Raw genomic sequence first — 57,671 nt, forward strand, 5'->3', positions numbered from 1 at the left:
AGCTCAATGCTTCGTTGCACGCCAATGGCACCTTTGGGCAAAAGGAGACTTTCGTAGGCACCCAGCACCCAATGGCAGGCGATAAGCTGATGCGTAATGATGGCGATACCTTCACGGAAGTAACCATAGAAGCGGGTATCAATAGTACTGTAATTGGCTATGGTCTCGGCATTGCCACGGCAGATATTAACCTTGATGGTTGGCCCGATATTTACATTGCCAATGACTTTCACGAAAATGATTACCTCTACTTAAACCAGCAGGATGGTACCTTCAAGGAGGTGATGCGTGAGCAAATTCAGCACACCAGCAGATTCTCTATGGGTGTTGATGTAGCGGATATCAACAATGATGCCCAATTGGACATCATTACCTTGGACATGTTGCCGGAAGATCCTTTTATTTTAAAGAGCTCACTGGCGGAAGATGCCTACGATATTTTCCAATTTAAACTCCGATATGGCTATCACCCTCAGTATGCACGCAACAACTTGCAGCTTAATAATGGTAATGGAACCTTTAGCGAAATTGGCCTCTACGCCGGAGTTGAAGCGAGTGATTGGTCATGGGCGCCGCTGTTTTTTGATTTTGAGAATGATGGCTATCGCGATCTTTTTATCAGTAACGGCATACCTCGTCGTATGAATGATATTGATTACATCAACTTCCGTGCGAATGGTGAACTACGTTGGAAATCCAGTACCAATAATCTGGAAGAAGATGACTTGGTATTGGTCGATAGTATGCCTCAGATTAAACTGCCAAACAAGTTTTACCACAACAATGGCAACCTGCGCTTTGATGACTTGAAAGCGGAGATCGACGGCGCTTTACCGACCTATTCCAACGGTGCGATCTACGCTGATCTTGACGGTGATGGTGATCTGGATGTAGTCGTAAACAACCATGAGGACGAGCCTTTTGTTTACGAAAACCTTAATGCGGATAAAGAAGCATTAGGTGATTATCTGCATTTGAATTTTGAGGGAACTCCTGAAAACATTCACAGCATCGGTGCAACCGTTGTGGCCTACAAAGGCACCGAAAAGCTATTGATGCAGCACTTCTCGGCTCGGGGATACCAATCGGCGCAGCCACTAGGAATTTATTTGGGAGTAGGGGATGCCGCATCGGTGGATTCTGTTCAGGTAATCTGGCCTGATCGTACGTACCAAAGCTATACGGATTTGGCATTTAACGAGGAGGTTACCGTTCGTTGGCAAGAAGGCCTTCCGGCGTATAATTACCAGCAATTGCACTTCGTAAACCCTTCAAAAGTAGCTTTTGCTGATCGTACTCAAGCGGTAAGATTAGATTACCTGCACAAAGAAAACCCTTATGTCGACTTCAACCGGGAGGCTTTGATGCCAAATATGGTGTCGGCAGAAGGCCCGGCCGTAGCCGTAGGTGATGTAAATGGTGATGGATTAGACGACGTATTCCTTGGTGGCGCGAAGCGTGAAATCAGCAGGTTGTACCTCCAGCAAGCCAATGGCACCCTGCTGGCTGCACCCAAAGACCTGTTTTCTTCAAGCTCCCTCCAGGAGGATGTGGACGCCGTATTTGCCGATCTTGATCAGGATGGTGACCTTGACTTAGTAGTCGCTAACGGTGGAAACGAATTTAGAGAAAAAAATGCCGCCCGCACTCAGCGCGCTTACCTTAATGATGGACAAGGCAACCTGACGCTAGTGCCGGACTTTTTCCCAAATTCCTACTTAACCGCTTCTTTTGTAGATGTGGCTGACTACGATGGTGATGGTGACCTGGATGTATTTTTTGGTGGCCGAGCAGTGCCTTGGCACTATGCCACATCGCCTCGTTCGTTGCTGTATCGCAACGATGGCAATGGCAAATTTACAGATGTTGGCCAAGAAGTAGCGCCCATACTTTCTGAGATAGGAATGGTCACCAGGGGCGAATGGACAGATATGGATCAAGATGGCGATCCCGACTTGGTACTCTCGCTGGAATGGGGTGACATTCAACTGTTGCGTAATGACAAAGGCAAGTTTACCGCTCAGTCTATTACCGATCAACAATCGTGGTGGAACACCGTCTTGGTGCGCGACTTTGACGGTGATGGCGATATGGACATACTAGCTGGTAGCTATGGTGAAAACTCGAAGTTGAGTCCTACGCCAGAGGAGCCTCTGCGCTTATACATCAATGACTATGACGATAACGACCAGGAGGAGCATATTCTGACCTACTATCTGGATGGTAAAGAATATCCCTTTGCTACCTTTATGGAACTGACCAAGCAGATGTCTTACCTCAAGAAGAAGTACCTCTTTGCCAAAGATTTTGCCCGTGCCAGCTTAACAGAACTCTTCACGGAAGAAAAGCTAGCGGAAGCGAAGTTGATGGAAATCACTTCCCTGTCGAACACCTATTTTGAGAATACCGGCAACGCGACCTTCAAGGCGCATCGCTTGCCTGATCAGGTTCAATTCTCTACGGTAAACGCCCTCACAGCAATAGACCTTGATGGCGATGGCCGAGAGGAAGTGCTGGTAGGTGGCAACTTTCATGAGTGCAATATTGAGATGGGCCGTTACGATGCCAGCTACGGGCAGTACCTACGCTGGGAAGATGGCCAATGGGCCGCCTACCCACTCGGAGACGTCAACCTGACCGGTAAAATCAAACACTGGGTACCGATAACAATTGGAGGCCAGCAGCACGTGGTGGTAGGCCGTAACGATGGGCCAGCGGTGGTATTGCGGGTAGGGGAGTAGATAGCTGAAAATAATTATCCCCGCACCATCGCTCATGTTAGTTCCCAAACTAACATGTGATATCCGGCTGGTCTCCCGACCAGCAGACAGCATCTAGTGGTTTAGGCCGTTTAAGCCGTACCTGGGCTTCAGCCCGAGCGTATAATCCACGCTCGGGCTGAAGCCCAGGTTACGTGCACTGTGAATAGCAAAGCAGGGCGTACGTAGCAGCAGTCAGTTGTCCGGGAAGTATTATCATTGTTTTTCCTGCCCAACAAGCTCTAAGCTCCTATATTTAAGGATGAAGACAAAGCCAGTGATTGAAAAGCTCCTCTTGTAACAAAAAGTGCCATTATGAAAAATGTGACGCAGCCTTTATGGATGAAAATAGGGCAAGTACCGGAATTGCAAAAGATGCTAATGGTCAGCGCCCTTTTACTGTTAGGTACTGTTTCGCCTTTAATGGCAACACAAAGTAGGGGAGAGGGAGCGCTTCAGGGGAAGGCCGTTCTCGGTGAAATACGAGGTGTCCAGTTGTCTTCCAGTGTTTGCCTCCCCAATACGACTCCCCAATTCACGTATAAACCAGGCCCGCAGCGAACAGCGGAGGGCGACACCCGGCCAGGGTGGAGGACCAGGGGTGGGAGGACCGAAGGGACGGACGACCCGGCTGCCCTGCAAACGAAGAGCGCAGTGGCAGGGGCCCATAATCATATAGTACAGGACACCCTCCCGAATAAAATAATGCTAACGGGAACAGTAAAGTCAGCAGCTACGGGAGATGCGTTGATTGGCGTTTCTATTTTTATTAGAAGCACCGTAACAGGAACGGTGACGGATATTGATGGTGTGTTTGAAATACCAACCAGGGAATTAGATACATTGTGGTTTTCTTACACTGGTTTTGAAACCCAAGAACTAATCGTTCTCCCTGGGCAAAAGAGAATAGATGTGCTCATGGCCGAGATCCCCTCGTCGGCCTTAGGCTGCGGTTACATTTTGCCAAGCCCTTTCAAGGACGAAAGGAATGGGATCTTGAATCTTAGTGAACTCCCCTCACTGCACTTTACCAATCCTTATCAACTTCTACGCGGTCAATTTCCAGGTTTAGTGGTCAGTCAAGCAGGTAGTGACCCTTGGGCGGTTCCGGTGTTGCGGCAACAAGGGATACATAGCCTGACCCAAAATGCTGCGCCACTGTGGGTGGTAGACGGGATGCCAGGAATGGAGCCACTGCTACTGGATCAGCAAAGTATCGCTTCTGTAAAGTTGCTGCGTCGGCCAGTGGATTTGGTACGTTATGGGTTGCAATCTGGGGCGGGAGTAATAGAAGTGGAAACGACAGACATTGTCCGTAAAAAACTAGAGGTCGTTTATCAAGGTCAGCTTACGATTGAGCGTGCTGCACGTTTGCCTGGGGTCGCTACTGCGGAGGAATATCGTCAATATCCAGGCGGCATATCGGATTTGGGTTACGGTACCGATTGGTTAGATGAAGTAACCCGGACAGCCCTGAGTCATGGACATCAATTGGCGCTAAGCGGCCGCGATGGTGCAACGATCTGGCAGGTAGAGGGATCGCTGCGTGATGTGCAAGGGGTAGGGCAAAACAGCGAGTGGACACAATATACGGGCCGGGCGCAACTACAACAATCGTTTTGGCGGGAACGGCTGGTGATCAAAGCCCAAGTGGCCGGGCAACAACGCCAGGGCGAGCGTGATTATCAGCAGACTTTTTTCCAGGCGGCCAAGTATAACCCTACGGCTCCTATAAGCTTTACCGAGCCACCTACCAATCCATTGTTAAATAGTTTTTATGATATCAGCACTAACCAGCTTCGCGATTATTTTGAGGTGGTCCCTTCGGTTGATTTTTACAACCCTGTGGCGATACAGGTAGGCTCGAAACTGCTGGAAGAACGGTCGGCCCGCTGGCTCCGGGCAGAGGCAAATTTGCAAATAGCAGACCCGCTTCGGCTGCAACTGGCCGTTGGGCAACAGGCCAATGATCGCCGTAGTGGGGAAGAGAATCGTACCTACGCATTTTTTCGTGGCAATGGTCATACGACCCAACCAGGTAGAGCAGAAAGGACGGTTCGTGAACAGCGGCAGGAATGGCTACGAACACGCCTAAATTGGGAGCATCAATTCAGGGGAGCATTTTGGGAACTGCAAGGGAACTATGGTTTTCAGCGATTGGAACGTGAAGACGAACGGGCCCAAGGTTTCAATTTTGGCAATGACGATTTCAGGTTCGATAATTTTGAAACCTTCCTGACCGACCTCAGCTTTTTGGAGCAATCGCGTTACGATGAGCGTACCCGTTTGATTGATTTTGGGCTGGAGAGTAAACTATATTGGCGCTGGCTGGAATGGGAGGTGGCCGCCAAATACCAAGGAGCAACCAACCTGGGCACCGCAGAACGCTGGCAACCAGTAGGAGGCACTCACCTGGAACTGGGACTGAACGAAATGTTTAATATCAACAGCAGAACAAGCTGGAATGCCCATGGTGGATACGCGCAGGTAGGGCAACTGCCACGGGACTTTTCCTATGCGCGTGGCCAGTATGACCCTATACGAGAAGATTATGTGAATGTAAACCCTGAGTTGAAACCCGAGCGACGGAGGATTGTAAACGCGGGTTTGAACTGGTATGATTACCAAGGTTTTTTGGGGAGTATTGATTATTTTGCGAGTATGACCAAAGACCCAATAGTAAAGCTGGAGCGGGAAGATTTGCCTGCTGCGTTGAATGAATTTGGTGTGAATTTAAGCCAAGTTGCTTTGCGCAACCGCTCGTTGGAACTGGCTATTGGTTGGCAAAAGGGAAGACAACTACAATGGACGACGACCCTGCGTTGGGCGCACATGAAAACCCAACTGGTGAGTACGGGGGACATAGGTCCGGACAGTTACTTTGATGCCAATGGTCAACGCGTAACTGCCAGGTCTGGTGCTGGTGGCTCTATCTGGCGCAATGGGATCGGGTTGGTCGAACTGGATGCTCCTTTCGGGCAAATGATTGGCCGCCAGTTTGATCGAGAGACTACCTTGGCGACTGGTGAGATTAGCTTATATGAGACTTTTCAGGGGAAGGCCTTGCCTGCACCCGATGGTGATTATGGAGTGATAGGGAATGGATTGCCAACCAACACTTACAGTTGGTCCAATACCTTGAGCTATCAAGGCTGGCAATTGGAGGTGCTGCTGCGGGGCGAACTGGGGCACGATTTGGCTCACTTGCGTCGAGGAGAGTTGGAAACGTTCATTGATCAAGAAGGTCTTTTCCCTCAGTCGAGAAATTATATGTCTACAGCATTTGACCTACCCGATAACGTAAGTGGTTTTGCCACTTTTTCAGACCGTTACATTGAGTCAGGAAATTACCTTTCCTTGGATTACCTGAGTATCAGTAGGGTGTTGTATTTGCCAAGTCAGCAATCTTTAAGCATTAGTCTTACCGGCCAAAATTTACTGTTGTGGACCAATTACACAGGTGTTGATCCCTCTCCGCGCTATGTTGATGAAGGCCCTGAAATTGCTGGTGCTTTGCCAACATTGCGCGAACGTGATGGCCAGTTGGCACCCGGTATTGACAGGCGTTACTTTTATCCTCGTTCCAGAGCATTGACCTTGGGATTGAAATGGGGCTTGTGATTCTTTTAAAATGCTTGCATGAAGCAAATTTGCCGTATTTTAGCAACCTATCTAAAAAGTCGATTTATGCTACGTTTTTCCCTTTACAGTTTATTCTTATTGCTACTGGTTGCGGCCTGTACACTTGCTGAGGATGGCCCATCGGTTGTCGATATCAAATCTCCTGATGGTCAACTGGCCCTAAGTTTCCAATTGGATGAGGCGGGTGTAGCAACTTATGCATTGAAGCGAGGTGAAACCGAGGTAATTCCGGCTTCCGGCCTGGGTTTTTCCTTCCAGGGTGCTCCAGACTTGAAGGCGGGCTGGAAAATCAGCAAGGCAGCTACCAGTTCTAAAAAAGAGCAATGGGAACAACCTTGGGGAGAGCAACGAATGGTAGAAAACAGCTACCAGGAGGCTCGTGTTGATATAGAAGAAACCACCGCACCTATGCGGAAATTTACCCTTGTATTTCGATTGTATGATGATGGTTTGGGCTTTCGCTATGAATTTCCTGAACAGGAAGATATGGGCGAAGTGGTCATTACCGACGAGCATACCGAATTTTCGTTAACTGGTGACCCTACCTGTTGGTGGATACCTGGCGATTGGGATATTTACGAGCATTTGTATAACCAGACGAGCTTTAGTGAGATTGATGCCCTGAGCAAGCGGGATCACCCTAACCTGGCGCAGACTTTCATTCCTGAAAATGCGGTGAATACCCCTGTTACCTTGAAAACAGATAATGGTCTTTACCTGAGCTTTCACGAAGCCAACCTCACAGATTATGCGGGTATGACCTTACGGGTAAACAAAGAAGCTAACCGCTTTGAGAGCGCCCTGGTAGCCTGGGCAGATGGAGCTAAAGTAAAGCAAAAAACGCCTTTCAATACGCCATGGCGGACCATTCAGGTAGCTGAACAGGCGGGCGACCTTATTGAAAGCCGTTTGATTGTGAATCTCAACGAGCCCAATGTGCTGGAAGGTGATCAAAGCTGGATCAAGCCGATGAAATACGCAGGAATATGGTGGGAAATGCATTTGAATAAATCGAGCTGGGACAAAGCCAGCGGCAAGCATGGTGCCACCACCGAAAATGCAAAACGATACATTGATTTTTGTGCCGAAAACGATATCAGCGGGCTATTGGTTGAAGGTTGGAATACGGGTTGGGAGCGCTGGATAGGCTTCCCTGATCGCGAAGGCGTTTTTGATTTTGTGACCCCTTACGATGATTATGACTTGGAAGAAGTCGTGCGTTACGGCAAGGAAAAAGGAGTGAATATCATTATGCACCATGAAACTTCTGCTGCTCCGCGTACCTACGACCAGCAACTGGATACCGCTTATACATTGATGCAAAACTTGGGCATTCACGCAGTTAAGACAGGCTATGTAGGCCCCATTATTCCCGAAGGAGAACGCCATCACGGACAGTGGATGGTACAACACTATCGGAGGGTGGTAGAAATGGCTGCCAAGCACCAAGTGGCTATCGATGCGCACGAACCAATCAAAGCCACGGGGCTGCGGCGTACTTATCCCAACATGATGACGCGCGAAGGGCTGCGTGGGCAGGAGTTCAACGCTTGGTCATCAGAGGGAGGAAACCCTACCGACCACCTCACGATGGTCGCCTTTACGCGAATGTTGGCAGGACCAATTGATTATACCCCTGGTATCTTCAACCTGACGATGGAACCGTACAAACCTGATAATCGAGTGAAGCATACGCTGGCCCACGAGCTGGCGCTTTATGTAGTTATCTACAGTCCTTTACAGATGATGTCTGACTTGCCGGAGCATGCTAGTGGCCAGCCTGGAATGCAATGGGTACGGGATGTAGCCGTTGATTGGGAGCAAACGAAGGTGCTTAATGGTGAGCCTGGCGACTATGTTACCATCGCCCGCCAGGAACGAGGTGGAAATCGTTGGTTTATCGGTGCTATTACAGATGAAAATCCGCGCGCGCTCAGCATTGAACTCGACTTTCTTGATAGAGACAAGACCTATCGCTTAGTGGTTTATCAAGATGGCGAAGAAGCCCACTGGGAGACGAACCCCACAGCAATGGAAATCGAAGAACGCGAAGTCCGCGGAGGAGATATTCTCGATTTACAGTTGGTCGCTGGGGGTGGAGCAGCCTTGATGTTGGTACCAATGTAGCAAATTGGCTTAGGCCAACTTCCCAGCAATAAACGCCGTCGTCCAGGCAGATTGAAAATTGTAACCGCCAGTGATACCATCAATGTCAAGTACTTCGCCAGCGAAGTAAAGATTTTTGCAAACCCTGCTTTGAAGGGTTTTGAAATCGACATCTTGGAGGCTCACGCCGCCGCAGGTGACAAACTCTTCCTTGAAGGTAGTTTTGCCTTGCACGGCGTATACGTCATTGGTGAGCAGGGAAACGAGCTTGTTGATGCCGTTTTTACCGATTTCTCCCCATACTTTATCTTCGGTTAGCTGCGCTTTAGTAAGCAAAAAACGCCAGAGTCGCTTGGGGAGGTCGTAGGGAGCAAGATTTCCTGCGTTCTTCTTAGGGTGCGAACGGGCAATACTTTTTAGGTCGTCACGGACAGTATCGTCATTTCTGCTGGCCGTCCAGTTGATCTGTACATTGAAACGGTAATCTTTTTCACTGAGGATGCGGGCACCGTGGGCCGAAAGCTTTAGTATGGCCGGGCCACTCATGCCCCAGTGGGTGATCAACAGTGGGCCATCGGCTTTGAGTTTGGTGCCTTGAATATTGGCGAGTGCTGGCTCTACCACTACTCCCATGAGTTCGCGTACTGCTTCGCCAGGCATATTAAAAGTAAACAAGGAGGGAACGGGCTCTTCTATCTTATGGCCTAAATCTTCCAACCATGCCAGGCCGCTGCGTTTGGGTGAGCCGCCAGTGGCTACAATTACTTTATCAAATACCTCTGGTGCTTGGTCTTCTTTCAGAAAACTCAACAGCCATTGTTCTTCCTGCTGTTGTAGCTTTTTTACGCCATAGCTGGTTTTGATGTTCACCTCCAAGCGGCGAGCTTCTTTGAGGAAACAATCAATGATGCTTTGTGAACTTTGAGATTCTGGAAAAACGCAATTGTCCTCCTGTATGACGAGGGGCACCCCTCGTTGCTCAAACCAGTTCATGGTATCCTGCGTACTGAATATCCGAAAGGCCTTTTTAAGTTGCCGGGTGCCTCGGGGATAAGCCTTGATGAGTTCAGAAATAGTACTGCAACCATTGGTAACATTACAACGGCCACCTCCCGAGACTTTGACCTTGGCTAAGAGCTTCGATGATTTTTCGAAAACAGTAACCGTCGCTGTCGGATGATTTTCTTTGGCCGCCAGGGCCGCAAAGAAGCCCGCTGCTCCTCCTCCAATAATTGCAACCTTCATGAATGCTGTTGAATCGGTATAATAAAAAGTAAAGGTCTGATTTTTCTAAAGAACCTACTACTTCTTAGCTGGATTTTCGGCATTTTACCGGAAATCGTAGCGGAATTATTAGTAAAAAATGCTTCTGAGAACCTTTAGAATCACCACTGTTCTGAGTACCATTTTAGAGGAGCCGGAAAGAATGGAAGAGGCTGTCTCGCTGCCCGAGTGGGCGACTTGTAGTGTTCAGTATTGGGCATAGCGCCCTCAAGTGGGAGGGCCCTCCCAGCTGTCCGGACCGCCGGAACACCCCTCGCCATTCTGACGAATGGGCACGCGAATATACCTGCTCTCAAGAGTGAGAACAGCCAAGCAATGCGAATTAAAAACCTCTGAATTCCTTTCGGACGAATGAAAGGGTAGTGACCTTCGATTTTTAGTAAAGTAGTCAACTTTACTGGAATACAAATGTAAATAAAAAAAAACAATAATTTTTTAATTTATTGAAAAAGTATTTTTTGTTTATCTTTAAAGAGGTGATCCCAAATGAATGGCCTCTTCTTGATTGATTTACTCAATTCTTCCTATTTTAAAGCAACAAAAAAGAATGATGAAAAAGCAAATCTACCTGATAATAAGCTGGATACTCCTGTGGAATGCGATCGGAGCACAAGACCTTACCAACTCCCCCTGGCATATCCCCGCCACAGATATAGACCACAACCATTATTTTGGGATCACTGTAGCCAATGGTGTGGTTGGACTGGTATCGTCGCCAGAGCCGATGAAGGTGCAGGATGTTGTACTCAATGGCGTTTACGATTACTACCAACGTGGCCGTGTGTCCAATATCCTCAAGACGTTCAATCACATGAACTTGGACTTAGATATTGATGGCCGCCGTATCGGTAGAGCCGATATCAGCAATTTCGCCCAAGTATTAGATATGAAAAAAGCACAACTCGTGACTACCTTCACGGTGGGCACCGATTTGGAAGTTACGCACCGCTTAATGTCTCTTCGGCATTTGCCTTATACTGCCATGAGTATCGTAGAGGTAAAGGCCAAACGTAATTTGGAACTTACGGCGACCAGTACCATCGAAGCACCTGATCATTTGGGGGATGTCCGTAACTATTATGCCGAGATCGATCGGCCTCATGTGATGGTGCCGCTCATGACTTCTGTGGCGAATAGCCCTTCAGGGAAGCAAAAAGTGGCAGCGTCAGTGAGTTTTATCTTTGAAGAGGGCCATGGCCATGAGCCCGACCTGATCCACGAAGATTGGGATTATAACCGGCACCTTACCAAATTTAGGAAACCACTCAAGGCTGGCGAAAGCTATTCTTTCAGTGTGGTAGGGTCTACCTGCGCCAGCCGTCAGTTTGAAGATCCCCACAACGAGGCCGAACGACTTACTATTTTTGCGATGCTTGAAGGCAAAGACCGCCTACTCATGCGTCATCAGCAAGCATGGGATAAACTATGGGAAAGTGACATCATCATCGAGGGAGACTTGCGCGCCCAGCGGGCCGTGCGTTCTGCCTTGTATCATTTGTACTCTTTTGCACGCGCCGGTACCTCTTACAGCCTTTCACCGATGGGCTTGTCTGGTCTGGGGTACAATGGCCACGTATTCTGGGATACTGAAATTTGGATGTATCCTCCTATCCTGGCGATGCAACCCGCTATGGCAGAATCACTGATGGAATACCGTTATGATCGACTAGGAGCAGCTCAACAAAACGCCTTTTCACATGGTTACGAAGGGGCTATGTATCCCTGGGAATCGGCTGATGATGGCACGGAAGACACCCCGGTTTGGGCACTTACCGGCCCTTTTCAGCACCATATTTCTGGCGATGTGTCCTGGGCTTGTTGGAAGTATTACCAAGTGACTGGCGATAAAGATTGGCTACGCAATCGTGGTTGGCCCATCATGAAATCTGTTGCTGATTTCTGGACCAGCCGGGTAGAACGTACTGGCCCCGGACAGTATGACATCAAAAATGTCATTGGTGCCAATGAGTGGCTGGAAAATATCGACAACAACGCCTACACCAATGGCATGGCTATCACCGTTCTCCGCTATACGGTGCAGGCTGCTGTTGAATTAGGGCTTACGCCTGACCCCGATTGGTCACATGTCGCAGAAAATATCCCCATCGTTCAGTTCGCTGATGGGACGACGCGCGAGAATGCTACTTATGCTGGCGAAATTATCAAACAGGCTGACGCCAACTTGCTAGCCTACCCCATGGATATTGTTCAGGGCGAAAAGCGAATTCGCCAAGACCTGGCTTACTATGAACCCAAGATGGCACCAGGTGGCCCTGCAATGTCGGTAGCTGTTTTAGCAACGCTTTACGCACGCCTTGGCGAACCGGAAGAAGCTTACCGTTTATTCAATAAAAGCTATCAACCCAACGAGGTGCCTCCCTTTGGTGTACTGGCAGAAACAGCTGGTGGTACCAACCCCTATTTTGCTACGGGAGCAGGAGGGATGTTGCAAACGGTATTATTCGGTTTTGGTGGCCTAGAGATTACGGATCAAGGAATCATTCAGGGCAAAGGCCATTTGCCTAAGGCATGGAAGTCATTGACCATTACGGGAGTAGGTCGTGATCGAGAGACGTTTAAGGTCGAATAATTCTCTGTTTCTTCAAAGAAAAAAGAACGCCAACTCACGAAAGTATCGGAGTTGGCGTTCCACATCTAAACGTCTGGTATAAAATTCTTGAGCGTTTAGCCTTCAAAACCCAAGGCTCGCAAAGCATCTTCATCTTCTTCAGCGGCAATGACTTTAAGAATGTCACCTGTACGGGAGCAATTGCCACAAAAACCAGGGTGTTCAACTTCTATAAAGTCCAGCTCGAAACTAAGAATGGTAATGCCATCAGCAGTGACGAGGTCAACAATTCGTTGGCCCCAATCTTCGGCACTTTCGTCGCCAATGTCATAGGTACTGCCACAGATGACAATAGCATGGAGCTCTAAGGCTATACTGTTAGGGGGTGCAGGCTGTATCGTGACATTCTCTTTATCACAAGAAAAAGCAAGAAAGGCAAGACACAAAATTCCAATTAGGTTACGCATAGTCATTAGGTTGTATAGGGTTTGTAAATGAACAGAAAGAACTTACACTTGGTAAGACAGCAGCAGCCCAACCAGGCGTTGGGCCTTCAAAAGTGAAGATTGTGTTAAAAGTGAAGAAAATTCGCTGGACTTTCAACATCATCCTGGATGGGATAGTCTATTCCGTGCGTCTGGAATAAAAGTAACCTTCCCAGTTTGATCATGGGCCATGCCTTCGTTCCTCGGCACCAGGCCATTCGTTTCTACCTTCGGTACCACTGCTGTCCTTTGTCCTCCTCCTCCGTGCGGCGTGCTTCGGCCTACAGGCCTGCGCACTAGTTTTATAGTTATTATTTACCGAAAGGATCACTATAACAAGAGATAGAGATAAAAAACGGAAGGCTCATTGTAGCCCTCAGACTAACAGGAGCGTTTGTTTTAAACCGTTACGCCTATCTACCAGCAGATACGCTGTACGTGGTATAATGTCTAATTTAGGGTTGACAAATCCCTGTACCCTGTACTACGTACCTAATACTGTGAGGCTTGTCTTGGTACTTCTCGCTTCTTAGGAATACAAAAAGCCAAGCCTCACGTTNTATTAGGGAACTCCTCGCCTGTAAGTAGCGTTGAGGAATCGATTAAATTATCAGTAAAATGGAAACCACTACGATCGTTCAGCATTTGAAGGAGCTGGAAAAAGAGAGGGGAATAAAAATCCTGATGGCGGTAGAAAGCGGTAGCCGGGCTTGGGGCTGTGCCTCTCCGGATAGTGATTATGATGTACGCATTATCTACATACGGAAACCTGAGTGGTACCTTTCTATCAACGAAGGAAAAGACAATATTGATTATTTTGAAGGGAAGCTGCTCGATGTCAATGGCTGGGATATCCGCAAAGCATTGCGCTTGTTGGCAGGGTCTAATGCGACACCTTTTGAGTGGGCACAGTCACCTGTAGTGTATATGGAGGAGCTCGGTTTTCGCGATCAGCTACTGGCTTTTGCACGCGAGTATTTTCGGCCAGTAAACGCATTGAACCATTATCGAGGCATTGCTCACAATAGCTTGGCGGTAAAGGATGGTGAGGAGATGAAACTTAAAAAAATGTTTTATGTTATCCGTCCTGTTTTGGCTGCGCAGTGGATTGCTCGAAAAAGGACGGTACCACCGATGCACCTGGAAGGTTTGCTGGAAATTGTAGCTGAAGCCAACATCAAGACCATGATAAAGGATTTGATTGTAAGAAAGGCAACAGTAAATGAAGATTACCACTACGTACCCGATCCAAGCTTGGTAGCCTTCCTGATGGAAAGATTAGAAGAGGTGAAAAATATCGAATTGCCAAAGTCTCCTCTTATAGATAAGGAACCCTTGAATGTGTTTTTTCGAGAAGTTCTAACAAATACCTGGAAATGACCATTGATGAATTGAAAGAACGAGGGTTGATTGTCTATGAATGCATCTCAGGAAGCAAGGCTTATGGATTGGACGTGCCTGGCTCTGATACAGACATCAAGGGCGTATTTGTATTGCCTCAGAGGGATTTCTATAGCTTTGAATATGTACCACAGGTTGCTGATGCTACAAACGATACTGTTTACTATGAACTAGGTCGCTTTTTGGAATTACTCAAAAAGAATAACCCTAATATGCTGGAAATGCTGGGTACGCCACCAGCAAAAGTGTTGTTTCGGCACCCCTTGTTGAATGGATTACATCCTGAGCTGTTTTTATCTAAGCGCTGCAAGGGTACTTTTGGTGGTTTTGCGTTTACGCAAATCAAGAAAGCACGAGGCTTGAATAAGAAAATCGTTAATCCAGTTGACAAAAAGCGTAAGACGATTCTGGCCTTTTGTTATGTTTTACATGGGCAAGGTTCTCTGTCTTTGGAGCAATGGTTGATAAAGAATAATCTAAGGCAAGAGCAGTGTGGCCTTGTTCGTGTTCCGCATGCAAAGGATGTTTATGGATTGTTTGTAGGGGGGGGATATCAAGGTGTTCTAAAGAAAGAAAACGCTACCTCTGTTAGGTTGAGCAGCATTCCTAAAGGAGAGGAGCCCCGAGCGTATCTTTATTTCAATAAAGACGGCTATGCTACCTACTGTAAAGATTATCGAGACTATTGGGAGTGGGTAGAGAACCGGAACAACGCCCGCTATGAAAACAATATCGAGCACGGGAAAAACTATGACTCCAAGAATATGATGCACACTTTTCGCCTGCTGGATATGGCGGTGGAGATATTGACGAAAGGAAAAGTGATTGTAGAACGCCCCAATCGGGAAGAACTATTGACGATTCGGTCAGGTGAATGGGAATACGACGCATTGATTGAGCGAGCGCACAAAAAAATGGAAGAAGTTACCGCTGCTTACGAAATCAGCACGCTCCCAGAACAACCAGACGAAGCCGCCATTGATGCTTTGTTGGTGCAACTCAGAAATGCATTTTATCAAATATCCCCTTGGAAGTTAGAAGTATTATAAAGTAATTTTTTACCCCAATATAGAAGATGCCTTGGGGCTGAAAATACAAACGCCGCGCTATCAGCTAATACTGATAACGCGGCGTAGTTTTTAGGCAATTTACAACTAGTTGAGTCAAACAGAATGAGTCCTCAATAGCATCAATAAACCTATACCAAGTACTTCGTACCAAATACCTTACCCTTACCCTCCTCTGCCCATAAATTTCCGGATACCGGCAAATAAGCCAACTACCGCAAGGGCCACGAGCTTCCATGCTTTTAATAGGAAGATGCCAATAGAGGCAAGCAGGCCCGTTTTCAAGAGTACTTTACCAGCAATTAATCCACCGATGCCGTAGGCTGCTAGCCGGTCTACACCAGGACGATAATCGGTATAGCGTTGGCCAGGCTCAAATTCCACACCGGCAAGAATGCCATTAATGTTTTCTTTGATCTCTGGCAGGAGTTCCATCTCGCCAATGGCATTCAGTACGAGGTAGCCTTCTCTGCCCAAGACCCGAATGCTGTAGTTGAGCGTATTGGTTTCCATTTCGTCAAAATTCAGCTCCATGGCCCAGTGTAGCTTTTTAGTCGCTTCATCATAAAAAGGGGGGCTGCCCCAGCCGACCATTCGCACGGTACCATATCCTTGCTCTTCTCGATATTCGCTTTCGGCGGCGGTATCCTCAATGAGGCTTTCCAGGAGTTCATCGTAATCAATATCTTTGGCGTCATCATCGGCTACGTGCCCTTCGTCAGCATAGGTAATGTTGATACCGTAACCATCAAGGTCATTGAGTCCGCCTTCAAGGGGGAAAAGCATTCCCAGTGATGACTCTGAAGAAGGAGGGTTACCCCAGATGTCCGTCAAAATCATCTCCGCATCCGTTGGATTTACGTACTTGAAACCAACAGGAACCTGCAAAATAGCAAGGTTGTCGCCAAGAAGAACAGTATCTGTACGGTAATCAACAGTTTGTGCAACACTGTCGAGGTAAGCTTGATAGAGCGCGAGGTAAAAGGCATCCTGTTCTGCTTCTGATAGATTTAGACTATCAGTTTCGGTGTTTGCCCATAAAGCAGGGGCTGTTCCCAGGAAGAGGAATAGTAATAAATAACGCATGAATAGGGTTGGTTTTAAAGAGGGTGCCTAAGTTTTAGATAACCTCAGTGTCAGAGAAAGAGTTTTGTATGGTTTATAATACGAAAATAGCAGAAAAATAGTTCCTTAGAGCTTGTTTCGCAGTAGGAATAAATCTCAACCCCTATGACTGACTAGCCCTACACCCTTACACCTAGGGTGCCCAATCTGGTGCTTTTCTGATGCGACGGATTTTAGCGCTTTCTTGACAGGCTAAATTGCCAGGTAGAGAGTTGTCCTCAGCCAGGTTGCCGGGCTTCAGCCCGCACCCCTAGAACGGAGAGAACTCCTTGCGGGCTAAAGCCACGCGTAACCTGAATTACCAGCCAGATTGGACAGCCGACCCTTACACTTTTCCACCTTTACCCCCTTACTCCCTCAACTTCACCATCGTCAAAATAGTAGCAATCGCTACCGTCTCATTGGTCTCGTCATAAACTTCCACCGACCATTTTACGATGCCTTTGCGGTAATCTTCATCGTCACGTTTTTGCTGCTCGATCTTTTCCTTGGCGGTAAGGTAAACACCAATGGTCATACCGGGGTAAACGGGCTTGGTAAAGCGACAAGTCTCCAGGCCATAGTTCAATAAAACAGGACCTTTGCGAGGCTCAACGAAGAGTCCGGCAGCCTTACTTAGCACCCAGTAGCCGTGAGCTACCTTCTGTTCAAAAGGTGTGCCTTCCAGCGAGGTCGCATCTACGTGAGCGTAGAAACGGTCACCGGTGAGGTTGGCAAAATTGCCAATGTCATTTTCGGTGACGGTATGCTTAGCCGTAGTGATCGTGTCACCAATCTTGATGTCCTGAAAATGCTTGCGAAATGGGTGGATATCACTCTCCGTACGGGCAGCACCGGGCTGGTACTGTTGGGTCACCTGTGTAAGCATCGTAGGGTGCCCCTGGAGGGCTACCGTTTGTAAATAGTGCTTGACAGAACGAATACCACCCAATTCCTGGCCACCGCCGGCCCGCCCCGGTCCGCCGTGGTTCATCAAGGGCATGGGAGATCCGTGGCCGGTGCTCTCGGGGGCACTTTCACGGTTGAGGATCAGTATCCGACCGTGCTGCGCGCCAGCACCCAAAAGGTACTCCTGCGCCGTGTGGGCATCGTAGGTGCAGATGGTACTTACCAGCGAGCCTTTACCCAGGTTGGCCAACGCAATCGCATCGTCCAATTCGCGATAGGGGAGGAGCGTGCTCACCGGGCCAAACGCTTCAATATCGTGGGTAGCCTTCTGCTCAAATGGTTTATCATTACGTAGCAGGATAGGCGTACAAAAAGCACCCTTATCACGGTCGCCCGAAACTTCGAAATCATCCAATTGCCCGTAGACTAAATCACTGGACTTTAACAGTTGCTGCACGCGTTCTCTCACAACTTGCTGCTGTTTCTTGCTTACCAGTGCGCCCATACGTACGCCTTCGTTGCGAGGGTCGCCAATCGTTGTCTTCGCCAGTTGTTGGCCAAGCGCTATTTGTACGTCTTCAATGTATTCTTCCGGGACAATGATCCGGCGAATAGCCGTACATTTCTGCCCCGCTTTGGTGGTCATTTCGCGGCGAACTTCCTTGATGAAGAGACTAAACTCTTCGGTGCCAGGAGCCGCGTCTTTGCCCAATATTGCTGCATTCAAGCTGTCTGCCTCCATGTTGAAAGGAACAGCCTCGTTTGTAATCCGGGGCATCCCCTTGAGTTTGCGCCCTGTTGCCGCAGATCCAGTAAAGGTGACCACATCCTGGCTGCCCACGGTATCCAAAATACCTACGCCTGAGCCCTGTACAAGTTGCAGACTCCCTTCTGGCAAAATGCCCGAAGTAATGATGTCGCGCACCATCGCTTCCGTAAGGAAACTGGTGATTTCAGAAGGCTTGACCACTGCTGGCATGCCTGCTAGTAAATTGACGGCTACTTTCTCCAGCATTCCCCAAATAGGAAAATTAAACGCGTTGATGTGGATAGCTACGCCCTGACGAGGAACCATCACGTGGGTGCCAATGAACGTTCCTTCCGTAGAAAGGCGAGCCGCTTCACCATCAACGTACCAACGCTGATCACCCAGCTGTTTGCGCATACTGGCGTAGGCAAACAAAGTGCCAATACCACCTTCAATATCTACCCAGCTGTCGCCTTTGGTAGCGCCCGTTTGGTAACTGAGTGGGTAGTATTTCTTACGTAGGTCATTGAGGTGCAGCGCCAACTTCTTCAGCATCAGCCCCCGTTCGCGGAAACTCATCTTGCGCAGCGCCGGCCCACCTGTCTTGCGAGCATAATCGAGAATGTCACCAAACTCCAGGCCCGCAGTGGAACAACTGCCGATCACTTCACCCGTCGAGGCATCAAATTGCGTAAACTCTTCCTGATTGGGACCTACCCATTTGCCCTCGATATAGTGCTGTAACTGCATATTGTTAATAATTTACGAACGTTCGTTCGCAAAGATAAGCGGTTTTTATGATTTGTGGAACAAGTGCTATGGAAGAATGACTTTCTGAAGAAGAAAGTACGTTAGGTTTTATTTTACTTTTGGGCTGTAGCAGCCTTGCGCACTAATCTTTTACCCCGGCAATACCTCCCGCAGCCGCTGCACAATTCTAAAAGTAGCGGGGCAAACACTGGTGTTCTTCAACGTTAAATCCAAAATTTGATGGAAGTTCTTGCGGTCGGTATGGGGATATTCACGGCAAGCGCGTGGACGAGCTTCGTAGATGCTACAGTAATTGTCGTCGCCAAGGAAAGGGCAAGGAGAAGAGTTGAGTACATAATCGCCATCGTCATCCAAGTGCAGATGTTGATCTACCAACGCTGCCGGACGGATGCCCAGGTGACGGGCCACTCGGTCGATGTCTACATCTCGAAAGATAGGGCTAGTTGTTTTGCAACAATTGGCGCAAGCCAAGCAATCCATCTCCTGGAAGACTTCTTCGTGGAGCTCACTGACGGTTGCGTCAAGCTCTCGCGGTGGGCGTTTGCCAATACGGGCGAAGTATTTGCGGTTCGTTTTGCGCTCCTGCTTGGCTAAGGCCTTGATGTCCGGTAAAATTTCGGCGAGGTTTTTCGCTTTCATGGGAGCAAAGGTAAGAAACCGTACAAAAAGGAAGTCTCCGTTTATTTTTTGCCCAATCCTAAGGCAAAAGTAGCTTTAACGTTTATTTTTGCAGCATAGAGTGGCAGTGCTCGGCTTGATTAATATGAGCCATATAAGTTTTCTCGCACACCAGAAATTGCGCAAATAACAACAAAGCATGAAATACCTGATGACTACAATTTTATTGAGCCTTTTTGCTTGCCTTTGTTGGCAATGCAGTGCTGCGGATACATCGGAGGCAAAGTCTACCGCAACGATGGCCGCCGAAAACGGCAACTTTACCATCAATGTAGCAGGCCTCGGTGCTGGAACGGTGCGGCTGGTAGGTATGCTCAATGACCAGCAATTTTTAGTAGATGAGGCAACTTCTGATGCAAATGGTAGTGTAACGTTTACCAAAGATGAGCCTTATCGGCAGGGCATATATTTTGTTTTGCTTTCCAATAATGCCAATTTTCAAATGATCATTGCGGAAGACCAAACCTTCACTTTGTCCACTCAGGTAAATGACTTGGTAGGGGGGGATGCAGATAGAAGGTAGCGTGGACAACCAATTGCTTTACGATAATCTCCGTTACGAAACGACCTACCAAGCTGCTTTAAGCCCTTTATCGCAGCAACTAAAAACGCTTACAGAGGGTACGCCGGAATACACCACCGTCGAAAAACAACGCCAACAATTGATAGCCGACCGTAAAAGCTATCTGGATGAAGTATTTGCGACCTACCCTACTTCCTTTTTCGTCAAGTTTAAGCAGGCGGGCCAGAATCCTGAACTGCGCCGCGAGCTACCCAACGACGCGCAGGTGACCGCTTACCGGATGGAATTTTGGGATAACGTTGATTTCTCTGATGAGCGCTTGATGAATACGCCGGTGATCTTTAATAAAATCAAGCGCTATTTTGAAGAGCTTACGCCGCAGCAACCAGACTCTATCATTCTGTCTTTAGAGCGGCTTGTCGAGCGCTTGCCTACATTAGAAAACTCAGAGTACTACAAGTATTTTGTCAATTACGTAGCGCTTAATTATGAACCGACCAAGACGACGCTCATGGATTCGGAGGCGGTTTTTGTACACATGGTACAGAACCACTTCACTTACGAAAGAGCATTTTGGTCAGATTCTACCAACGTTTATGCCCTCCAATTGCGGGCCGATGAAATGGCAAATAGCCTGGTAGGGCAGCCGGGCCCTAATGTGAAGGCCCGCGATGAGAAAGGCCAGGAGCAGTCTATTTATGATCTCAAGGCGCCCTACATTGTTGTTTATCTCTATAATCCTGACTGTGAGCACTGCCAGGAGCAATCACCTGTGTTGGTTGATTTGTACCGAGGTTGGCAGCAACAAACGCCAGCTTTAGTAGACGTTTACGCGATCGCCATTGATACGGAAGATGCGCTGTGGAAAGATTATATCTCCAAAACAGGAATGCGCTGGACCAATGTTTTTGATCCGTCGAATAAAGCGATTTATAAAACCTATTACGTAAATGTTACCCCTGAGGTTTATTTGCTAGGGCCAGATCGGAAGATTATAGCGAAGAATTTGAATGTGAGTCAGATCAATGATGTAATAGCACGCGACCAGCAGAAAAGATAGACAGGCTCTAAAATAAAGAAGGGAGCTGAGACAGCTCCCTTCGAATCCCCCTTGTAGTTAACCTACAAAAATTAATTCTGTTTTATTGTTAGGGCTGGTATTAAAAAATGCTAACGATGGGGTACATCATCGTTAGCGATGTGGGATTATAAAACTTCTTTGGATTTTTGGGGAAAATCAAAAAACTGGTGTGTGTTTGTTCGTTACGGTTTTAAGACGGCCGTATTTTGTTCGGGTCACAAAGGTAAGATGTTTTTTAAAAAATATTGTTTATTTAATTGTTTTAATTGCTGTTTTTCAGCTGTTTGTGTCTTTTTGTTGAAGGTGAAATGAATTTTCATCCAGGGTTTTACGTAGTTTTCTGTGTGGGTTCACCGCTCTACTACTAATAAAGAATCAATAAAACGATTACTTACTAGGGAAATGAACCTTCCTACAGTAGCTTTGTCTTTTCTTTTGAAATTAAGGAACAGTACAATACTAAGACTTCATGTTAAAAAATACCGCGCTACTAGCTCGTTTGGAATTGGTATGGTGGCTCATTACGGCTATCATTGTTGCAATAATATTAGGCCCAATTCTTTACAAATTACCTGATTATCAATTCCTTTGGCCCAATTTGGTGTTCATTCTGGTGATGGTCACCTTTACCCGCTACATTTTCTTTTTGAAGTATACCTTTTTGGCCACGTGGCGCAATATCAAGGTCGCTATTATCTTCCTGTGTATTTTTATCGCCTTTCTATTGGTTCAGGAGATCAATCTTTTTCAAACCTTCTTGGATGAGAATGGCGTTGAAGCCATTGTCGGTAGCCTTCCGCGCACGGAGCAAGGGCCTATGATGAAATTCATCAAGAGTGAAATGCTTTTGTTTGGTGTAGGCGCAGTGATTACTTGTGGCGTTTTGCCGTTGCGACTGGTGGTATCTATCTGGCGGCGCTGGAATGGGTACGAGGATTAGGAGTTGGGGATGGTTTTATATTGAAGGTTTCAAAGAAATGGTTTAAGGTCGTCTCAAAATTGGTAACGAAATACCGAAAAAACTTTACTTTAGTTGTTAGGTTAAACGAAGGAAATGCGTTTTTCTACGATAGCTTCTATCAAACCTCCTATTCTGAGCTAGAAAGGATGAATGGGTGAGAAATTAATGTAGGGGAGTGGGCGTAGCACTCCTTTGAGTTGTGCATGTATCGAAAGACATTGCTGTTAACAAGCAAAATCAAAACAAATGAAATTAAATTTACTTTGTGGATTTTTTATTCTGACACAATTTCTTTCAGCCCAAACCTTTACGGAGATATCTATCGCCCTTGAATTGGACGGGGTTATGGCAAGTTCCATTGCCTTTTCGGACGTGAACGGGGATGGCAACGATGATGTCCTTATTACAGGGCAGAACAGCTTAAATGAACGAATTGCGAAACTGTATACCAACGATGGGACAGGCAATTTCACCGAAATGATGGGAACCCCTTTCGACGGCGTTATAGCAAGTTCCATTGCCTTTTCGGACGTGAACGGGGATGGCAACGATGATGTCCTTATTACAGGGCAGAACAGTTTAAACGAAGCAATTGCGAAACTGTACATCAATGATGGGATGGGTAATTTCACCGAAATGACGGACATTCCTTTTGACGGCGTTGCTGATGGTTCCATTGCCTTTTCTGATGTGAATGGCGATGACAACGATGATGTCCTCATTATGGGACAGAAAGGTGCAATTCTTGGGAGCGAGCGAATTGCGAAACTGTACATCAATGATGGGATGGGTAATTTCACCGAAATGATGGACATTCCTTTTGACGGCGTTGCTGATGGTTCCATTGCCTTTTCGGACGTGAATGGCGACGGCAACAACGATGTTCTCATTACGGGATCGAAAGGTATATTTATTGAGGACGCGCAAATCGCGCAACTGTACATCAATGATGGGGTGGGTAATTTTACCGAAATGACGGCCACCCCTTTTGAAGGTGTAAGGGCAAGTTCCATTGCCTTTTCGGACGTGAATGGTGACGGCTATGATGATGTTCTCATAACTGGACAGAACGAGCCACCTATTGATAGTGAACGAATTGCGAAACTGTACACTAACGACGGGCTGGGCAATTTTACCGAAATGACAGGTACTCCTTTCCAAGGCGTTAGTTTTGGTTCTATCGTCTTCTCGGACGTAAATGGTGACGGCAACGACGATGTTCTCATTACAGGAGAAAATATTTCATATGAGCGAATTGCGGAACTGTACACCAACGACGGGCTGGGTAATTTCACCGAAATAACGGACATTCCTTTTGACGGTGTTATGTTTAGTTCTATCGCCTTCTCGGACGTAAACGGCGACGGTAAAGATGATGTTCTCATTACAGGGTGGAACAGTCTAGACGAGGCAATTGCGAAACTGTACAAGAACGACGGGATGACATCTTCCATTGATGATTCAATCCTCAGGTTTGATCTTAAATTTATACCCTACCCAAATCCTGTAAAGTCAGGTGATTTGAATATTACTTTCTACTCAGTTGGAAATGGTTTTGTAAACGTAAAAGTGTATAACCTAAATGGTCATCTTTTAAGTCAACAAAAAGAATTTGTAGTAATCGGGGACACGACTCTTACAATTGATATTGGCCCTTTGCCCTCAGGAAGTTATTTCATTCAATTGGATAACGGTAAAGAAAAAGGGACAGCTAAGATTACTGTGCAGTAGAGTAAGAGAAAGGCTAAAGTCTCAATGCCAGGTGTTGAGGCCATTGTCGGCAGCCTTTTGCGCACGGAGCAAGGGCCTATGATGAAATTCATCAAGAGTGAAAAGGAAACGGATACCGCCACTAGAAAAAGATATTGATCTTGCTAAGAATGATCATCTCTATAAAGTTGTTACCGAGTATGAAAACCCCTTGGCTTTTGTGGGGGAACTAAAAGGCTATTATGAAGATCGAATTTTTAAATTGAAGAAAAGAACAAGGAAAGGATGTTGAAAAAAATAACCTGTGTTTTGTTTGATATGGATGGTGTCATTATCGATTCCGAATTACTCCATAAAAAAGCGTACTACGAAACCTTTGTTTCTTTAGGTCTAGAGGTGTCGGAGGAGTTGTACAAAACCTTGACGGGGTCTTCTACCATAAATGCTTTTCAGAAACTGGTAGCACATTTTGATTTAAAGGAAGACCCGAACGAGTTGGTTTTACAAAAACGCAAGCGCTATGTTGATTTCTTTGAGAATGATCCAACCTTACATTTGGTAAATGGCGTAGAGGAGATTATCAAGTATTTCTACAACAAGGGGATGACTTTAGTACTGGCGTCTTCTTCTGCGATGGTAAATATTGATCGTGTGTTTAACCGATTTGACCTGAATCAATACTTTACGGCTAAGATCAGTGGCGCAGACTTAAAGGAATCCAAACCACATCCAGAGATCTTTGAAAAAGCCGCAGTTTTAGGAAACACCCCCAAAGAAAACTGTATTGTTATCGAAGATTCCGACAATGGGGTTAAAGCCGCTAATGATGCCGGAATTTTTGTCTTTGGATACAGAAATCCAATGGCCGCAGATCAAACCTTAGAGAATGCCGATGTGATAATTACGGACTTTGGGGAATTGAGGAGCTATATCTGAGCTGGTTTAAAAAACTCAAACCACCTCTCCACCCATCACGCCACTACCCGGCCCAAGCGTAATCACCCGGTCGGCAGCGTCGATCAAGATGCTATTGTGCTCAATGAAAAGGAGGGTGTCGCCACTATCAATAATCGATTGGAGAACGGTGATTAATTGTAAGATATCAAAATAATGGAGCCCCGTACTCGGTTCATCGAAAAGGTATAACCTGGTACCTTTTCGTTTTTGCATCAATGATTTAGCTAGTTTCAAGCGTTGAGCTTCTCCGCCGGATAAGGTGTTGCCCGATTGGCCCAATCGTAAATGTCCTACTCCTACTTGCTTTAGAATCTTTAAATTTTCTACAATAGCTCCTGTATCGAAAAAAACAATGGCTTCTTGCACGGTCATGCGTAATATTTCGCCTATGGAGCGACCTTTGTATTTGCACGCCAGAACGGCCTCATTGTAGCGCATTCCTTTGCAAGTGTCACAGGTAAGCCAGATATCACTCATAAAATCCATGCTGGTTTTCAGCTTTCCAAGGCCAGCACAAGTGCCACACTTTCCGTTTTTGCTTTGATAGGAAAAGTCAGCTTTCTTCCATCCGGCGTCTTTTGCAGAATCTGTTTTTGAGAAGGTGGTCTTTAGCTGTTCGAGAATGCCGGTATAGGAAACAGGCGTGCTCGATCTGCTTTGTTTCAGCGGCTCCTGGTCAATGAGCAGCACCTCTTCAAACTGATCCAATCCATTTACGGAAGTACAGCCAACGGGGCGGTTTTTCAACCAGGAACGATACAACACCTCTTTAATTAAGCTTGATTTTCCACTTCCGGAAACACCTTTGATAGCGGTTATTTGCCGAGCATAAAAGTTTACATCAATATTCTTAAGGTTATTGGCAAACGCTCCTTTTACGCCAAAGGGAGCACCGTTTTTGTTGTGTTTCTTAACGAGAGGGTGTAGTTGTTTTTGCAGTAATTGATAGGTCACGGAATGCTTCGCATCGGTAATGGCGGAAACTTTTCCTTGGTAGATTACCTCGCCTCCTAAATCTCCGGCACCTGGCCCCATTTCAATCAGGTAATCAGCATTTTGAATGAAAGATGGGTCATGCTCAACTACGACCACGGTGTTGCCATTCGCAACAATACTTTTTAATACTTTTGATAAAATGGCTACCTGCTCTTTATCTAACCCTATGGTGGGTTCATCCAAAACATAGATGACACCAAACAGGTGGGTAGACAATTGCCCCGCGAGCGTAACCCGCTGTCGTTCCCCACCGGAAAGCGTACTCACCGTTCTATCTATGCTTAAATATCCCAAGCCAAGGTCAACAATGGTCTTCAAGGATGTGGTGACTGCTGGCAAGACAGCTTTACTGATGGCCAAAACAATCGGATCTACTTTGTGATCTACTTGCTCCATAAATTCAAGGGCCGAGACAATGCTCAATTGAGAAAGCTCATGAATGCTTTTTCCTAGAAATTTTGTGTTTGCTAATTCCGGTTTTAATCGGCTTCCCTGGCAGGTTGGACACACAACATCATGAAGTAAATCCTCTAAAGCCTTGATATTCTTGTTATGGCGTTTCCGCTGATACTCCTCATCGATATAATTGCAGAACCCTAGCCATTTTGCCGATAAGGATTGTGTTCCGGTTCTTGATTTAGTAGTAAAATCCCAAGTGACATTCCATACGGCATCGCCGGTTCCGTACAGGATAATTTCCTTTATCTCCTCTTCCAGTTGCAGCCAAGGGCGGTCGATATTCAGTTGGAGCTGTTTGGCTACTTCCTTGAGTGTTGCCATGAATTGGCCATTCCTATCAGCATAATAAGCAACAGCCTTATTCACGGATAGCGCACCTTCAAAGATGGACTTCTCCCGAGCAATGACCACCTCATCGGGATTGCATTTGCGTTGTATACCGAGGCCTTCACATTCCGGGCATGCACCCAAATGATGGTTGAAGGAAAAGTGCTGAGCCGTATAGGTTTCTCCTTCCTGCTGCGCTATCCTGGAATACAACAACCTGAAGGCATCATACACGCCTGAAAGTGTACCCACCGTTGATCGCTTGGAAGGCGTTCCTCCCTTCCTGTTGATCCCAATAGCAGGGCCTAAACCAGAGAAGGAAGCGATTTTTGCTTCACTATTTTGTTGAAGAAAACTCCTGTTGTAGGTAGATAAGGACTCCGTAAAGCGGGCGTTGGATTCGGCAAACAAGGTATCATATACCAATGATGATTTTCCACTCCCTGAAACCCCGGTGACGACAGTCAACTGATTCTTAGGAATACGAACATCAATGTTTTTAAGGCCGTGCGTCGTTACTCCATTCAGAATGATCTCCTTGTGAACAAGCCTATCTAGTGAGACGGTCTGCTCAGTTTTGTTAGCCCCGATTGCTAATGACTGCAAATCATTAGCAATCAAACCTCTGCGTCTCTGCGCCTCTGCGCGATTATCCCTTGGAATCCCCTGGTAAACAACTTCACCTCCGTTTGCACCACCTTTGGGGCCGAGTTCAATATGCCAATCGCCCCAGCCAATAATCGCTTCGCTTTGCTCGATACAAACGATGGTATTGCCTTTCTGCTTGATGCGGTCAAACAATAGGAGTAGCGTTTTGATATCATCGTGATGCAAGCCAATACTTGGCTCAATGATCACGTATAAGGTGTCTCCGGTATCCTTTTTCTGTAGCTGGTTGGCAATTTTAATACGTTGCGCTTCTCCTCCCGAAAGGGTGGTTGATGACTGCCCCAGCGTTAGGTAGCCGAGTCCTATCTCTTGTAGTATTTTGAGCCCTGTCAGTACTTTTTTATGACCGTCAAAAAAGGCTATGGCTTCATTGATGGATAATTTATAGGTATCCGCAATAGACAATCCATTGTACTTTATCTGAAGGGTTTCTTTATTAAATCGATCACCATTGCAGGTGCCACATACCAAGTCTACATTGCCTAAAAAGTGCATGCCGATCTGTGTTTTTCCAGCACCTTGGCACGTTTCACACCTTCCTCCTTTGTTATTGAATGAAAAGCGAGACTTGGTGAATCCTTGCGCTTTTGATTCAGGTAAACTAGCGTAGAGATCACGAATATGATCTGACAATCCTAAGTAGGTAGCAGGATTACTACGTGGTGTTTTCCCTATGGGGGAATGATCTATAAAGATCAGTTTGTTAATGGTATCAATATTTTCATGGCGGGCCAGCTTGGCGGGGATATCGGCGTCTATCTCCAGGCATTCTCGCACTACTTTGAGTAAGGTCCCTTTTACCAGGCTAGATTTTCCGGTACCTGATTGTCCACTGACAACATTGAGCTTTCCAAGCTGAAATTCAACGTCAATGTTTTTCAGGTTTCGTTCCTGGCATCCGATAAGGCGAATCGAACCAATTTCTGCTTTTGAATTTTCATCAGCAATTTTCGACGATTGCAAATCGCCTGAAATTAAACCTCTGCGTCTCTGCGACTCTGCGCGATTATAGTCTGTGTGGTTATACTTAATTGCTCGGTAAGTCGGACTAACCTCCTTCAATTCCTCCTTTTGCGAAAACGCTAAAAATGGACCATTAAAAATAAGTTCGCCCCCATTGACGCCAGCTTCTGGGCCAATTTCTATGATATGATCGGCATTGGTAATGGTGTCAATATCATGTTCTACAACAATGACTGTGTTCCCTTTTTTGACCAGTTGTTTAAAATGATAAATCAAGCGCTCGTTTTCTTCAGGATGTAACCCTATAGAAGGTTCATCAAAAACGTAAAGCACATCACTTAAGGGAACCAATATTTGATTGGCCACTCGAATACGCTGAATCTCGCTGGCACGAAGCGATTTCGAGGAACGATCCAAGGTCAAATGCCCCAAGCCCAAGTCTTCCAATAAATCAACTTGAGCCTCTATTTTTTTGATAATCTCATGCGCTACACCTTCCCAGGTATTTGACCGAATCCACGTTTTAAGCGCGTTCAGTTCCAAGGTCACAATTTCTGCTATTGATTTCCCTTGAACGGTAACACTTAGGGCATCGTCATTTAATCGCGTACCATTACACGATGGGCAGGTTACCGCACGCACGTACTTGAGAATATTGGCATTCCGATCTCTTCTGAGAATATCAGACATTATCGGAATCATTCCTTTGTAATGTCCTTCTTCCCGTGGTTTGGCCTTGATTCCTGTCCATTTCAACCGTGATTCAAGACTGTGTTTACCAAAAGGTACTTTGATCTTATCGCTTCCATACAAAACCACCTTGCGTTGCTGGTCGGTCAGCTCCTTCCACGGAATATCGACATTGAAACCTTCAGCTTCACACACTTGATTCAGAACGTCAATCGTCACTTGAGAATACATGATATACCCATTGGGTAATGTTGGCGCGAGTGCTCCTTCTCGAATTGATTTTTCTGGAAAAACGATAAGGCGGTTAAGGTCTATTTGTTCTTCTTTACCAATGCCATTGCAACGTTTACATTTACCAACGGCTGAATTGAACGAAAAGAGGGCGCGAGAAAGCTCGATATTCTTATCTGTGACTCCTGCCCTTGCAAATAGCAAGCGTAACAGATCATAGATGTCCGACATTGTTCCAACAGTAGAACGCGCATGCATTCCTGTCGTACGCTGCCCAATCGCAATCACGGGAGAAAGTCCTTCAATCTCATCCACCTCCGGGCGGCTCAATTTTCCCATAAACTGCCGAGAAAAAGAAGGTAGCGTTTCAAAATACCTGCGTTGTCCTTCTTTGGCAATGATCTCAAAAACAAGGCTAGATTTCCCTGAGCCTGATATTCCAGTCACTGCAATCAACTTGTTGTGTGGAATACGCAGCGAAATGTCTTTCAGGTTGTTCGTCCTTGCTCCTCGAATGACTATTTCCAGACGTGTTTTTGATGGCATCCCGTGAAAATAGTAAAATATTTTTTTGCTTAGCCTTTCGTGTGTTTTTCCTTCAAGCACTGAGTCGTAAACCATCCAACCACCAAACCATCCCCCCCCTAATACCTCCTCGGCTGGTCATTGTCCTCCTCCTCAATATCAAAGAACTTATCATTCTCTTGGCGTTCTACAGAACTGTCGATTTGGTCCATTACATCGAGGGCGTGTTGGTAAAACTCCTGGAAAACAGGCCATACACGTTGGCCGGCGGCCCAGGCGTATTCAGGAACGGGTTGCAATATGGTATAGGTAATAGAATCTTCTTTGGTGTCTGGGTCAATCATTCTAGAGTTGTCGGCGAAAGACACAAGAACACTATACAAGAAAATGAAGAAAAACATGGAGATGCCCCCTCCCATGATTTGATTGATGAAGTTGATATTAACCGCTTCCAGCATGTTTTCCAAGCCATTGGCCAGCATTCGGAATAAAACAAGGGTAAGGATAAATGTAAGCAGAAAAGCAGCAGGTAGCATGATTGTTCCTGGGCCATCAATCCATTCTTGAAGCATCGTAGATACCGTAGGGCTGAATTTGGCTGCAGCCATAAACCCAAATAGAAAGGAGATCGTGGTGAGCACCGTCTTGATGATCCCACGCGAATAACCTACCCAGAAACCGTAGAGTGCGATAACCGCACAAATAACGTCTATGATCATTGGTGATCTGTTGTTTTGTATTCTTTATTATTGAACAACCTTGCGACGCTGATGATTGGTCAAAGATGCGAATATTTAAGTAAGTGATTAAATTCTTTAGACGAAAGCGTGGAAATTAGCGTTCAACCTTTTTATAGAACAAGAGGAGGCCAGTGAAAGTAATCTGCTGAATAGTTGCATTTTGTTCCTTATCTTTGATTTCCAAATTGTAAAAATTCCCAAAAATGATGAGATCTCTTTTAACTACTGCATGTCTTTTAGCGCTGCCTTTTTTGGCGGCTGCACAATCTGGTTCACTAGATAAAATTTTTATGCTAGGTACCGAAGAACAACGCTATGAGCAGCTGACTTCTTCCTATAGCCAGTCTTTGCTTGAAGCTTCTGCTGGTGACATCACCAAGGCCTTTGAAGGTTGGTTGGATATGCAGCAGGCAATAGACAGTTATGCCAATAGCCAGAATTTTGACCTGAATGGTGTACGCCTTTGGTTACACGTCTTTTGGGCAGAGGATGGACAAATTGACCAAATGGGATTCCTCTTACGTCCCGATTCTCGTTTGGTAGATGAAGGTGAAATCAAAGTGCTTCTAGCAGGCTTTGTTGAGCAATACCGCTTGCCGATCCAAAGCGGCAAAAAGTTTAACCATTATACGGGAGCTGCTTTTCCTACCTTGTCTCAGCGTAGAGGCAATTAATACTTTCTACGTAAGAAAAGCCAACTTAATTCAAGCAAGGCTAAGAAATGATCCCGATTATCGCTTTAAGTAGCATAATCGGGATTGTTTTTTCCCATATATATAGTCTTTTGCCCTTTAAATCTTTATAGATTTGACCTATAAAACCTGTAAGTATGAAAAAGCGCTATAGTATTCTTTCCATGCCTTTTTTGGCGTTCTTGTTGATTTTGGGACTGTCTTCCTGTACAACAGGAGGACAAATTACCGAAGAGTCAGCTACATTGATTGAGTTAGAAGAAATTACCATTGCTGATATCCAGGCGGCTTATGCAGCTGGAACCTATAACATTCAAGAGCTCACTCAGGCTTACTTGGATCGCATTGCAGCTATTGATGATGCAGGCCCAATGCTGAATTCGGTAATTATCGTAAACCCTGATGCCCTCGCTATTGCTGCTGAGCTGGATGCGGAGCTGGCAGCTGGTAACTCTCGTGGCCCAATGCACGGCATCCCCGTCATTCTGAAAGACAATATAGATACCCAGGATAAGATGCCGACGACGGCAGGATCGAGAGCTTTAGCCAATTCCTTCCCGTTACAAGACAGCTACCTGGCGAAACAACTTCGCGAAGCCGGGGCCATTATTTTAGGGAAGGCCAACCTGAGCGAATGGGCTAACTTTCGTGGAGAAATGTCCTCTAGTGGCTGGAGTGGCGTAGGTGGCCAAACAAAGAACCCTTATGTGCTTACACGCAACCCTTGTGGATCTTCTGCGGGTTCTGGCGCTTCGGTATCGGCCAATCTAGCGGTTGTAACTGTTGGAACAGAGACCAATGGCTCCATCGTATGCCCTTCCCATGCCAATGGGGTAGTGGGCATAAAACCGACAGTAGGCCTGATTAGTCGAAGCGGAGTCATCCCTATCTCTTTTACACAGGATACGCCGGGCCCTATGGCTAGAACTGTTCGTGATGCTGCTATTGGCTTGGCTGCCATGATTGGTATAGACCCTGCCGACAGTAAAACCCTCGACAGCGAGAATAAAGCTTATGATGATTATACCCAATTCCTTAATGCTGACGGCCTCAAGGGGAAGCGTATTGGGATTTACACCCAGCCCTTAGGGGCTAATTTTAAGGTAGATTCCGTTTTTGCGCAAGCAGTAGCATTTATCAAATCACAAGGCGCAGAAACAATTGAGATCGAGAATATCGCACCCCGGCAGGCAGGTGGTCTGTCTTTTGAAATTATGCTCTTTGAGTATAAGGATGGGCTCAATAAATATTTTGCTAGCCTGGGACCTGACGCCCCCATTAAAACGGTGGAAGACTTGATTGCCTTCAATAAGCAGGATGACGTTGAGCTGGAATATTACAACCAAAGGTACCTGGAAATGGCACAGGAAAAGGAAGACCTTACCTCAAAGGCATACCAGGAAGCATTAGCAGAAATGCTGCGCCTGAGTCAGGAAGAAGGTTTGGATAAGGTAATGGAAGAACATAACCTACACGCTATTGTGGCCCCCACGGGCAGCCCGGCCTGGACAACAGATTGGGTGAATGGCGATCACTTTCAGTTGGGGAGCTCTTCTCCGGCGGCCCGTGCAGGATATCCCAATATCACGGTGCCTATGGGCTTTGTGGGGGAACTCCCCGTGGGTATGTCTATTTTTGGACAAGCTTGGACGGAGCCTTTACTTCTGGAAATTGCCTATGCCTTTGAGCAAGGAACCAAACATCGGAGAGCGCCTAAATTTTTAGAGAAAGATTAAGCGTTAATTGGTGAACAAATTAGTATAGCTAGTGCTTTTGATAGTAAAGCTATTAGTAAACAAAATTTGCGCCGATGAAAACGATTAAAATTCTTTTCTCTTCTCTTTTGCTGGTTGGATTTTTATCAAGTTGTGTAGTAATCCGTCCAGGAGAAGTGGGGGTTCGCCAGCGTTTGGGCCGAATCAATGATGCGGCTTTGAGCGAGGGACCCCGTTCTTATAACCCCTTTACAAGTACGATAATTACCCTTCCTACTCGGACGGTTAATTTGGAAATCAGGTCAAACCTGCCTTCTAAGGAAGGTTTAACGATCAGTTCAGATATTTCTATTCTTTACCGCATTATGCCCAATGAAGCGCCGAATATACTAAGAGATATCGGCCGTAGTTATGAGCAGCAAATTATCCTGCCGGTTTTCCGTTCGGCTTCAGCCGACGTTACAGCACGTTTTCTGGCAAAGGATATGCACTCGGGGGAGCGTTCGGTGATTGAAACTCAAATTAGAGATCGGATGTCTGAAATCCTTGAAAGTAAAGGCATTGTGGTGGAGAATGTGTTACTCAAAAGTATTCAACTACCTCAGGGGCTCTCTCGCTCTATCGAGGAAAAACTCCAGGCGGAGCAAGATGCTCAACGAATGGTGTTTGTAAAGCAGCAGGAGCAAGCAGACGCCGAACGTCGTACCATTAAAGCCGAAGGCGACCGGACGGCAGCCGTTATCGATGCTGATGCCGAGAGGCAACAGTTGGAAATTCGCGCGGCGGGACAAGCCAACGCTATATTATTGGAAGCGAATGCCCAAGCAGAAGCTAACGAAAAACTGGCAGAAGCCCTTGAGCCACAAATCCTGCAATACCGAGCTATAGAAGCCTTCTATCGGATGTCTACCAGCAATAATTCCAAAGTAATTATTACAAGTGGAGATTCGCCATTCCTCGGAATTCCTGCCGAGTTGGTCAACAAAAATAATTAGTGAGTGAAAGTATGTTCTTTAACGCCCGGAAGCAGCAACCGCTTCCGGGTTTTTCTTTTAAGTACTTGATAAGTTACTATCGTTGTTTAGATATTTAGTTTAGTACATAAGATGTTAGGGAAGCCTTCTTGGGCTTGATTATAAGGAATTTAAACGTTAAGTGTACATTCGTAAAGTCCAGATCAAATTGATTCAGGATAGTTGCGCAAGGACGCAAAATATACTTACTTTTGCGCTGCCTTCAGCCAAAAGCAATGATTGGTACGCTATCCTAACCACATCGCGCACCGAGTAAGAAACAATCTCCAAACCCCTTAATTTAAAGGACATGATTAAGATTCTCGCCAATGATGGTATTCATCCAGATGGAAAGACGTTGCTGGAAGAAGCCAACTACCAGGTTGACACTGAAAAAGTAGCTCAGGAAGATTTGATGGAAGTACTGCCATCGTACGATGCTATCATCGTAAGAAGTGCTACCAAAGTTCGTAAAGAGCTGATCGACGCTTGCCCCAATTTGAAAGTGATCGCACGTGCTGGTGTTGGACTAGATAATATTGATGTTGATTACGCACGTGATAAAGGAATCGCGGTTTACAATACCCCCGCAGCTTCTTCACAGTCGGTTGCGGAGTTGGTATTTACGCACATGTTTAGTTTAGCGCGCTTTGTTCACCGTTCCAACAGGGAACTGGTAGCTGATGACGCTAACTTCAAGACCTTGAAAAAAGCGTATTCAGGAGGCATGCAGCTGCGTGGAAAAACACTAGGCATTATCGGTTTTGGCCGTATTGGCCAGGAAGTTGCCCGCATCGGTATTGGCATGGGAATGAACGTATTGGCTTCTGACCCTATGGTAGATGAGGCAGATATCGATATCATGCTCTACGCTACCAAAAGTATTCGCCTTACGGTAACTGTTGAAACAGTAGACTTCGAGGAAGTACTTGCTCAGTCTGATTTTATCACGTTTCACGTGCCTAGCGTAGGCCGCGCGTTGATAGGAAAAGATGAGATCGCCAAAATGAAAGACGGTTCTTTTATTATCAATACCGCCCGCGGTGGTATCGCTGATGAAGATGCTTTACTGGAAGCCTTGAAGAGTGGTAAGTTAGGTGGTGCAGCCTTAGATGTTTTCGTTAACGAACCAACACCTAATCCAGAATTACTACAACACCCTAGCGTGTCCGTAACTCCTCATATCGGTGCGTCTACCGTTGAAGCTCAAGCGAATATTGGCCGGGAACTCGCGGATAAAATCCTCGAACATTTCGGTGCGTTGGATTAAGTTTTTTAAACCACTTAAGGCACCAAAGATTTCTTAAGTGCCTTAAGTGGTTTAATCTACCTAATCATTTTCATGAAGGTACCCACAAACCAGTTGGAGTCTGCTTTGGTGAGGGTATCGAGGGTAGAGTCTGCTTTACTACTGAATAGTTTGATGTCTTTGATGACTTCTGCGAAAGCTTCGCCCTCTTTGCTTTCGTCTGCTACGCTCGATAATTCATCCAGAACTTTTAGCATGGGCTCAAGTTCTCTTTTCTTTCGTTGAGTGATAATACACTTCACGACCTCCCACATATCTTTTTCGGCAATAAAAAACTCTTTCCGTTCCCCGGGTTTAAGTTCTTTGAATACCAGGCCCCAATCAATAAGTGCCCTGATGTTCATATTGGCATTGCCACGAGAAATCTGCAAATCCGCCATGATTTCATCTGCCGAGAGTGCCTCGGGAGATATCAATAACAGTGCATGGATTTGAGCCATGGTACGATTAATACCCCAGCTAGAGCCCAATGCGCCCCAGGATTGTAAAAACTTTTGTTTGCCTTCGTCTAGCGTCATGATATCAAATCGTATTCGTAGATTTCAGAAAATTGTGAAATCTTAGAACTTGTTGGGAAATTTGCGAACTGATTATCAACGAATTAAGGTTCTGACTAAGGGACTAAAATTGAGTTTAGCGGGCTAAATGAAATTTTTGTATCGACGTCAGGTTCTCAATTCGTTGATAATCAGGAAGCATTAAGAGGATTTATCCAAATATTTTGCTCATTGACATTTCACCGGATGAAATTTCCCAACAAGCTCTTATGCGATTATAATAAAAAAATAGGGTTAAATGTTTAAAAACGGCAATTTAGCTACTTTCGCTGGTAAGCGTTTTTTGCCTGCAATGATGAATATTTCGGTTCCGGGCGTACGATACTCCGTGGAGACATAGCCCATTCCGATGGGGTGCCCTAAGCTCGGAGATTGTGTACCGCTGCTCACTTCCCCAATGGTTTCTCCATCACTATTTTCAATGATATAGCCGTGTCGAGGGACCCTCCGTTCTTCAAGGGTAAAGCCTACCAAACGTTTTTTCAGTCCGTCTGCTTTTTGAGCTACGAGAAAATCCCGAGAGATAAATTCGCCTTTGTTAAGTTTAGTGATCCAAGCGAGGCCTGCTTCCAGCGGGCTAGTCGTATCTGTCAGATCGTTGCCGTAAAGGCAATAACCCATTTCCATACGTAGCGTATCGCGAGCACCTAAACCAGCTGGGGCGATGCCGTGTTCCTTTCCTGCCTCCATAACAGCATCCCAGAGGATACCAATCTTGTCGGCATCAGCATAGAGCTCAAAACCGCCAGAACCCGTATAGCCGGTAGCGGAAATAATTACATTGTCAACATCAGCAACGGTACCTTTGGTAAAGGTGTAATATTTGATGGAAGATAAGTCGGTGGCTGTAAGCTTTTGAACAATAGCCGTTGCTGCAGGCCCTTGAACAGCAATCAAGCCTGTTTGATCAGAAATATTGATCAGGCGCGTATCAAAAGTATTGTGTTCAAACACCCAGCGCCAGTCTTTTTCAATATTAGCACCATTGACTACCAACATGTAGGCACGTTCTCCTTCAGAGCAATTGTCCTCGGCCAGTCGGTATACCAATAGGTCGTCTACAATACCTCCTTCTTTATTGGGGAAGCAGGAATACTGGGCTTGCCCAATTTCCAGTTTACTGGCATCATTAGAGGTGATATACTGAACGAAATCCAAGGCTTCTTTGCCCCTTACGATGAATTCGCCCATGTGGGAAACATCAAAAATGCCGGCCTTTTCTCTTACTGCAAAGTGTTCTTCTTTGATGCCGCTATAGGAAATAGGCATATAGAAACCGGCAAATTCTGCCATCCGTGCCCCCAGGGCCTCGTGACGATCTTTTAATGGTGTTGACTGCATGAATGTAATACTTGTAGTTGGTTAGGGCTAAAATTATTCTTTCAAAAACTTGGCTTCCAAAATGCGGTCGCCTTGTTGTATTTTATGAATGATATCCATTCCTTGTTCCACCTTTCCAAAGAGGGTATATTTTCCGTCAAGATGAAGGGTAGGGGAGTGGGTGATAAAAAACTGAGTGCCTTCGGTATCTCTACCCGCAGAGGCCATTCCGAGCATTCCCTCCGTATCATAATGAATAGGAGAAAACTCTGAACGGATACTATAATCGAGGCTGCCGTAAGCATCACCACTAGGGCTTCCGCCTTGAATGACAAAATTAGGGACAACACGATGAAAGGCTTTGTTTTTCAGGAATCCATCTTTGGTCAGTTGAGCCAAGTTGGCCACCGATCCGGGGGCAACATCTGGCCACAAAACAAGGACTGCTTCTCCCTCATCTGTTTTGAGCGACAGCCGTGGTTGTGCGCCAATACTGGTAAGGAGTTTCCAATCAATAGGATGATTGAATTTTGGACGAATAGGTTCAAACGTAGCAGTACCATTCAGGTAATCAATGGTTTGCCCCAATTCGTTGTAGCTCTCTACCATAGCCGGTAGTTCGAGTTCGTTAAGGACACGGCTTAAAACCTCCAAACTATCAATGTATGGGCGATAATCGCGCTTGCCAGAGCGTAAAGCTAAGGATGCAATGGCTACGGGGCCAGGTCTTTTGCTTTTGATGGCTTCCATAAAATAGCTTGCCAAGTCTTGGGTTACTCTTCTTGTGCTAAGGCCAAAAAAGCTGGTAAAATCGTCACGGTCTCCGATTTGCTGCAAAGCTTCGGTGGCTGCCGACTGCACAATAGGATCGGTGGCTGTTTGGCTTTCGCGGAAGATGTAGCGATAATTCCAGGCAAACTCGCCAAGTGCTCGTAGCACCATTGCTTTTTCGTAAGCGGAAGAGGAATTGATGTACCGTTGGCGCAATTCAAAGTTGATAGCATCCCTAAACTCGGTGCGGTAAGCTGGCAGGTGCCTGTTGGCAACCCGATAGAGATCCAGGTGAATGGGGGTTGGCAAACTATCTTTCGCAAATCGCCACCATTGGGCTGCGTCTTCGGGGGTAGAGTTTTCCAGTAGGTACTGAGCTGCTCGGCGGGCCACGTGTTCGTTGCGGTCGCGTAGTGCTTCCGTAATGAGGGTGCGACAACTTTCATAAGGAAAGTTGGACAAAGCCCGCAGTATATTGCATTTGACCCGGTAGTCTCTTTCTTTCTGGTACTGACCAATGAGGCTGGTGAGTGCTTCACCCCGCTGTGTTTTGCCCAAGGCAATGGCCAATGCCATGCGAACATCTGCATTGTTGCTTTGCTCAAAACCAGTACGTAATTTGGGAGCAGCCAACGAATCAAAAGTAGTAGGAACACGAGCCAGGTAGTTGGCAGCGATAAGTTGTACACTTTCCGGGTACTGTGGTTTACAACCCAGCTCCAGCATCCGTTTTGTACCCAGTGGGGAAACAAGATCGCGAAGGCCCATTCGGTAAATACCCCAGGCCTGTCCTTCAAGCAATGCCGTATCCACGGGCGTGTAGGTTGTTACAGAGCTGAGTTGTTCGAGCGTAGGGAAATCACCACATTTACCTACTGCTTCCAGAATTGCCCGCTGTGACATGGCGTGTACCATCGCCGTATCTTCCTGCATGAAGCCTCGAATAAGGTAGGGCAATGCCCGCGCATCTCCTAGCTGCCCCATAGCAAAAGCTGCGATGGACCGTACTTCTTCAACAGGGTCACCCAATAGCCGGGCGAGGCTATCTACGGCATCAGGAGCATCCATGCTTCCAAAAGCACGAGCGGCAAGGTAGCGATAGGTAGGGTCAGGATGGTAAAGCATCGGGTAGAGGTCCTCGACTTGCCGCAAATCCTGCCAATCACTGATACGCTGGAAGAGAGAATCCTGAACGTCAATGTTGATGGTCGTAATGATCTCTTCGTCCTGCGGGGGTACACAGGCGCCCCAAAAGAGCGCTATGAATAAGAAAGACAGTAAAGAAAAACTTGCTTGCTGAGTGTTATTCATCGCCAAAATCCGGTTCATTATTAATGTCAAAACCTCCTCCATCATCAAATTCACTGTCTTCAAGAGGTGCATTAGGGTTCAGGTAGGAATCACAATCTAACTCAATCCCCAGGTTGCCTGGTGGACGATAGAACGTTTTATTGAAATCCCAATGGAGGCTTTCTTCGTTTTGCACTGCTTCCAAAAAGCCGAGAACCATAGGTTTCGCCATATAGGCACCCTGGCCATAAGACAAGCTTCGGAAGCTGATCCAACGGTCGTCACCACCCACCCAGCAGCCGACGACTAAATTAGGCGTTACGCCCATAAACCATCCATCTGCATGTTCGTTGGTCGTACCCGTTTTGCCACCAAATTGGCCTTTGATCTTTCCGCGGAAGCCGGATGCATATTGCAGCATTTCAACCATCGCAAAGTTGGCCTCAGGGCGAATAGCTTGCTTCTCTGTAGGTACACCCTCGTAAATCAAACGACCAAAGCGATCTTCAATCCGTAATAGATAGGTCGGCTCGTTATAGATGCCGTTGTTGGCAAAAGTGGTATAAGCGCCTACCATTTCCTGTACCGATAAATCTACGGCACCCAAACAAATAGAAGGCGTCTGTGGGATAATGTCTTTCGGAATGCCCATCAGTGCAGCCTTGTCGCGCACAGGTTCGGGGCTGCCCAATTCTCTCATCAAGGTAACAGAAATGGTGTTTTTAGAAAGCCGCAACCCATCCTTGAGCGTCAATAATTCGCTGGTATATTTTCCGTCGGAATTTTTAGGTGTCCAAGGCTGTTGGAGGTAAAAACGTCCGTCGCCGGGTTTGATCGTCACTGGTACATCCATGTATTGCTGGCAGGGCGAAATACTCTGCAAGTCAATAGCCGTAGCGTACACAAATGGTTTAAAGGTAGACCCTACCTGACGGCGAGTATTAGTATTTGCGTGATCGTACTGGAACCATTGGAAATTCACACCACCTATCCACGAGCGCACATAACCCGTCTGAGGCTCTACAGACATCATCCCTGTTTGGAGAATCATCTTGTGGTAACGCACAGAGTCCAAGGGGGTCATCGTTGTATCGGCGGCCATTTCGTCATTGTAGTATACAAAAACGCGCATCTCCGTAGGCGTGTTGAATTCCTTGTCAGCGGCTTCTTGCAGTTTGGCCCACTGTGCTTTCAGTTGGTCAAACTTCTTGCTGCGCATCACCCTGCGGTACTTATTAGCGAGGCTAGAGCTGATCATACCGTCGTTAACCAACTCCTTGAGAAGACCGGGTTTATTACTTTCTTCAACAACGCGCTCTACCTCACGGTCATCGTTGTGGAAGGTCAGATCGGTTTCTTCATTCAGTAGCTTGGTGATCTCTGAGAGATAGAAGGTGCGTAATTTTTGGTAGCGATCAGAAGCCCGAATGTTTTTGGTGAGGCTAGCTTGGCGGCGTTCAATAGGCACTTCTGTTTCTGTACCATATTTGTAGTCCCAAGGGTCTCTTTTGTTCCAATGCTTAAAGAAAGTACCTTGCAACTTAGCCATGTGTTTGGTCATAGCCTCTTCTGCCAGTCGCTGTACCGTAGGGTTGATGGTGGTGTAGATATTTAAGCCATCGCGGTAAATATCGTAAGGTGTTCCATCGGATTGGAGGTATTCTGGGCGTTTCAGAATTTCTTTGACATTCTCGGCCAATACCATCCGGAAGTAAGGAGCTAGTCCGTCGACGTGGGTTTGACTCGTAGCTTTAAGCCCTAGTGGAAGCTGTCGATATTCGTTGTACTTTTCACTGCTCAGGAATCCAGCTTTTTGCATCTGGCTCATCACCACTTCCCGGCGTTGTTTGGTACGTTCCTCAAAGCGGCGTGGATTAAAGAAGGATGCATTTTTGAGCATCCCTACCAGCATCGCACTTTCCGGAATAGTGAGGTTTTCAGGCGATTTACTAAAGTAAATCTCTGCAGCTGCACGAATCCCCTTGGCATTATTGATGAAATCATAACGATTAAGGTACAGGGCAATGATCTCCTCCTTGGTATACTTGCGTTCCAGGCGTACCGCAATGATCCACTCCTTAAGCTTTTGTACCAGTCGCTCAGATAAACTACGGGCAGCCACTCCTGTAAAGAGTAGTTTTGCTAACTGCTGGGAGATGGTACTGGCTCCACCTCTACTCCCCATAAAGGCAATCGCTCTGGCGAGGCCGTAAAAGTCAATACCAGAGTGTTCGTAGTAGCGGATATCCTCGGTAGCAATCAATGCTTGAATAAGGTGTTCCGGGAGTTCTTCGTATTCTACAGGAACCCGGTTTTCGGTATAGTACTTACCTAAAATTTCGCCGTTTTCGGCAAAAACCTGAGAAGCCAAGTTGGTTTTAGGGTTCTCCAATTCAGCAACCGAAGGTAAGTTGGTGAATGAAAGCCCCAGGAATAGCAGTACGCCGGCGATGAGCCCTGCGAACAGTAGCCGCCACATCCAGCTTACAATCTTTTTGTGACGAGGATTATCATGGTCATTTAACCATTGATCAATCAATTTGCGCATAGAATAGTGATGTATTTAAGGCAATAGAGTCGCAAGATACGAGATTCTATAAGATCTGTCATTGCTCTCTGCGTAGCTGTTGGTAACTTTTGCGTAGTTGTTGCTAAAAACGAAACTATCGGGCAAATCTTATTGTTGATCTAGGCAGTTTATTTTACTGATTTTTACCTGAGAACAGCACAAAAACAAATCGAACCTTTGTTTTTTCAATAGTTGGCTAAGTGTTTCATTTTAAGCGTGTCAGCTATTAAGGAAACCTGATAAGAAGACTTGATTTGTTTTTTGTGCAATAAATAGACGAATGTCGCAAGCAAAGAGAAAGCCCAAAGATCAACCCCAATCTTGGCGAGAACAGTTAGGGGCTTTACGTCACCTTCCCCCTTTTTTCAAGATGATTTGGCAAACGAGCCCTTCTCTCAGTATTGGGAATGCCGTTTTGCGCCTGATCAAGTCGGTACTGCCGTTGGCCATGCTTTACATTGGCAAAGAAATCGTCGATGAAGTGATCTTTTTAATGGACGCACAAAGTGCTTCCCAGCAATACCTTTGGACGCTGGTAGGTGCAGAGCTGGTGTTGGCGATTTTGTCCGACCTCCTTTCCCGGGGGATCAATTTACTGGATGGTCTTTTAGGCGATTTATTTGCAAATTCCACCAGTGTCAAACTAATCCGCCATGCTGCGGAGCTGGACTTATACCAATTCGAGGACCCCGACTTTTATGATAAGCTGGAACGTGCTCGCCGCCAAACGACTGGGCGTACGGTGCTGATGTCACAAGTACTGTCACAGGCCCAGGATTTGATTACCATTATCTCACTGGGTGCGGGGTTGATTGCTTTCAATCCCTGGTTGATTCTGTTGCTCATCTTGGCCGTTATTCCTGCCTTTGTGGGCGAAAATTATTTCAATCAACGGAGCTATTCCCTCACCCGCAGCTGGACCCCCGAACGTCGAGAGCTGGATTACCTGCGCTATATCGGTGCCAGCGACACGACGGCCAAGGAGATCAAGATTTTCGGCCTCTCCGATTTTTTGGCCCAACGTTTTGAAGACCTTTCCTGGAATTACTATCGGGCCAACCGCAAGTTGAGCATCAAGCGAGCCAGCTGGGGCTCGGTGCTCTCTGCATTGGGGACGCTGGCCTATTACGGAGCCTATGTTTTTATTTTGTTGCAAACAGTGGGTGGCCTGATTACGGTAGGTACCCTTACCTTTTTATCAGGTGCTTTCAACCGGATGCAGGGGCAGTTGCAGGGCATGATGAGCCGCTTTTCTAATATTGCCGGGCAGGCGCTCTACCTCCAGGATCTCTTTGATTTTCTGGCCATCCGTCCTTTGATTCGCAACAAAGAGCAGTCGCTACCTTTTCCGGAGCAGGTAAGTGATGGTTTTCGTTTCGAGAACGTCAGTTTCCATTATCCGGGTACAGATAAGTTTGCTATTCGCAATTTGTCTTTCCACTTGCGTGCTGGAGAAAAGCTTGCCCTTGTGGGCGAAAACGGCGCGGGTAAAACGACCCTTGTTAAGCTTCTCTCACGTTTGTACGAACCTTCCGAAGGGCGCATCCTACTCGAAGGTGTCGACCTGCGAGATTATGATCTGACCAGTTTGCGGGCCAATGTAGGCGTCATATTTCAAGATTTTTTCCGCTATCAGCTGAAAGTCCGTGAAAACATTGCCGTAGGCCGGATCAGCCAGGAAGGTGAGATAGAGATCATCGAAGATGCTGCTGAGAAGAGCCTCGCCGATACGGTCATCAATGATCTCTCTGGCGGCTATGAGCAAATGCTAGGTAAACGCTTCAAAGATGGCGTAGAACTCTCCGGTGGCCAATGGCAGAAGATCGCGCTGGCCCGTGCCTACATGCGCGACGCCCAACTCTTGATTCTAGACGAGCCCACCTCCGCGCTGGATGCCCGCGCCGAGCACGAAGTATTCCTCCGCTTCAGCGAGCTGATCAAAGACCGCACAGCAGTATTGATCTCCCACCGCTTCTCTACCGTCCGTATGGCGGATCGCATCCTCTTTTTAGAGCACGGCACCCTCCTCGAAATCGGCACCCACGAGGAGCTGATCAAGCAGGATGGCAAGTATGCGGAGTTGTTTAGGTTACAGGCGCAGGGGTATCAGTAGTCTGGGCTTCAGCCCGGACGTTTGATGGTTTGATTGTTAGGGGGGGAGTGTAGACTTTCTAAACCCTTACACCCACCCAACTCTTACACTTTTACACCTTATTCCTTCTTTAGGGGGCCTCCCTGCGGGCGCTACGTTGCGTAGCTCACTGTTCGTTCGGCCCCCAGGAGACCTGGGGTCTGCACCCTGTGGGCGCACTACTTCACATCGCTAGGCCAAAACTGCTCGTGGTGGTATGATCTACCCAACTCTCCCAGCATGGAGGGCTTTTTTTGAGGTGGATTTAAGAGGTGGTTTTCTTTTCGCGTGTCCCGCCCCTGTTAGTCCCCAGACTAACAGGAACAGTATCCCGCTGGTCCCCTGACCAGCGAGTGTAGTCCTCGCGTAAAGCGAAAAACTATCCTGGAAATAGGCACTCCAACCAAAGCAATACCCTGTCCTCCCCACGGGGAGGTGTCCGCGAGGACGGAGGGGGAATTTGTTATTTGGGGTAAAATCCTATCCCTAAAAGAATTATTTCTATTTTTGGTTAAATTGAGTAATCCAACAACCCTATTCGTATACCCTTTATGGATCATCGCGCAGGCCGTAGGCCTACACAGCAAAACAAAGACGCTTCCGCAGGAAAGACCTATCTATTCGGTATAGGGATCAATACTTATGAGCATTGGGGGAATTTGAATAACGCGGTGCGGGATGTGGAAGCGATCGCGAATATTCTCCAACAAAATTACGGCGTAACGTTGTGGAAGCTACTGCGCAACGAGGAAGCTACCCGCAAGCAGATTCTCCGAGCATTGAGGGCACTGATGAAAGAAGTAAAGGCCCCGGATAGCATCATCATCTATTACGCCGGGCACGGGCATATAGATAAAGACACCCAACTAGGGGCCTGGGTACCCACCGACGGAGAAAATGAAGATACAGACCTGTATATCCCCAATTCTACCCTGCGGGATTATTTCCAGGTAGCCAAGGCACAACACGTATTGTTTATCTCTGATGCCTGTTTTTCTGGCAGCCTTTTGCAAGAGCACCGGAGCGCAGCGGAGGAGATGGTATTGACAGAACTGGCCGCCCGCCCCAGCCGCTGGGTGATGTGCTCGGGCCGCCATGATGAAGCCGTAGCTGATGGCCCGCGTGGTGGGCATAGCCCTTTTGCCCAAGCCATCATCGACGAACTGACCCACAACCAGAAACAAGGCTTGAATGCGGCTGCTTTAGCTCAAAATGTGCAGCTGCAAAGCAAGCAATATTATAAAGATCAACTCTCCGACTACGGCCCGGTTTTTAATACGGGCGATAAACGAGGACAGTTGGTGTTGTGGCGAGATGGGGTCGCTAGTGTTGAGCCTACGCCTGAAAGAGAGTGGCCAGAACCTTCAGATCCACCACGTGCAAAACAGGAACCGACAGCATTACTGGCAGCTGAACCGGACCCTGTTCCTGAAACGATGACGCTGAACGGTTTCAAGGCTACGGTAGCCAACTTTCTTGCGGAGGATGATACCAAAGCAGCTTTGGAATTTATGGCCAAGGCACTTGACAACGAAAGCTCAGATCAGAATACTATTATCCTGTTGCTTAGTAGGCTCCGCCGGGTAGGAAGGCAAGAAAATGTGGGTGTCATCAGCCATAAGGACGCAGCAACCGAACGGAATAGGATCAATGCTGCAATCAGCAATGTGGCGGATGATATTGAAGAGGAAGATTTGCGTGATGATCTACTCATGGAACCAAGTCGTAGCCAACCCGCGCCAGCTCCGCCACGGATATCAGAAGAGCGCGAACTGATAGCTTTGCAAGAAGCAAAAATGCCTAATGCTCCTGATGGTTTTATTTACGTGGAAGGCGGAACCTTCATCATGGGCTGCCAGGAAGGCCGCGATAGTGATTGTTTTGATTGGGAAAAGCCTGCCCACAAAGTGACCCTCTCTTCCTTCTACCTCAGTAAATACCAGGTGACACAAGCGCAATGGCGAGAAGTGATGGGCAGCGACCCTCCTGAATTATACAACAAAGGCTGTGATGAATGTCCGGTAGAGGGTGTAAACTGGAATGATATTCAGCGATTTCTACAAAAGCTGAATACCCAGACGGGACAAAGCTATCGCCTGCCTACGGAGGCGGAATGGGAATACGCGGCGAGGGGTGGAAAAGATAGCAAAGGCTACTTGTACAGTGGTAGTAACGATATAGGAGAGGTGGCATGGTGTAAGGTTAATGCGGAGAAAGGAAACACGTACGGTAGCAAAAAAACGACTCGCCCAATAGGCGGGAAAAGGGCTAATGAATTAGGCTTGTATGATATGTGTGGCAATGTATGGGAGTGGTGCAGTGATTGGTTCGTAGAGTACGAAAATTTCGCGCAACAAAATCCATGTGGGCCTAAATCGGGCGTGCTCCGTATAACTCGCGGCGGTAGTTGGGACGACTATTCCCTGCGTTGCCGCGCTGCTTATCGGACCGCTGCGTTGCCGGTGGCTCGTGGTGGTAACATCGGCTTCCGCCTAGCCCACAGTTTTTGAGGTGGTCTTTTCCGGGCCATCTTATGAGCAAATGCGAAGTGCTGCTACGGAATGAAGCAAGGAGGAGTGAGGGACGAACCCGACGGCGTAATGGAGGAGTAGTACGGAGCTAGGTTGGGGCGGTGTTTTGGGGCGTAAGCCCCCGGTTTTGGAATTGTAAACTGCTTTTTCGACCCCTGCCACTTTACGGGCAGGCAGGCACCCAAACCCTCCCTGCATGGAGGGCTTTTTTGAGGTGGATTTAAGGAGTGGTTTTCTTTTCGCACATCCCGCTCCTGTTAGTCCCCAGACTAACAGGAACAGTATCCCGCTGGTCCCCTGACCAGCGAGTGGGTAGGCTCCTACTCAAAGCAAAAAATTATCCTGGAAATAGGCACTCCAACCAAAGCAACCCTCCTTGTCCTCCGCTGGTGGAGGTGTCACGAAGTGACGGAGGTGGCCAGCCGCCCGCCGTTAAGGCTACCACTCTCGAATCTGTGAACCGATGCTACTAGCGGTTACCCCACCTCCGACTCTGGCAGGCCACCTCCGCCCGAGCGGTTACCATCCCCGTCTCTACGAGCCGACCCTGCCAGCGGGAATTCCACCCCCGGCTCTGCGAGCCGACCCCGCCAGCGGGGTACATGGGCGGGCCGTGGCCCGCAGGTTTAGTCCCGATAGATAAAGGATCGTATCGGAAGAATCGGAGGATGGAGCCCACATCTAACCCAGTGCGCAGGCCAGCAGGCCGTAGCTCGGGGCGCGGAGCGACCAAGGACAAGGGATAGCAAGGAGCGGTAGCGACTGGATAGCCCGGTGCCGATCCCGTCCCGACTTTTCTAGTCGGGACGGGAGATGGCATGGCCCATGATGAAGCGATAAGAGAACAAGCTCTTGCTCGATCAGAAAGCCCACTGCAAACCTCAACCGATTGACAGCTTATCCTTTTTCTCTTTCTTTTCCCCTCCAGTTTTGATTATCTTGGATGGCTTTTAAAGACTAGTATAACAGGGGGCGCTGAGGAACCTTTTCTTGGCCGGTCCTTCTCAAAACCAATCTACATGCCTTCAATATTCAAACTCCTGGCCCTTTGTGGCCTCTTTTTATGGAGCGTCTCTTCTTTCGCTCAGGAAACAACAAAAAATCAACCCGATTTCAGTGGTATCGAATGGCGCAGTATCGGCCCGGCCTTTATGTCGGGGCGGATTGCGGATATTGCCATCCACCCGCAAGATGATAATGTCTGGTACGTGGCCGTGGGGTCTGGCGGCGTGTGGAAAACAGAAAACGCGGGCGTCACATGGGCTTCTATCTTCGAGGGCCAAGGTGCTTACTCGATCGGCTGCGTAACCATTGATGCGCGTGATCCTAACCGCATCTGGGTAGGTACAGGCGAGAACGTCGGTGGCCGGCACATGGGCTACGGCGATGGCATCTACCTCAGTACGGATGGTGGCCAAAGCTGGGAAAACAAAGGCTTGGAAACCTCTGAGCATATCTCCAAAGTTGTGGTGCATCCGGATGATTCCAACGTACTTTGGGTGGCTGCACAAGGGCCACTGTGGAGTAAAGGCGGCGAACGCGGTGTCTTCAAAAGCACTGATGGCGGCACCACCTGGAACCGTACCCTCGGCGATGAAGAATGGACCGGCGCAACGGACCTACTGATTGATCCTCGTAATCCTGATGTGCTTTATGCGGCTACCTGGCAGCGTCATCGTACAGTAGCGGCCTACATGGGCGGTGGCCCCGGCACGGGCATTCACCGTTCTACCGATGGTGGCGAAACCTGGGAAGAGCTTACGAATGGCCTGCCTAGCGGGCCGATGGGTAAGATAGGGTTGGCGATCTCACCACAGCAGCCTGATGTGTTGTATGCTGCTATTGAACTCAATCGGCGTGAGGGGGCTGTTTACCGCTCAAGCAATCGCGGTGCAAGTTGGGAACAACGCTCCGAAGCTGTTTCCGGGGCTACCGGGCCGCATTACTACCAGGAGTTGTACGCTAGTCCGCACCAGTTTGACCGCTTGTACCTGATGGATGTACGTGTGCAGGTATCCGATGATGGCGGCAGCAATTTCCGGCGCTTGCAGGAGCAGCATAAGCACTCCGATAACCATGCGCTGGCTTTCCGTGCTGATGATCCCGATTATCTGTTGATGGGAACAGACGGTGGTTTGTACGAAAGTTTTGACTTGGCGAAAAACTGGCGTTTTATGGCCAATTTGCCACTGACCCAGTTTTACAAAATTGCGGTAGACGATACCGAACCTTTCTACAATATTTATGGTGGAACCCAGGACAACAGCACCGAGGGTGGCCCTTCTCGTACGGATAAAGTGCAGGGTATACAAAACTCGGATTGGAGTGTTGTGCTCAACTGGGATGGTCACCAACCAGCGACAGAGCCGGGTAATCCAGACATCGTTTACGCCGAAAGGCAGGAAGGAACACTGTCGCGCATAGACATGACAACGGGTGAAGTGATCGATATTCAGCCCCAAGCTGCGCCCGGTGAAGATTATGAACGCTTCAACTGGGATGCGCCCATTCTGGTGAGTCCGCATAATCCGGAACGGATCTACTTCGCTTCCCAGCGGGTATGGCGTTCGGATAATCGCGGCGATAACTGGGAAGCTATTTCTGGCGACCTTACCCGCGATCAGGAGCGCTTAACGCTTCCTATCATGGGTAGTACCCAAAGCTGGGACAATGCCTGGGATGTGAACGCCATGTCGAATTACAATACGATTACTTCGTTGGCCGAGTCACCGGTGCAGGAAGGCTTGCTGTACGCGGGCACGGATGACGGTATGCTACAAGTGACCGAAGATGGCGGTCAAAACTGGCGCAAGATCGAATGGTCTAACGTCAAGGGCGTACCTGCTACCGCTTTTGTCAACGACGTAAAAGCCGATCTTTTTGACGCCAATACGGTCTACGTGGTGTTAGATAACCACAAGTACGGCGACTATAATCCTTACCTCATTAAGAGCACGGATGCTGGCCGGAGTTGGACAAAATTAGGTGCTGATCTGCCTGAAAGAACGCTGCTGTGGCGGATCGTTCAGGATCATGTCAATGGGCAGTTGCTATTTTTAGGAACCGAGTTTGGCGTTTACGTTTCTGTAAACGGAGGCCAGCAGTGGCACGCACTTAAGGGCGGTTTGCCGACGATTTCTTTCCGCGATCTGGCTATCCAACGGCGCGAAAACGATCTGGTGGGAGCTTCTTTCGGGCGAGGTTTGTTTGTGCTGGATGATTATACAGCGTTGCGTGCTGTGAACGAGACGCAGTTGGCAGAGGCAGCTACGCTCTTTACGCCGCGCGATGCATGGTGGTACATTCCACGTTCTCACCTGGGTTTTGATGAGCCGAAGGGCGATCAGGGGGCGGGCCATTTTGTGGCACCTAACCCAGACTTTGGAGCGGTATTTACCTATTACTTGAAAGACGGTTACACAAGCGCCAAGGAGACTCGCCAAAAAGCCGAAAAAGAGGCCGAAACGGTGACATTTCCTGGTTGGGATGCGCTGGAAAAAGAAGATTTAGAGGCGGCTGCTAAAGTTTACCTTTTGGTGAGCAATGCAAAAGGCCAGATCATTCGCAAGGTAGATTGTTCGACCTCGGGCGGCTTTCATCGCGTTGCCTGGGATTTGCGCCATGCCTCACCGGGAGCGATTACTGGCGATGATTTTGGGATGCCCGGCCGATTGGCTATGCCTGGGGAATACACCGCCACAATGTACCAGCAGGTAGACGGGAAGGTGAGCAGTTTGTCGGCTCCTGTTACGTTCACCGTGAAGCGACTGAGAGAGGGGGCATTACCTGGTGCTGCGCCTGCCGAAGTGGAAGCTTTTTGGCAATCTTTTGAGAAAACCTTCGCTGATTTTACGGCCTTAGCCGCTCAATTGGAGGATGCCGATAATTATGCCGAGCGATTGGCCACGGGCCTGGAAAACACGCCAGGAGCAGCCAATGCAATGCGCGAAACGCTGGCTGGTTTGGAAAAGGAAATGTACCAAATGGAAAAGGCGATTGGTGGCGATCCTAGAAAATCTCAGGTAGGCGAAAAGAATCCGCCGGTGGTTTTCGACCGTATTTTTGCCGTCATGCGCGGTGTGGAGCGCTCCACTTATGGTCCTACGACCATGCACCGCATGAGCCTGGATGCTGCCAATGCGCAGATAAAGGAGATTATGACCAGCCTCAATCAGTGGAAAGCATCCGCTTCTCAATTGGGTAAGGACATCCAGGCTGCTGGTGGGCCTTGGGTGATGGAGTAGTTTTTTTATTAAACCTAATTAAGGCATTTCACGGGGCATTCGCAAGGCAAATTCATGAATTTGCCTTGCGAATGCCCCATGAAATGTAAGGTTTATGGTTCTTGTATGGGGCGAGATTTATGTGAATAGCTGTTGCGCCGTGCTTCATTATTTGTTCCGCAACTGTTGGTCCCTCTTTTCAATGCCAGTCATTTCCACAATGTCTGCATTGTTTTGCTTTAGGAGTTCGTGCCAACTGTTCGCATTTAGGGCAATAATTTAGGAATACTTTGTCTTTCTGTTCTGAGAGAATTCGTTTAGCGACGATTATCTCGAAGTTGTCGTACCCATCTTTAAGCAAGTCCAATACATCTTGGTCTTGGGTTAGCCAACCTTTTTCTCGGTAGATTCTGGTCACTGAAGTAAGGTCAGTGTTATTTGCTGCATTGAGTTTAAACGTTGAAGACGTGTGTTTAACAGCCATTTTTTCTTTGTCTGTCAACAGAGATGAAAAATACTTGACGATGTATTTTGCTGTTTCTTTGTTCATCGATTTGGTGTTTACGGGGCTATTATTTTTTGTGGCCCTACTCCTTTACTAACTTTTTGGTCAATATCCCTTCCGATGTATTTACCTGAACGAGATAGACACCACTACTCAACCCTGCTAGGTCAAGGTTTAGTTCTTGCCTGTTGGAGTCGTTTGATTCCTTAAGGACAGCTTTGCTATTGATGTTGTAGATGGTAATGCTTTTTATGTTTTTACCAGTAATAGCGACCCTCGAAGTTGTGGGGTTGGGGTAAATGGCGATCTGTAATTTTTTTTCTGGTGACAGTTGCTGCGAGGATAAAATAATGCCATCAATGGTCATACTTTGAAACCAGATATTGAGTTTACCGTTTCTGGTATCGCCCCAAGTGGTGTTTATGATATCATCTTGCATTTTTATACACATGAAGTCATTTCCTGCACTTTCCAAGACGACATCAAAAGCAACGGTTTCATTGGTGATTTGAAAGTTTGGCGAGAAGTTTAAGGAATCTTTCGCTCTGTAGGTGGCCCAAACCTCTGATGCTGTTTGATAGCTACCATCTGTCCCATTTCTTCGGTCTCTCCAACTTACAACCAGGTCGCCATCATTATCAAAATCACCCCAAAGCATATCTTGCATTCTATTGTTTCCGATAGGAGCGTCATTCAATTTTAGGGGTACTGACCAATCGATACCCGCGTTGAAGGTTTCTATCATAAAGACATCTAAATTGCCATAGTCAGCTCCCAAAAACAGGTAGACCAAATGGTTGTCATCTGCCGGATCAGACAGCAAGAGGGGAGCTTTCTTGGCATTTGGGTAGTCCGTAGTAGTCGCAGGTTCTGCTTGGATTGGAATATTTTTATGGTTTAAAGTGTTCCCGCCGTCATCAGAGGATACGTGAAATATCTGTAAAGAAAGGCTTTGTGTCAACACAAAAGAAGGATATACACCATGAAAAATGCCAGCATTATTTACGGTCGGAGAACACATGGGGAAAGGGTTTAAGCTGCCTGCAAGCCAACCAATGGTATCCAGGTACCGGGTGGAAAACGTATTTCCTCCATCATTTGAAAAAGACAGGTATGGATTGAAACTGGGTGCTGTTCTGTTTAAATTAAAAGTGGTCAAGTAGATGGCTGTCGATTCACCGCTGGTAGATTGGTCGATCACCATCCATGGCCGATCTATAGGCCATTTATTGCCATCATAATCGGTATTAATGACCTCTTTCGGAGCACCCCACGATATTCCGCCATCCGTTGATTTACAGAGGTATACGCCACCCGTTACGGGTGGCGTTGTGCCAGTGAAGTCGATATAACTGATAAAGGCATCTCCATTAGCGTTGAAGGCAATACAGGGGTCAGCAGAACTGTAATTGGAAACTGTATGCGGAAGCTCCGTGACGGAAGTCCACGTTTGCCCACCGTCAAAACTTGTTTTGGTCTTGATCTTAAATTGATTAAAGATATCAATCCACCCCATCCAGGCAACGACCAAGTGCTGAGCATCATTAGGATCGATGGCTAAGTAGGGTTCTCCATCAAAAACATCGCCATTCGATAAGTTTTGGTTTTGCCCAATGACGAAAGCCTTAAACATTAGGATAGAGATAATTATTATTACTAGTTTCTTCATGTTTAAAGACTGTTAATGAGGTTGTTGACTTTAATCGAGTAGCTCATTGATTTGGGCGTTACACTAGAACGGCAAACAATGAGCTAAAGCGAAACGTATGAACCTACCTGCCGAGAAAAGCGGAGTACATCCAAACTAATTTTTCTTGAGCACGAATATAATCACTCATCAAAGCATTGGTGCCTTCATCGTTTGCTTCTTCTGAGATAGTTAGCAATTCTCGTTGCATTTTTATGATGACAGAAAAAGATTCTAAAATATTATTCACGGCCTTTATTCCGTCGGATACTTCTGAGCTCTCTTTGATTTGAGAAGCCTTCTTGTAGTCCGAATATTTATGGTTTGGGGAATGCCCAAGTGTTAATATCCTTTCTGCAACTTCATCGATTTTTAATAAAAGGTCATTGTACAGTTCCTCAAATTTCACGTGAAGTTCAAAGAATTTTTCGCCTTTAATATTCCAATGATAACCCCGTACATTTTGGTAGAAAATAGAATATTCTGCCAACAGCGTGTTGAGTTTATTAGCGAGGACTTTGGATTCAGACTTGGTTAATCCGATTGCATTTAACTTTTTCATCTTATGTGTTTTTTGATTCTCTGTACTTTAGGCATTCCGTATAGCGATCCCTTCGAGGTTACGCTGAGGGCGCGAAGCAGCCCGCGTCCTTCTACTGACTTTTGCTGATGCCGAAGGCATGCCTGTGGTAAAACAGCTTATGTAATTCAATAAATAATACGACTAAAATAGATGAAAAGTTCTATGCAGTATGTAATATAAATCACATAATATTTGATCATTTAATCTCTTCAATTCGCCCATGTATTTGGGTTAAAACATCGAATAAGGAATCAAAATTTGCAGAAGAATTTGTTAGGTGGGAGATGTATAGGCTGATCAAATTTTCGGCTTCCCTATTCTTGAGTAGCTGGGCCAAGGAACGGTACCCTTCCTCGTCAAGTATTGGTTGATCAAGGTAAATGTCAAGGTCAGCATACCTGGTGTTTTTTAAAAGGAATGGCTTTACCAGGTGTATTTGATAATCCCTTGTTGTTTCATCGGTAATGTTACATTGAGCTTTGTAGTAGTTGAAAAAAGTAATCAACTTATTCAACTGAGGGTCGTTGATCTCTGAGAGGTACCCCTTAGAAACAAATTCTTCAATGACGGGAAATTGAAAAGACAATGATTCTGACTCGGTTAAAAATCGTATTTTCTTTGATAATGATTCCAGCGAATCAGCTTGCCCATTTATGATGATACTTCGCGCAATCACTAAGCTGGGAATCATGGAATCTTTGGTGATTAAAGAATTCCCCTTGATAAATTCACCATTGGTGGTAATCTCTTCTTGTATTCTTTCAAAATACGTCTCAATCTCCAGGTTTGTTTGATGCGCTTGATTCCAGTTGTTCAAATAAACTGCAATCATCACACCGATAACAACAATGAGTATTTCGCCAATAGAATATTTGAAATAGCTCTTTATTTTTTTCTGGGCAACTGCTTTAAGTCTAAATTTTCTAAAAAGCTTCATTGGTAATAGTAGATGATTCCTTGACTAAAGTAGTTTCTTGATATTTTTTAGCTCCTTGATACGCTAAGAGCTTGTTTGGTAGGGCATAATTAGCCGAAAGTGAGCAAATTTCATTTCAGGTAAGGCAAATTTTGCAGTCGAATGCGGGCGATTCGACGAAAAATTTAACGCAGCATGAAATGAAATTTGCCACTTGGAGGCAATTGAGGTCCTACCAAACAAGCTCTAAACTACCCGCAAGATCTTCTCCATCTTTCGCCCTCTGGCCAGTTCTTCCACCAGTTTATCCAAATACCTTGTTTGCTTTGTTAATGGTGTTTCGATATCTTCTATCCGATAGCCACAGATGACACCTTTGATTAAATGGGCATTGGGGTTTAGGGTAGCATCCTCAAAGAATTTTTCAAAGGTTACCTGACTTTCAATCAGTTCTTCCAGCTTTTTTAAATCATAGCCAGTTAGCCATTCAATGACTTGATGTAATTCGTCTTTTGTCCTTCCCTTTTTCTCCACTTTTGTAACATAATGTGGATACACTGAAGAGAATTTCATTTGTGCTATGCGCTCATCGTGCTCGGGTGTAGTGATACTCATATTGGAGGGTTTTAATTTTTTATAAAATCAACGATTATTGAGCTAAGTATTTCATCGTCTATTTTTTCAATTGGATGTTGAAAATTTTCTATTATTCTTAAATTTCCATTGGGTAATACTTCTGCGCTTTCTTTTGACTCTTCGATGCTTACCATGTTGTCTTTACTCCCAATTCCAATGAGTATTTCATGCCTGATGTCTTCTAAGTTCTTCTCTGTTAATCTTTCTCCTTGTCCTAATCTCAACATCATACTAGCAGTCTTTTCTACCACTTCCTTCCAATCGTTTATGGTATGAATTGATGCCAATTTATTGGCGAAAGCGGGAACTTTCTCTTCAATTTTATCGGGGTTTAACATCCTTACTTCTTTCGCTGCGGTTGCTTCTGTCCAGGCGAACTTTGTCCCGAGGGTGATTATTTTCTCAACGAATGAGGGGTGTTTTTGGGCTACATTCAAACCAACATATCCACCCATACTGTAGCCGAAGATATGGATTTTGTTAATTTTTTTTGCACTCAAATACGCTATTACATTTTCAGTAAATAGACCCATTGTGAATTCCTCGCTAGATGCTCTTTCGCCATGTCCTTCAAAATCAAGATCATGCACTTGAAATTCAGAGGAGAGTTTTTCTTTCAAGCTTCGAAATTGATCTTTTGTGCCTAATGCCCCATGTAGTAAAAGTAAATGCTGATTCGTCTTGGTGCTCATGTCCTCGGTTTTAAAGCTTTTATTAAGAGTGTGTTGGGGAATTTCCTGACACGTTATAAACTCTCAACTATAAAAATGGCATTATTATTTAAATCGTAAAAGCCAAATTCGTTAGTTCCCCAATCCGTATTTAACCTCAATTTGCTAGGTTTTATGGTCCTCCTGTTCACAAATTCTTGAAATATTGGCTCAATATGCTGAACAAATATTCTAATAACGGAACCACCAAGCAATGGATCATCCTCGGTATCAGCGTGCCATTGCAAATGAATGGAGAAGGTTTCCCGTCTCAGTACGGCATACATTTTGTCTTTATGTATTAGCTGAAAGCCAACGTTTTTCTCATACCATTCAACATCACGATCAATGTCTTGACTTGGCAGTACGGGGGAGATTCCTAATAGTTCGATTTCCATGTTTTTACGCTTTAATTTCATCAAGCTGTTAGGTGTTCTTGTCCCCCTGATTTACTTCTTTTTTTATACCCTTGAGCTCTACAAAAACGCGAACCGAACAGGTGAGCGCGACAAGCGGAGCGCGTAGGGCCTAAGGATGGTAGGACTGCAAGGACGGACAGCCTGACGCCACCGTAGGTAGGTGGAGACCCATAAAGAAAATCGGAAGTGGGAATTCAGATATCGGAAATATTAGGCGTAATGCAGCGTCAAGATGACTAATTATCAATCAAACTACTTCCGACCTCCGATTTCCGACATTGAAAATCCTGATACTGACCATCAAACCATCAAACCATCAAACCTAATTCACCCTAACCACCACCCCCTCATCGTCGCATTCCAACAACAATTGGGCCACCGTTTTCCCTAGTAGTGGGTGTATCCAATTCGGCGCAATTTCTGCCACGGGTACCAGTACAAATCGTCGTTCTTGCATCCAGGGGTGGGGGAGCGTCAGTTTTGGCAATTTTATTACCTCACTGCCGTAGAAGATAAGGTCGATATCAATGAGGCGTTGATCCCACTTTCTGTGCCTCACCCGGCCGAGTTGCTGTTCTATACTTAGTACGGTTTTCAGGGCTTGCTGTGGCGACATACTGGTCCTGTAAAGACAAGCTTGGTTGAGGAAGTCTGGTTGGTCTTCAAGCCCCCATGCGCTGGTTTCGTAACAGGCAGAAACCTGGATTTCTTCCCCTAGCTGGGTTTGCAGGAGTTGACGCGCCTGGAGCAAGCTTTGGTTTCGCCAGCCTTGATTACTCCCTAGGTGGAGAAGGATATTTTGCATAAAAAAGGACTCGTTGAACGCCAAAGATAATGGCTATCAACAGAATAGTGGATGTAGGAACGCAAGTAAGCAGACAAAGGAAGGCAGAGAACATTTTTTTTGAGGCTAATTGTCTATCTTTGGTCGTATAACTTAATCAACCATCTGTCACAGACACTTTATCCTGTATGAAATATATTTTTACGCTTCTTTGTAGTGTCCTCTTTACCATCAGCGCTTTTGCTCAACCTGTCAATGATGATTGTGTAGATCTCATTGATCTGGGAACAGCACCTGCCTGTATTGGTGATATTTATACCAACGTCGACGCTACAGACAGTAACTCAGGCCCATTGGACAACCCCACCTGTTTCAATGGAGGGACAACCCAAAACGATGTTTTCTTCGGATTTATGGTCGACGCTGCCTTGGTCGACGTAACCATTACGGTCATCGGCACAGATCTAGGCCCTAACGGCGTGCCTATTACCAACCCTCAGTTTGCCCTCTATCGGGGTGGATGTGGAGGCTTGGCCGAATTGAACTGTATCAGCGCTAATGTTGGTGAAACCACCATTAGCCTTGATGTAATCGGCCTTACTCCCGGGATTCCCTATTTCATCAGGGTCAATGATTATTCCGGAACAGGAACACCTAACTGGGGGGATTTTACCCTCTGTATTGAAGAATACATCCCGGCCATTAATATGGGAGAGGATACACAGTCCAGCGCTTGTTCTGGTACTGTTTATGACTCTGGTGGCCCTGATGGTGACTATGGTAACAACGAAAACTTCACGTTTACCATTTGTCCTAATGACTTCACCCAGTGTGTTGCGCTAGATGTAGAGTCCTTTAATATTATCGGTGGTGATGCACTTAATGTTTATGAAGGCAGTACTACCGCCGCTCCTTTAATTGCCTCTATTACGGGCAATAGCAACGGCAATGAATT

39 protein-coding genes (2 of these 39 cut by a window edge) are annotated in these 57,671 nt (G+C 46.6%); 20 read left to right on the top strand and 19 right to left on the bottom strand.

The genetic code is table 11. The features are described 5' to 3' along the window. The 3 genes from A3EU_RS0109265 to A3EU_RS0109275 form a co-directional block, all read left to right on the top strand. Nucleotides 1–2,741 carry the 3' portion of a VCBS repeat-containing protein gene (locus A3EU_RS0109265; protein ID WP_020535872.1) on the top strand. It extends 601 nt beyond the left edge of the window, so the window shows 2,741 of its 3,342 coding nt (coding positions 602–3,342); its start codon lies off the left edge, out of view; the stop codon is at nt 2,739–2,741. Nucleotides 2,742–3,074: 333 nt separating this feature from the next. After that, nucleotides 3,075–6,380, top strand: coding sequence for a carboxypeptidase-like regulatory domain-containing protein (locus A3EU_RS0109270; protein WP_020535873.1), 3,306 nt, complete (start codon nt 3,075–3,077; stop codon nt 6,378–6,380). A gap of 66 nt (nt 6,381–6,446) precedes the next feature. After that, complete coding sequence (locus tag A3EU_RS0109275) at nt 6,447–8,528, top strand: glycoside hydrolase family 97 protein (RefSeq protein WP_020535874.1); 2,082 nt, start codon at nt 6,447–6,449, stop codon at nt 8,526–8,528. Between the two features lie 9 nt (nt 8,529–8,537). Here the strand turns inward: A3EU_RS0109275 and A3EU_RS0109280 are convergent, their stop codons facing one another. Next, nucleotides 8,538–9,752: a BaiN/RdsA family NAD(P)/FAD-dependent oxidoreductase gene (locus tag A3EU_RS0109280; protein WP_020535875.1), complete on the bottom strand. Its 1,215-nt coding sequence runs from the start codon at nt 9,750–9,752 to the stop codon at nt 8,538–8,540. Between the two features lie 118 nt (nt 9,753–9,870). Here A3EU_RS0109280 and A3EU_RS35255 point away from each other — a divergent pair, with 118 nt between their 5' ends. Then, on the top strand, nt 9,871–9,993 hold the full coding sequence (locus tag A3EU_RS35255; RefSeq protein WP_281169151.1) for a hypothetical protein: 123 nt from the start codon (nt 9,871–9,873) through the stop codon (nt 9,991–9,993). 348 nt (nt 9,994–10,341) lie between these two features. Then, complete coding sequence (locus A3EU_RS0109290; protein WP_020535877.1) at nt 10,342–12,381, top strand: kojibiose hydrolase; 2,040 nt, start codon at nt 10,342–10,344, stop codon at nt 12,379–12,381. 95 nt (nt 12,382–12,476) lie between these two features. On the opposite strand, the gene A3EU_RS0109295 is transcribed toward A3EU_RS0109290, so the two are convergent. Next, nucleotides 12,477–12,827 carry a hypothetical protein gene (locus A3EU_RS0109295; protein WP_044085638.1) on the bottom strand — a complete coding sequence of 117 codons (351 nt, stop codon included), beginning with the start codon at nt 12,825–12,827 and terminating at the stop codon, nt 12,477–12,479. Between the two features lie 636 nt (nt 12,828–13,463). On the opposite strand from A3EU_RS0109295, the gene A3EU_RS0109300 reads away from it, so the two are divergent. Together A3EU_RS0109300 and A3EU_RS0109305 are read left to right on the top strand one after the other, a co-directional pair. Further along, entirely contained in the window at nt 13,464–14,225 is a 762-nt protein-coding gene (locus tag A3EU_RS0109300) for a nucleotidyltransferase domain-containing protein (RefSeq protein WP_020535879.1), read from the top strand. Further along, nucleotides 14,222–15,295, top strand: coding sequence for a DNA polymerase beta superfamily protein (locus A3EU_RS0109305; RefSeq protein WP_020535880.1), 1,074 nt, complete (start codon nt 14,222–14,224; stop codon nt 15,293–15,295). The genes A3EU_RS0109300 and A3EU_RS0109305 overlap by 4 nt, the downstream gene beginning before the upstream one ends. A 183-nt stretch (nt 15,296–15,478) precedes the next feature. Here A3EU_RS0109305 and A3EU_RS0109310 read toward each other — a convergent pair whose 3' ends face one another. The 3 genes from A3EU_RS0109310 to A3EU_RS33585 form a co-directional block, all read right to left on the bottom strand. Then, nucleotides 15,479–16,399 (bottom strand): DUF2167 domain-containing protein, encoded by a 921-nt coding sequence (locus tag A3EU_RS0109310; protein WP_020535881.1) that lies wholly within the window; start codon nt 16,397–16,399, stop codon nt 15,479–15,481. Between the two features lie 388 nt (nt 16,400–16,787). Continuing rightward, nucleotides 16,788–18,824, bottom strand: a complete 2,037-nt coding sequence (gene paaZ / locus A3EU_RS0109315) for a phenylacetic acid degradation bifunctional protein PaaZ (protein WP_020535882.1) — start codon at nt 18,822–18,824, stop codon at nt 16,788–16,790. Nucleotides 18,825–18,974: 150 nt separating this feature from the next. Further along, nucleotides 18,975–19,484 (bottom strand): YkgJ family cysteine cluster protein, encoded by a 510-nt coding sequence (locus A3EU_RS33585; protein WP_071596855.1) that lies wholly within the window; start codon nt 19,482–19,484, stop codon nt 18,975–18,977. Between the two features lie 178 nt (nt 19,485–19,662). Here A3EU_RS33585 and A3EU_RS0109325 point away from each other — a divergent pair, with 178 nt between their 5' ends. The 5 genes from A3EU_RS0109325 (at nt 19,663) to A3EU_RS0109355 (ending at nt 24,734) form a co-directional block, all read left to right on the top strand. Further along, a complete protein-coding gene (locus tag A3EU_RS0109325; protein WP_020535884.1) occupies nt 19,663–20,046 on the top strand; it encodes a hypothetical protein in 384 nt (127 codons plus the stop codon). Further along, complete coding sequence (locus A3EU_RS0109330; protein ID WP_020535885.1) at nt 20,030–21,106, top strand: redoxin domain-containing protein; 1,077 nt, start codon at nt 20,030–20,032, stop codon at nt 21,104–21,106. Before A3EU_RS0109325 ends, A3EU_RS0109330 begins: the two co-directional genes overlap by 17 nt. A gap of 490 nt (nt 21,107–21,596) precedes the next feature. Continuing rightward, complete coding sequence (locus A3EU_RS0109340) at nt 21,597–22,067, top strand: hypothetical protein (RefSeq protein ID WP_020535887.1); 471 nt, start codon at nt 21,597–21,599, stop codon at nt 22,065–22,067. 267 nt (nt 22,068–22,334) lie between these two features. Next, on the top strand, nt 22,335–23,819 hold the full coding sequence (locus tag A3EU_RS0109345; protein WP_020535888.1) for a T9SS type A sorting domain-containing protein: 1,485 nt from the start codon (nt 22,335–22,337) through the stop codon (nt 23,817–23,819). Nucleotides 23,820–24,083: 264 nt separating this feature from the next. Further along, nucleotides 24,084–24,734, top strand: coding sequence for an HAD family hydrolase (locus tag A3EU_RS0109355; RefSeq protein ID WP_020535890.1), 651 nt, complete (start codon nt 24,084–24,086; stop codon nt 24,732–24,734). A gap of 15 nt (nt 24,735–24,749) precedes the next feature. Here A3EU_RS0109355 and A3EU_RS0109360 read toward each other — a convergent pair whose 3' ends face one another. Further along, the gene (locus A3EU_RS0109360; protein ID WP_020535891.1) at nt 24,750–29,636 is read right to left on the bottom strand and encodes an ATP-binding cassette domain-containing protein; all 4,887 of its coding nucleotides are present in this window, start codon (nt 29,634–29,636) and stop codon (nt 24,750–24,752) included. A gap of 98 nt (nt 29,637–29,734) precedes the next feature. Further along, complete coding sequence (locus A3EU_RS0109365) at nt 29,735–30,334, bottom strand: CvpA family protein (protein WP_020535892.1); 600 nt, start codon at nt 30,332–30,334, stop codon at nt 29,735–29,737. A 224-nt stretch (nt 30,335–30,558) separates the two neighbouring features. Here A3EU_RS0109365 and A3EU_RS0109370 point away from each other — a divergent pair, with 224 nt between their 5' ends. The 4 genes from A3EU_RS0109370 to A3EU_RS0109385 all read left to right on the top strand — a co-directional run bounded on the left by A3EU_RS0109370 (nt 30,559) and on the right by A3EU_RS0109385 (nt 35,045). Next, nucleotides 30,559–31,029, top strand: coding sequence for a hypothetical protein (locus tag A3EU_RS0109370; RefSeq protein ID WP_020535893.1), 471 nt, complete (start codon nt 30,559–30,561; stop codon nt 31,027–31,029). A gap of 155 nt (nt 31,030–31,184) precedes the next feature. Beyond that, on the top strand, nt 31,185–32,783 hold the full coding sequence (locus A3EU_RS0109375; protein ID WP_020535894.1) for an amidase: 1,599 nt from the start codon (nt 31,185–31,187) through the stop codon (nt 32,781–32,783). Nucleotides 32,784–32,857: 74 nt separating this feature from the next. Then, nucleotides 32,858–33,757 (top strand): prohibitin family protein, encoded by a 900-nt coding sequence (locus A3EU_RS0109380; RefSeq protein ID WP_020535895.1) that lies wholly within the window; start codon nt 32,858–32,860, stop codon nt 33,755–33,757. Nucleotides 33,758–34,085: 328 nt separating this feature from the next. Beyond that, nucleotides 34,086–35,045, top strand: coding sequence for a D-2-hydroxyacid dehydrogenase (locus A3EU_RS0109385; protein ID WP_020535896.1), 960 nt, complete (start codon nt 34,086–34,088; stop codon nt 35,043–35,045). Between the two features lie 56 nt (nt 35,046–35,101). Here A3EU_RS0109385 and A3EU_RS0109390 read toward each other — a convergent pair whose 3' ends face one another. The 4 genes from A3EU_RS0109390 to A3EU_RS0109405 all read right to left on the bottom strand — a co-directional run bounded on the left by A3EU_RS0109390 (nt 35,102) and on the right by A3EU_RS0109405 (nt 41,570). Next, nucleotides 35,102–35,602 carry a GbsR/MarR family transcriptional regulator gene (locus A3EU_RS0109390; RefSeq protein ID WP_020535897.1) on the bottom strand — a complete coding sequence of 167 codons (501 nt, stop codon included), beginning with the start codon at nt 35,600–35,602 and terminating at the stop codon, nt 35,102–35,104. 273 nt (nt 35,603–35,875) lie between these two features. Then, nucleotides 35,876–36,982, bottom strand: coding sequence for a glycine cleavage system aminomethyltransferase GcvT (gcvT, locus tag A3EU_RS0109395; RefSeq protein ID WP_026211309.1), 1,107 nt, complete (start codon nt 36,980–36,982; stop codon nt 35,876–35,878). 33 nt (nt 36,983–37,015) lie between these two features. After that, nucleotides 37,016–39,043: a peptidylprolyl isomerase gene (locus A3EU_RS33890; RefSeq protein ID WP_020535899.1), complete on the bottom strand. Its 2,028-nt coding sequence runs from the start codon at nt 39,041–39,043 to the stop codon at nt 37,016–37,018. Further along, entirely contained in the window at nt 39,036–41,570 is a 2,535-nt protein-coding gene (locus A3EU_RS0109405) for a transglycosylase domain-containing protein (protein WP_020535900.1), read from the bottom strand. The genes A3EU_RS33890 and A3EU_RS0109405 overlap by 8 nt, the downstream gene beginning before the upstream one ends. A 301-nt stretch (nt 41,571–41,871) precedes the next feature. Between A3EU_RS0109405 and A3EU_RS0109410 the strand changes: the two genes are divergently transcribed. From A3EU_RS0109410 to A3EU_RS0109420, 3 genes are all read left to right on the top strand, one after another. Then, nucleotides 41,872–43,704, top strand: a complete 1,833-nt coding sequence (locus tag A3EU_RS0109410) for an ABC transporter ATP-binding protein (protein ID WP_020535901.1) — start codon at nt 41,872–41,874, stop codon at nt 43,702–43,704. 569 nt (nt 43,705–44,273) lie between these two features. After that, nucleotides 44,274–46,232 (top strand): SUMF1/EgtB/PvdO family nonheme iron enzyme, encoded by a 1,959-nt coding sequence (locus tag A3EU_RS32655; protein ID WP_020535902.1) that lies wholly within the window; start codon nt 44,274–44,276, stop codon nt 46,230–46,232. Between the two features lie 1,040 nt (nt 46,233–47,272). Beyond that, complete coding sequence (locus A3EU_RS0109420; RefSeq protein ID WP_020535903.1) at nt 47,273–50,497, top strand: VPS10 domain-containing protein; 3,225 nt, start codon at nt 47,273–47,275, stop codon at nt 50,495–50,497. 178 nt (nt 50,498–50,675) lie between these two features. On the opposite strand, the gene A3EU_RS0109425 is transcribed toward A3EU_RS0109420, so the two are convergent. The 8 genes from A3EU_RS0109425 to folK form a co-directional block, all read right to left on the bottom strand. Further along, complete coding sequence (locus tag A3EU_RS0109425) at nt 50,676–51,026, bottom strand: hypothetical protein (protein ID WP_020535904.1); 351 nt, start codon at nt 51,024–51,026, stop codon at nt 50,676–50,678. Nucleotides 51,027–51,063: 37 nt separating this feature from the next. Then, complete coding sequence (locus A3EU_RS0109430; RefSeq protein WP_026211311.1) at nt 51,064–52,650, bottom strand: T9SS type A sorting domain-containing protein; 1,587 nt, start codon at nt 52,648–52,650, stop codon at nt 51,064–51,066. Nucleotides 52,651–52,753: 103 nt separating this feature from the next. Further along, nucleotides 52,754–53,230: a Dps family protein gene (locus A3EU_RS0109435; protein ID WP_020535906.1), complete on the bottom strand. Its 477-nt coding sequence runs from the start codon at nt 53,228–53,230 to the stop codon at nt 52,754–52,756. A gap of 217 nt (nt 53,231–53,447) precedes the next feature. Further along, nucleotides 53,448–54,188: a hypothetical protein gene (locus A3EU_RS0109440; protein ID WP_020535907.1), complete on the bottom strand. Its 741-nt coding sequence runs from the start codon at nt 54,186–54,188 to the stop codon at nt 53,448–53,450. Between the two features lie 225 nt (nt 54,189–54,413). Then, nucleotides 54,414–54,782, bottom strand: a complete 369-nt coding sequence (locus A3EU_RS0109445; RefSeq protein WP_020535908.1) for a DUF2200 domain-containing protein — start codon at nt 54,780–54,782, stop codon at nt 54,414–54,416. Nucleotides 54,783–54,793: 11 nt separating this feature from the next. Then, entirely contained in the window at nt 54,794–55,495 is a 702-nt protein-coding gene (locus A3EU_RS0109450; protein WP_020535909.1) for an alpha/beta fold hydrolase, read from the bottom strand. A 53-nt stretch (nt 55,496–55,548) separates the two neighbouring features. Next, nucleotides 55,549–55,911 (bottom strand): VOC family protein, encoded by a 363-nt coding sequence (locus A3EU_RS0109455; protein ID WP_020535910.1) that lies wholly within the window; start codon nt 55,909–55,911, stop codon nt 55,549–55,551. A 343-nt stretch (nt 55,912–56,254) separates the two neighbouring features. Next, nucleotides 56,255–56,737 carry a 2-amino-4-hydroxy-6-hydroxymethyldihydropteridine diphosphokinase gene (gene folK / locus A3EU_RS0109465; RefSeq protein WP_020535912.1) on the bottom strand — a complete coding sequence of 161 codons (483 nt, stop codon included), beginning with the start codon at nt 56,735–56,737 and terminating at the stop codon, nt 56,255–56,257. A 167-nt stretch (nt 56,738–56,904) separates the two neighbouring features. On the opposite strand from folK, the gene A3EU_RS0109470 reads away from it, so the two are divergent. After that, nucleotides 56,905–57,671, top strand: partial view of a T9SS type B sorting domain-containing protein gene (locus A3EU_RS0109470; protein WP_020535913.1) — the beginning only. It continues 4,018 nt past the right edge of the window; the window shows 767 of its 4,785 coding nt (coding positions 1–767); it begins with the start codon at nt 56,905–56,907; its stop codon lies off the right edge, out of view.

The sequence above is a fragment of the Lewinella cohaerens DSM 23179 genome (assembly GCF_000379805.1).
Lineage (GTDB): Bacteria > Bacteroidota > Bacteroidia > Chitinophagales > Saprospiraceae > Lewinella > Lewinella cohaerens.

What these genes read in the sequence shown, in the direction of transcription:
- A3EU_RS0109435 (WP_020535906.1), bottom strand. Translation starts at nt 53,230, where the DNA reads ATGAAAAAGTTAAATGCAATCGGATTAACCAAGTCTGAATCCAAAGTC.
- A3EU_RS0109340 (WP_020535887.1), top strand. Translation starts at nt 21,597, where the DNA reads ATGTTAAAAAATACCGCGCTACTAGCTCGTTTGGAATTGGTATGGTGG.
- A3EU_RS33585 (WP_071596855.1), bottom strand. Translation starts at nt 19,484, where the DNA reads ATGAAAGCGAAAAACCTCGCCGAAATTTTACCGGACATCAAGGCCTTA.
- A3EU_RS0109445 (WP_020535908.1), bottom strand. Translation starts at nt 54,782, where the DNA reads ATGAGTATCACTACACCCGAGCACGATGAGCGCATAGCACAAATGAAA.
- A3EU_RS0109385 (WP_020535896.1), top strand. Translation starts at nt 34,086, where the DNA reads ATGATTAAGATTCTCGCCAATGATGGTATTCATCCAGATGGAAAGACG.
- A3EU_RS0109295 (WP_044085638.1), bottom strand. Translation starts at nt 12,827, where the DNA reads ATGCGTAACCTAATTGGAATTTTGTGTCTTGCCTTTCTTGCTTTTTCT.
- A3EU_RS0109420 (WP_020535903.1), top strand. Translation starts at nt 47,273, where the DNA reads ATGCCTTCAATATTCAAACTCCTGGCCCTTTGTGGCCTCTTTTTATGG.
- A3EU_RS0109375 (WP_020535894.1), top strand. Translation starts at nt 31,185, where the DNA reads ATGAAAAAGCGCTATAGTATTCTTTCCATGCCTTTTTTGGCGTTCTTG.
- A3EU_RS0109430 (WP_026211311.1), bottom strand. Translation starts at nt 52,650, where the DNA reads ATGAAGAAACTAGTAATAATAATTATCTCTATCCTAATGTTTAAGGCT.
- A3EU_RS0109275 (WP_020535874.1), top strand. Translation starts at nt 6,447, where the DNA reads ATGCTACGTTTTTCCCTTTACAGTTTATTCTTATTGCTACTGGTTGCG.
- A3EU_RS0109455 (WP_020535910.1), bottom strand. Translation starts at nt 55,911, where the DNA reads ATGGAAATCGAACTATTAGGAATCTCCCCCGTACTGCCAAGTCAAGAC.
- A3EU_RS0109280 (WP_020535875.1), bottom strand. Translation starts at nt 9,752, where the DNA reads ATGAAGGTTGCAATTATTGGAGGAGGAGCAGCGGGCTTCTTTGCGGCC.
- A3EU_RS0109345 (WP_020535888.1), top strand. Translation starts at nt 22,335, where the DNA reads ATGAAATTAAATTTACTTTGTGGATTTTTTATTCTGACACAATTTCTT.
- A3EU_RS0109390 (WP_020535897.1), bottom strand. Translation starts at nt 35,602, where the DNA reads ATGACGCTAGACGAAGGCAAACAAAAGTTTTTACAATCCTGGGGCGCA.
- A3EU_RS0109425 (WP_020535904.1), bottom strand. Translation starts at nt 51,026, where the DNA reads ATGAACAAAGAAACAGCAAAATACATCGTCAAGTATTTTTCATCTCTG.
- A3EU_RS0109405 (WP_020535900.1), bottom strand. Translation starts at nt 41,570, where the DNA reads ATGCGCAAATTGATTGATCAATGGTTAAATGACCATGATAATCCTCGT.
- A3EU_RS0109360 (WP_020535891.1), bottom strand. Translation starts at nt 29,636, where the DNA reads ATGCCATCAAAAACACGTCTGGAAATAGTCATTCGAGGAGCAAGGACG.
- A3EU_RS0109370 (WP_020535893.1), top strand. Translation starts at nt 30,559, where the DNA reads ATGATGAGATCTCTTTTAACTACTGCATGTCTTTTAGCGCTGCCTTTT.
- gcvT (WP_026211309.1), bottom strand. Translation starts at nt 36,982, where the DNA reads ATGCAGTCAACACCATTAAAAGATCGTCACGAGGCCCTGGGGGCACGG.
- A3EU_RS0109365 (WP_020535892.1), bottom strand. Translation starts at nt 30,334, where the DNA reads ATGATCATAGACGTTATTTGTGCGGTTATCGCACTCTACGGTTTCTGG.
- A3EU_RS0109450 (WP_020535909.1), bottom strand. Translation starts at nt 55,495, where the DNA reads ATGAGCACCAAGACGAATCAGCATTTACTTTTACTACATGGGGCATTA.
- A3EU_RS0109410 (WP_020535901.1), top strand. Translation starts at nt 41,872, where the DNA reads ATGTCGCAAGCAAAGAGAAAGCCCAAAGATCAACCCCAATCTTGGCGA.
- A3EU_RS35255 (WP_281169151.1), top strand. Translation starts at nt 9,871, where the DNA reads ATGCTTCTGAGAACCTTTAGAATCACCACTGTTCTGAGTACCATTTTA.
- A3EU_RS0109325 (WP_020535884.1), top strand. Translation starts at nt 19,663, where the DNA reads ATGAAATACCTGATGACTACAATTTTATTGAGCCTTTTTGCTTGCCTT.
- A3EU_RS0109300 (WP_020535879.1), top strand. Translation starts at nt 13,464, where the DNA reads ATGGAAACCACTACGATCGTTCAGCATTTGAAGGAGCTGGAAAAAGAG.
- A3EU_RS0109270 (WP_020535873.1), top strand. Translation starts at nt 3,075, where the DNA reads ATGAAAAATGTGACGCAGCCTTTATGGATGAAAATAGGGCAAGTACCG.
- folK (WP_020535912.1), bottom strand. Translation starts at nt 56,737, where the DNA reads ATGCAAAATATCCTTCTCCACCTAGGGAGTAATCAAGGCTGGCGAAAC.
- A3EU_RS0109310 (WP_020535881.1), bottom strand. Translation starts at nt 16,399, where the DNA reads ATGCGTTATTTATTACTATTCCTCTTCCTGGGAACAGCCCCTGCTTTA.
- paaZ (WP_020535882.1), bottom strand. Translation starts at nt 18,824, where the DNA reads ATGCAGTTACAGCACTATATCGAGGGCAAATGGGTAGGTCCCAATCAG.
- A3EU_RS0109290 (WP_020535877.1), top strand. Translation starts at nt 10,342, where the DNA reads ATGAAAAAGCAAATCTACCTGATAATAAGCTGGATACTCCTGTGGAAT.
- A3EU_RS0109305 (WP_020535880.1), top strand. Translation starts at nt 14,222, where the DNA reads ATGACCATTGATGAATTGAAAGAACGAGGGTTGATTGTCTATGAATGC.
- A3EU_RS0109380 (WP_020535895.1), top strand. Translation starts at nt 32,858, where the DNA reads ATGAAAACGATTAAAATTCTTTTCTCTTCTCTTTTGCTGGTTGGATTT.
- A3EU_RS32655 (WP_020535902.1), top strand. Translation starts at nt 44,274, where the DNA reads ATGGATCATCGCGCAGGCCGTAGGCCTACACAGCAAAACAAAGACGCT.
- A3EU_RS0109355 (WP_020535890.1), top strand. Translation starts at nt 24,084, where the DNA reads ATGTTGAAAAAAATAACCTGTGTTTTGTTTGATATGGATGGTGTCATT.
- A3EU_RS0109330 (WP_020535885.1), top strand. Translation starts at nt 20,030, where the DNA reads ATGCAGATAGAAGGTAGCGTGGACAACCAATTGCTTTACGATAATCTC.
- A3EU_RS0109440 (WP_020535907.1), bottom strand. Translation starts at nt 54,188, where the DNA reads ATGAAGCTTTTTAGAAAATTTAGACTTAAAGCAGTTGCCCAGAAAAAA.
- A3EU_RS33890 (WP_020535899.1), bottom strand. Translation starts at nt 39,043, where the DNA reads ATGAATAACACTCAGCAAGCAAGTTTTTCTTTACTGTCTTTCTTATTC.